At 64.0% G+C, this 55,471-nt stretch carries 56 protein-coding genes (2 of these 56 only partly in view); 18 read left to right on the top strand and 38 right to left on the bottom strand.

Annotated elements, in window-relative coordinates; all coding sequences use genetic code 11:
* The 7 genes from AC1DN9_RS02630 to AC1DN9_RS02600 all read right to left on the bottom strand — a co-directional run.
* On the bottom strand, positions 1 to 2,463 hold the 5' portion of the coding sequence (locus tag AC1DN9_RS02630; protein WP_478097020.1) for a primase-helicase family protein. 81 nt of this gene lie to the left of the window's left edge; 2,463 of the gene's 2,544 nt are visible here — the first part of the coding sequence; its start codon is at positions 2,461 to 2,463; its stop codon lies off the left edge, out of view.
* A gap of 559 nt (positions 2,464 to 3,022) precedes the next feature.
* Positions 3,023 to 4,444 carry a tyrosine-type recombinase/integrase gene (locus AC1DN9_RS02625; RefSeq protein ID WP_478097018.1) on the bottom strand — a complete coding sequence of 474 codons (1,422 nt, stop codon included), beginning with the start codon at positions 4,442 to 4,444 and terminating at the stop codon, positions 3,023 to 3,025.
* A 274-nt stretch (positions 4,445 to 4,718) separates the two neighbouring features.
* Positions 4,719 to 5,108, bottom strand: a complete 390-nt coding sequence (locus tag AC1DN9_RS02620) for a hypothetical protein (RefSeq protein ID WP_478097016.1) — start codon at positions 5,106 to 5,108, stop codon at positions 4,719 to 4,721.
* A gap of 601 nt (positions 5,109 to 5,709) precedes the next feature.
* Complete coding sequence (locus tag AC1DN9_RS02615) at positions 5,710 to 6,504, bottom strand: YceI family protein (protein WP_478097014.1); 795 nt, start codon at positions 6,502 to 6,504, stop codon at positions 5,710 to 5,712.
* A 1-nt stretch (position 6,505) separates the two neighbouring features.
* Positions 6,506 to 7,066, bottom strand: a complete 561-nt coding sequence (locus AC1DN9_RS02610) for a YceI family protein (protein ID WP_478097012.1) — start codon at positions 7,064 to 7,066, stop codon at positions 6,506 to 6,508.
* A gap of 2 nt (positions 7,067 to 7,068) precedes the next feature.
* On the bottom strand, positions 7,069 to 7,635 hold the full coding sequence (locus AC1DN9_RS02605; RefSeq protein WP_478097010.1) for a cytochrome b: 567 nt from the start codon (positions 7,633 to 7,635) through the stop codon (positions 7,069 to 7,071).
* Positions 7,636 to 7,708: 73 nt separating this feature from the next.
* The gene (locus AC1DN9_RS02600; protein WP_478097008.1) at positions 7,709 to 7,996 is read right to left on the bottom strand and encodes a hypothetical protein; all 288 of its coding nucleotides are present in this window, start codon (positions 7,994 to 7,996) and stop codon (positions 7,709 to 7,711) included.
* Between the two features lie 110 nt (positions 7,997 to 8,106).
* Here AC1DN9_RS02600 and AC1DN9_RS02595 point away from each other — a divergent pair, with 110 nt between their 5' ends.
* A complete protein-coding gene (locus tag AC1DN9_RS02595; protein ID WP_478097006.1) occupies positions 8,107 to 8,541 on the top strand; it encodes a DUF1810 domain-containing protein in 435 nt (144 codons plus the stop codon).
* Positions 8,542 to 8,549: 8 nt separating this feature from the next.
* Here the strand turns inward: AC1DN9_RS02595 and AC1DN9_RS02590 are convergent, their stop codons facing one another.
* The 4 genes from AC1DN9_RS02590 to AC1DN9_RS02575 all read right to left on the bottom strand — a co-directional run bounded on the left by AC1DN9_RS02590 (position 8,550) and on the right by AC1DN9_RS02575 (position 10,925).
* Positions 8,550 to 9,086, bottom strand: a complete 537-nt coding sequence (locus AC1DN9_RS02590; RefSeq protein ID WP_478097004.1) for a murein hydrolase activator EnvC family protein — start codon at positions 9,084 to 9,086, stop codon at positions 8,550 to 8,552.
* 105 nt (positions 9,087 to 9,191) lie between these two features.
* Positions 9,192 to 9,668 carry a CreA family protein gene (locus AC1DN9_RS02585; protein WP_478097002.1) on the bottom strand — a complete coding sequence of 159 codons (477 nt, stop codon included), beginning with the start codon at positions 9,666 to 9,668 and terminating at the stop codon, positions 9,192 to 9,194.
* On the bottom strand, positions 9,665 to 10,216 hold the full coding sequence (locus AC1DN9_RS02580) for an NUDIX hydrolase (RefSeq protein ID WP_478097000.1): 552 nt from the start codon (positions 10,214 to 10,216) through the stop codon (positions 9,665 to 9,667). The genes AC1DN9_RS02585 and AC1DN9_RS02580 overlap by 4 nt, the downstream gene beginning before the upstream one ends.
* 7 nt (positions 10,217 to 10,223) lie before the next feature.
* Complete coding sequence (locus AC1DN9_RS02575; RefSeq protein WP_478096998.1) at positions 10,224 to 10,925, bottom strand: fumarylacetoacetate hydrolase family protein; 702 nt, start codon at positions 10,923 to 10,925, stop codon at positions 10,224 to 10,226.
* A 103-nt stretch (positions 10,926 to 11,028) separates the two neighbouring features.
* Between AC1DN9_RS02575 and maiA the strand changes: the two genes are divergently transcribed.
* Positions 11,029 to 11,667, top strand: coding sequence for a maleylacetoacetate isomerase (maiA, locus tag AC1DN9_RS02570; RefSeq protein WP_478097522.1), 639 nt, complete (start codon positions 11,029 to 11,031; stop codon positions 11,665 to 11,667).
* Complete coding sequence (gene pgeF, locus AC1DN9_RS02565; RefSeq protein WP_478096997.1) at positions 11,646 to 12,419, top strand: peptidoglycan editing factor PgeF; 774 nt, start codon at positions 11,646 to 11,648, stop codon at positions 12,417 to 12,419. The genes maiA and pgeF overlap by 22 nt, the downstream gene beginning before the upstream one ends.
* On the opposite strand, the gene AC1DN9_RS02560 is transcribed toward pgeF, so the two are convergent.
* Positions 12,351 to 12,638, bottom strand: coding sequence for a hypothetical protein (locus AC1DN9_RS02560; protein ID WP_478096995.1), 288 nt, complete (start codon positions 12,636 to 12,638; stop codon positions 12,351 to 12,353). The two genes, pgeF and AC1DN9_RS02560, sit on opposite strands and share 69 nt — an antisense overlap.
* Before the next feature lie 105 nt (positions 12,639 to 12,743).
* On the opposite strand from AC1DN9_RS02560, the gene phaC reads away from it, so the two are divergent.
* The 3 genes from phaC (at position 12,744) to AC1DN9_RS02545 (ending at position 16,487) form a co-directional block, all read left to right on the top strand.
* The gene (gene phaC, locus AC1DN9_RS02555; protein ID WP_478096993.1) at positions 12,744 to 14,477 is read left to right on the top strand and encodes a class I poly(R)-hydroxyalkanoic acid synthase; all 1,734 of its coding nucleotides are present in this window, start codon (positions 12,744 to 12,746) and stop codon (positions 14,475 to 14,477) included.
* Positions 14,478 to 14,536: 59 nt separating this feature from the next.
* The gene (locus AC1DN9_RS02550) at positions 14,537 to 15,715 is read left to right on the top strand and encodes an acetyl-CoA C-acetyltransferase (protein WP_478096991.1); all 1,179 of its coding nucleotides are present in this window, start codon (positions 14,537 to 14,539) and stop codon (positions 15,713 to 15,715) included.
* Positions 15,716 to 15,803: 88 nt separating this feature from the next.
* Positions 15,804 to 16,487, top strand: a complete 684-nt coding sequence (locus tag AC1DN9_RS02545) for an RraA family protein (protein WP_478096989.1) — start codon at positions 15,804 to 15,806, stop codon at positions 16,485 to 16,487.
* A gap of 40 nt (positions 16,488 to 16,527) precedes the next feature.
* Here AC1DN9_RS02545 and AC1DN9_RS02540 read toward each other — a convergent pair whose 3' ends face one another.
* The 3 genes from AC1DN9_RS02540 to AC1DN9_RS02530 all read right to left on the bottom strand — a co-directional run bounded on the left by AC1DN9_RS02540 (position 16,528) and on the right by AC1DN9_RS02530 (position 18,319).
* Complete coding sequence (locus AC1DN9_RS02540) at positions 16,528 to 16,773, bottom strand: XVIPCD domain-containing protein (protein ID WP_478096987.1); 246 nt, start codon at positions 16,771 to 16,773, stop codon at positions 16,528 to 16,530.
* Positions 16,746 to 17,375, bottom strand: a complete 630-nt coding sequence (locus AC1DN9_RS02535) for a hypothetical protein (RefSeq protein WP_478096985.1) — start codon at positions 17,373 to 17,375, stop codon at positions 16,746 to 16,748. Before AC1DN9_RS02535 ends, AC1DN9_RS02540 begins: the two co-directional genes overlap by 28 nt.
* Before the next feature lie 143 nt (positions 17,376 to 17,518).
* Complete coding sequence (locus tag AC1DN9_RS02530; RefSeq protein WP_478096984.1) at positions 17,519 to 18,319, bottom strand: hypothetical protein; 801 nt, start codon at positions 18,317 to 18,319, stop codon at positions 17,519 to 17,521.
* Positions 18,320 to 18,536: 217 nt separating this feature from the next.
* Here AC1DN9_RS02530 and AC1DN9_RS02525 point away from each other — a divergent pair, with 217 nt between their 5' ends.
* On the top strand, positions 18,537 to 19,538 hold the full coding sequence (locus AC1DN9_RS02525; protein WP_478096983.1) for a tripartite tricarboxylate transporter substrate-binding protein: 1,002 nt from the start codon (positions 18,537 to 18,539) through the stop codon (positions 19,536 to 19,538).
* A 22-nt stretch (positions 19,539 to 19,560) separates the two neighbouring features.
* Here the strand turns inward: AC1DN9_RS02525 and AC1DN9_RS02520 are convergent, their stop codons facing one another.
* Genes AC1DN9_RS02520 through AC1DN9_RS02500 form a run of 5 tightly spaced genes read right to left on the bottom strand, consistent with a single transcriptional unit; the run spans position 19,561 to position 24,620 of the window.
* Positions 19,561 to 20,436 (bottom strand): endonuclease/exonuclease/phosphatase family protein, encoded by an 876-nt coding sequence (locus tag AC1DN9_RS02520; protein WP_478096981.1) that lies wholly within the window; start codon positions 20,434 to 20,436, stop codon positions 19,561 to 19,563.
* Positions 20,433 to 21,272, bottom strand: a complete 840-nt coding sequence (locus AC1DN9_RS02515; protein ID WP_478096979.1) for a carbohydrate ABC transporter permease — start codon at positions 21,270 to 21,272, stop codon at positions 20,433 to 20,435. The genes AC1DN9_RS02520 and AC1DN9_RS02515 overlap by 4 nt, the downstream gene beginning before the upstream one ends.
* A gap of 58 nt (positions 21,273 to 21,330) precedes the next feature.
* Entirely contained in the window at positions 21,331 to 22,233 is a 903-nt protein-coding gene (locus AC1DN9_RS02510; RefSeq protein WP_478096977.1) for a carbohydrate ABC transporter permease, read from the bottom strand.
* Between the two features lie 14 nt (positions 22,234 to 22,247).
* Complete coding sequence (locus AC1DN9_RS02505; RefSeq protein WP_478096975.1) at positions 22,248 to 23,552, bottom strand: ABC transporter substrate-binding protein; 1,305 nt, start codon at positions 23,550 to 23,552, stop codon at positions 22,248 to 22,250.
* Between the two features lie 51 nt (positions 23,553 to 23,603).
* Entirely contained in the window at positions 23,604 to 24,620 is a 1,017-nt protein-coding gene (locus AC1DN9_RS02500; protein WP_478096973.1) for an ABC transporter ATP-binding protein, read from the bottom strand.
* Positions 24,621 to 24,753: 133 nt separating this feature from the next.
* Between AC1DN9_RS02500 and phbB the strand changes: the two genes are divergently transcribed.
* The 3 genes from phbB (at position 24,754) to AC1DN9_RS02485 (ending at position 28,696) form a co-directional block, all read left to right on the top strand.
* Entirely contained in the window at positions 24,754 to 25,491 is a 738-nt protein-coding gene (gene phbB, locus AC1DN9_RS02495; protein WP_478096972.1) for an acetoacetyl-CoA reductase, read from the top strand.
* Between the two features lie 135 nt (positions 25,492 to 25,626).
* Positions 25,627 to 26,967 (top strand): dicarboxylate/amino acid:cation symporter, encoded by a 1,341-nt coding sequence (locus tag AC1DN9_RS02490; RefSeq protein WP_478096970.1) that lies wholly within the window; start codon positions 25,627 to 25,629, stop codon positions 26,965 to 26,967.
* 37 nt (positions 26,968 to 27,004) lie between these two features.
* Positions 27,005 to 28,696 carry a cation:proton antiporter domain-containing protein gene (locus tag AC1DN9_RS02485; RefSeq protein ID WP_478096968.1) on the top strand — a complete coding sequence of 564 codons (1,692 nt, stop codon included), beginning with the start codon at positions 27,005 to 27,007 and terminating at the stop codon, positions 28,694 to 28,696.
* Positions 28,697 to 28,701: 5 nt separating this feature from the next.
* On the opposite strand, the gene AC1DN9_RS02480 is transcribed toward AC1DN9_RS02485, so the two are convergent.
* Positions 28,702 to 29,106: a hypothetical protein gene (locus AC1DN9_RS02480; protein ID WP_478096966.1), complete on the bottom strand. Its 405-nt coding sequence runs from the start codon at positions 29,104 to 29,106 to the stop codon at positions 28,702 to 28,704.
* A 240-nt stretch (positions 29,107 to 29,346) separates the two neighbouring features.
* Here AC1DN9_RS02480 and AC1DN9_RS02475 point away from each other — a divergent pair, with 240 nt between their 5' ends.
* A complete protein-coding gene (locus AC1DN9_RS02475) occupies positions 29,347 to 29,565 on the top strand; it encodes a hypothetical protein (protein ID WP_478096964.1) in 219 nt (72 codons plus the stop codon).
* Between the two features lie 29 nt (positions 29,566 to 29,594).
* Positions 29,595 to 30,167 (top strand): hypothetical protein, encoded by a 573-nt coding sequence (locus AC1DN9_RS02470; RefSeq protein ID WP_478096962.1) that lies wholly within the window; start codon positions 29,595 to 29,597, stop codon positions 30,165 to 30,167.
* A 3-nt stretch (positions 30,168 to 30,170) separates the two neighbouring features.
* Here the strand turns inward: AC1DN9_RS02470 and xylB are convergent, their stop codons facing one another.
* From xylB to AC1DN9_RS02420, 10 genes are all read right to left on the bottom strand, one after another.
* Positions 30,171 to 31,637, bottom strand: coding sequence for a xylulokinase (gene xylB / locus AC1DN9_RS02465; protein ID WP_478096960.1), 1,467 nt, complete (start codon positions 31,635 to 31,637; stop codon positions 30,171 to 30,173).
* Positions 31,638 to 31,652: 15 nt separating this feature from the next.
* Positions 31,653 to 32,591: an AraC family transcriptional regulator gene (locus tag AC1DN9_RS02460; protein WP_478096958.1), complete on the bottom strand. Its 939-nt coding sequence runs from the start codon at positions 32,589 to 32,591 to the stop codon at positions 31,653 to 31,655.
* A 22-nt stretch (positions 32,592 to 32,613) separates the two neighbouring features.
* The gene (locus AC1DN9_RS02455; RefSeq protein ID WP_478096956.1) at positions 32,614 to 33,402 is read right to left on the bottom strand and encodes an L-iditol 2-dehydrogenase; all 789 of its coding nucleotides are present in this window, start codon (positions 33,400 to 33,402) and stop codon (positions 32,614 to 32,616) included.
* Complete coding sequence (gene dalD, locus AC1DN9_RS02450) at positions 33,399 to 34,817, bottom strand: D-arabinitol 4-dehydrogenase (protein ID WP_478096954.1); 1,419 nt, start codon at positions 34,815 to 34,817, stop codon at positions 33,399 to 33,401. The genes AC1DN9_RS02455 and dalD overlap by 4 nt, the downstream gene beginning before the upstream one ends.
* A gap of 9 nt (positions 34,818 to 34,826) precedes the next feature.
* The gene (locus tag AC1DN9_RS02445; RefSeq protein WP_478096952.1) at positions 34,827 to 35,861 is read right to left on the bottom strand and encodes an ABC transporter ATP-binding protein; all 1,035 of its coding nucleotides are present in this window, start codon (positions 35,859 to 35,861) and stop codon (positions 34,827 to 34,829) included.
* Between the two features lie 17 nt (positions 35,862 to 35,878).
* Complete coding sequence (locus AC1DN9_RS02440; RefSeq protein ID WP_478096950.1) at positions 35,879 to 36,703, bottom strand: carbohydrate ABC transporter permease; 825 nt, start codon at positions 36,701 to 36,703, stop codon at positions 35,879 to 35,881.
* Positions 36,704 to 36,713: 10 nt separating this feature from the next.
* A complete protein-coding gene (locus AC1DN9_RS02435; protein WP_478096949.1) occupies positions 36,714 to 37,571 on the bottom strand; it encodes a carbohydrate ABC transporter permease in 858 nt (285 codons plus the stop codon).
* 37 nt (positions 37,572 to 37,608) lie between these two features.
* A complete protein-coding gene (locus AC1DN9_RS02430; RefSeq protein WP_478096947.1) occupies positions 37,609 to 38,916 on the bottom strand; it encodes an ABC transporter substrate-binding protein in 1,308 nt (435 codons plus the stop codon).
* Positions 38,917 to 39,087: 171 nt separating this feature from the next.
* A complete protein-coding gene (locus tag AC1DN9_RS02425) occupies positions 39,088 to 40,251 on the bottom strand; it encodes an MFS transporter (RefSeq protein ID WP_478097520.1) in 1,164 nt (387 codons plus the stop codon).
* A gap of 84 nt (positions 40,252 to 40,335) precedes the next feature.
* Entirely contained in the window at positions 40,336 to 41,541 is a 1,206-nt protein-coding gene (locus tag AC1DN9_RS02420; protein ID WP_478096945.1) for an MFS transporter, read from the bottom strand.
* A gap of 193 nt (positions 41,542 to 41,734) precedes the next feature.
* On the opposite strand from AC1DN9_RS02420, the gene AC1DN9_RS02415 reads away from it, so the two are divergent.
* Complete coding sequence (locus AC1DN9_RS02415) at positions 41,735 to 42,883, top strand: DUF2235 domain-containing protein (RefSeq protein WP_478096943.1); 1,149 nt, start codon at positions 41,735 to 41,737, stop codon at positions 42,881 to 42,883.
* Between the two features lie 4 nt (positions 42,884 to 42,887).
* Here AC1DN9_RS02415 and AC1DN9_RS02410 read toward each other — a convergent pair whose 3' ends face one another.
* Positions 42,888 to 43,616, bottom strand: a complete 729-nt coding sequence (locus AC1DN9_RS02410; RefSeq protein ID WP_478096941.1) for a phosphatase PAP2 family protein — start codon at positions 43,614 to 43,616, stop codon at positions 42,888 to 42,890.
* 74 nt (positions 43,617 to 43,690) lie between these two features.
* Positions 43,691 to 45,253, bottom strand: a complete 1,563-nt coding sequence (locus AC1DN9_RS02405; protein ID WP_478096939.1) for an aryl-sulfate sulfotransferase — start codon at positions 45,251 to 45,253, stop codon at positions 43,691 to 43,693.
* Positions 45,254 to 45,442: 189 nt separating this feature from the next.
* Here AC1DN9_RS02405 and dusA point away from each other — a divergent pair, with 189 nt between their 5' ends.
* Positions 45,443 to 46,447, top strand: coding sequence for a tRNA dihydrouridine(20/20a) synthase DusA (gene dusA / locus AC1DN9_RS02400; protein WP_478096937.1), 1,005 nt, complete (start codon positions 45,443 to 45,445; stop codon positions 46,445 to 46,447).
* Here the strand turns inward: dusA and AC1DN9_RS02395 are convergent.
* The 5 genes from AC1DN9_RS02395 to AC1DN9_RS02375 all read right to left on the bottom strand — a co-directional run bounded on the left by AC1DN9_RS02395 (position 46,420) and on the right by AC1DN9_RS02375 (position 50,275).
* Complete coding sequence (locus tag AC1DN9_RS02395; RefSeq protein WP_478096935.1) at positions 46,420 to 47,187, bottom strand: amino acid ABC transporter ATP-binding protein; 768 nt, start codon at positions 47,185 to 47,187, stop codon at positions 46,420 to 46,422. The two genes, dusA and AC1DN9_RS02395, sit on opposite strands and share 28 nt — an antisense overlap.
* Positions 47,188 to 47,213: 26 nt before the next feature.
* On the bottom strand, positions 47,214 to 47,882 hold the full coding sequence (locus AC1DN9_RS02390; protein ID WP_478096933.1) for an amino acid ABC transporter permease: 669 nt from the start codon (positions 47,880 to 47,882) through the stop codon (positions 47,214 to 47,216).
* 13 nt (positions 47,883 to 47,895) lie between these two features.
* A complete protein-coding gene (locus AC1DN9_RS02385) occupies positions 47,896 to 48,735 on the bottom strand; it encodes a transporter substrate-binding domain-containing protein (RefSeq protein ID WP_478096931.1) in 840 nt (279 codons plus the stop codon).
* A gap of 42 nt (positions 48,736 to 48,777) precedes the next feature.
* Entirely contained in the window at positions 48,778 to 49,515 is a 738-nt protein-coding gene (locus AC1DN9_RS02380; RefSeq protein WP_478096929.1) for an SDR family NAD(P)-dependent oxidoreductase, read from the bottom strand.
* 112 nt (positions 49,516 to 49,627) lie between these two features.
* Positions 49,628 to 50,275: a GntR family transcriptional regulator gene (locus tag AC1DN9_RS02375; RefSeq protein WP_478096927.1), complete on the bottom strand. Its 648-nt coding sequence runs from the start codon at positions 50,273 to 50,275 to the stop codon at positions 49,628 to 49,630.
* A gap of 126 nt (positions 50,276 to 50,401) precedes the next feature.
* Here AC1DN9_RS02375 and scpA point away from each other — a divergent pair, with 126 nt between their 5' ends.
* The 4 genes from scpA to AC1DN9_RS02355 all read left to right on the top strand — a co-directional run.
* Positions 50,402 to 52,561 carry a methylmalonyl-CoA mutase gene (gene scpA, locus AC1DN9_RS02370; RefSeq protein ID WP_478096925.1) on the top strand — a complete coding sequence of 720 codons (2,160 nt, stop codon included), beginning with the start codon at positions 50,402 to 50,404 and terminating at the stop codon, positions 52,559 to 52,561.
* Between the two features lie 78 nt (positions 52,562 to 52,639).
* Positions 52,640 to 53,698: a methylmalonyl Co-A mutase-associated GTPase MeaB gene (gene meaB, locus AC1DN9_RS02365; RefSeq protein ID WP_478096923.1), complete on the top strand. Its 1,059-nt coding sequence runs from the start codon at positions 52,640 to 52,642 to the stop codon at positions 53,696 to 53,698.
* Between the two features lie 47 nt (positions 53,699 to 53,745).
* Complete coding sequence (locus AC1DN9_RS02360; protein ID WP_478096921.1) at positions 53,746 to 55,278, top strand: acyl-CoA carboxylase subunit beta; 1,533 nt, start codon at positions 53,746 to 53,748, stop codon at positions 55,276 to 55,278.
* 17 nt (positions 55,279 to 55,295) lie between these two features.
* A protein-coding gene (locus AC1DN9_RS02355) for an acetyl-CoA carboxylase biotin carboxylase subunit (protein WP_478096919.1) crosses the window boundary here: on the top strand, positions 55,296 to 55,471 show its start. 1,873 nt of this gene lie beyond the right edge of the window; only the first 176 of its 2,049 coding nucleotides appear in the window; its start codon is at positions 55,296 to 55,298; the stop codon falls past the right edge of the window.

The following is a 55,471-nucleotide window of genomic DNA, read 5'->3' as shown; positions in this document are numbered from 1 at the left end:
AGGAGGTCGGCCGCGCCATTTGTCCGGGTTGCGCAGAATCCAACAACGCTTTGTCGACCCGTTGATCTTCAGCGGTCGCGCGATGCTTTCGCAATCCAGTTCTTCAAGCGCTCGGCGCATGGCTGCAGTGAACACATCGCCGGCACCATCCGACATCGCGCGCGCCGCATCTTGATTCGTCACAACGTCCGTCGGCCACGTCGACACAAGCTCTTCGGCGTACTTCACGGTGAGCGACTTCGACGCGGACACGGCCGCGAGCTTTGCTTCGCTCATCGGGGGCCGTTCGCCCGGATTGAATCTGGCGATGTCACGATCCCGCAGGTAGACGCCAACAGCGTTGACAAACCCCGCATCGGACAGTGCGGCATAGAGCCGGCTGTACTCCGCTGGTGCGCGCGGTGGGGCGGAATGGCACGCGACCCGAAAGCGCCGGTCCGTGCCGGTCAGGGGCAGGGCGTTGAAGTGGTTGCTGAACACCAGCCATCGGCACGAGTTGTGCTCTCGATACTGCCGCCCGAATTTCGGGTTGATGTCGCGAAACTCGGCGTTGACTATGGACTTCAGCCGATTGGCATTCCGGTGAGGGTTCTCACCGGCGCCTTCCTGCACTTCGTCAACGATCGCCACGATGCGCCCGGCAAGCTGACCGTTGAATTGCGAATCCATCAACGCAGGCAGGTCGACGTTGGGCGCCACCTGTCCGCGCCAGAGGCGGGCGAGCAGGCTTGCCAGCCAGTTGCGGCCGGTGCCTGTGTTGGATGCAATGTGCAGCCACCCATAGTGCGGCAACTCGCCGGGGCGTTGCTCGATATGTGCGAGCCAGTCGAGGAAAGCCTCGCTCTCGGCCGCATCGGGGAACAGGTAGGCAATCTGATCGAGGAACAGCCCAACGTCCGCCGCTGCGGCCCAACGCTCGATTGGCCGCCATGAGTTCAGGGCGGCCTTGCCGTCTGGGTCCCGGCAGATGCGCGCCGCGCCTGCATGGAACGTCCGCGTTGCCACGGTCTTGCGCACCGGCGACTTCTTCCAAATCACAGCGTTCGGTATCTCGCGCACCTTGGCTTTTTCGCTTGGCGATTTTTCCTCGATCTCCGTTGCAGACGCGGCCGTCAGTCCGGCGAAGTCTGTGAAGCTCAGCACTTGGCGCGGATCGTCCAGTAGCCCGACGTTGCTACCTTCGCCGATCCAAACGCACGCGGCCTCCATTTCCGCGACGCTCATGATGGTCGGCATCGCGTTGATGTCCGACTCTTGCATCCGCTCGTTCTCGGCCTTTTGTCGTTCGCGCCTCCGCTCATCGCGGGTCGCCGCGTGGTCGTCAAAGCCGTCGGCCGTGTTCGAGCGCACGAGGCCAATCGCTTCGCGGAATTCGCGCTGCGCGCGCCCGACACAGTGTGCGTGCCGACATGCGAAGTTGCCTTGCGAGAATCCGCCCGTGTTCGGCGGGTAGTAGACGGTTGACGTGTCGCCCGACTCGCTGCTGTGCTCACTGGCGCAGGGACAAGTGATGTTGAGGGCGCCGTCCCTGCGCTCGCTCTTCACTAGGCCGCGTGCGTATAGCGCCTGCGCGACAGGATCGCTGTCTATGGCTTTCCGCGTCTCGCTGGCTGCAGTTGTGGCGCCCGCTGCTGCTAGCGCCCCCTCGGTCAACGCCTTGGCGCTGATAACCAGGTCGACAACGTCGCCAAACAAACCGTCGACAAAACCGCTCCGACGAGTTACGGGATTTGTCACACCCGCCGCAAACACCGGTGCGGCTGTGTAGTGGGGTTGTACCTCTCGGAACAGCGCGCGATCTACGCTTGAACCGAAGCCCTCGTGCGTGTGCCAGGACGTGAGGTCTGCGCAACTGTAGGGGGTCGCGAGCCAGAACCACACATGTGCTTTCAGGACACCAGCATTCTCGGCACGACCAGCCTTCCCGGACAGTTGCCAGTGATACGACACGTCCCAGAAGCACGTTGGTAGCGTAGCTCTGATGTACTCATCAATACACGCACCTGGGTCGACGAGAGGGTCGCCCGCTGTCGGCTTAAAGCCATCCACGTCGACCATGACGGCGTGCAGCGCTTGATCTTTGAAATGCTCTTTCCGGCGTAGCACGAGCCCGGGGCGCCAGTTTTCTTCGATCCGCATTGGAGGCACTGCGGCCTCGTCCCCCACGTACCGACCCCGTATGACGCAGGTCTGTGGATCACTCTCGATCGACGTCAGAAACGCAGACAGACTTTGAATGTCCGACACATGCGCAACCCGGTGGGAAAAATTCAACGCGTTTGTTTCGCCATCGACCGTGCCGTCTGCGTTCCATCGCTTTGCCACGAGCAAATTGCCTGTCGTCCTCAGCACAGTGAGCGATTGCGCATTTGCATTGTGCGCAATAGAATCGCTACCAAGGTTACTTTCGACGGTGGCCTGATCTTCTTCAACGCCGGCCCCTGCCAGGGTCGGCGTTTTCATTTGTGGCGTCATGCTGCGGCCACCCCGCCCAAATGCCGGCGCAGTTCGCCGACGTTCCATGCCGTGAGTTGTGGCCCGAGCTTGCGCGGCTGTGGGAAGGATGGGTCGTTGCGCGCACGGCGCCAGGTCGTGGCGACGCTCTGCGCGTACAGGCCGCTGACAACGTCAACACGGACGTTGGCTGCAGTGGGTAGGGAATCGAAATTTTGGAGCGCGACAGGAATTGCCGGCTTTTCTTTTGCGGGTCGAGACATGGGGTAGTTTCCGGGCGCGGGTTTCCATCAAAAACCAACCCGCCCGGTTGGTGCCGGATTCACGACCCCGGCTGATGTGTGTCCCGCGACACGGCACTATCTCGACATGCAGCGTTGGCATGCTTGGCTCTTCGCCCGCGCCCCGATGGGCGCGAAGCCCCCAGTCGGCGAACTGATATTCCGGTGACGGACCCTCAGATATCGGGGGCAACCGCGCGCCACGAATGGGCAGGGCACGCGATCAGTTGAGACGAAGTGTAGCAGAAAAAAGTCAATGAAATCAATGAGTTACGGAGCATTGCCTACTACGCAGGGTCGCGTAACAGGGTCGCTTCTATCTCGCGCCCAAGCACTTCCCACGCAGCGCGTTTTTCCGGTGCGTAGTCGTGCTGCAGATAGGATGGCCGCGCTTTGCTACCGCCCGGTAGGACGTGGTTCAGGCAGCGGTCGACCACGTCGGGGTTCACGCCGGCTTTCTGCATCATCGTGGCGCCGGTGCGGCGCAGGTCGTGCGGCGTCCACTCGCCAGTGGTGCCGTTGGACAGCACCAGCGTGTTGTCGTTGGTCCTGTTCTTGAGCGGCTTGCTGCGCTCCTTGAACATCGTCTGGCGGTCGCCAACCTGCTTGCTGACCGTCTTCAGGTTGATGTGCGATTCATCTGCGCCGGCCGTGCGCGCGGGGAAGCACCACGACGACTTCGAATCCTTCTTTCGAATCACACGCAGGGATTCGAATTGACGCACCGCGAACGGGCTCAGGAACACGATGTGGTCGTCTTGCGCGGCGTTGGTCTGCTTGGTGTTTGCCTCGGGTATGCGCCACACACCGGCATCCAAGTCGACGTCCTCCCATCGGGCCTGCAGTAGTTCGCCGATGCGGCACATGGTCGATAGGCAGAGCCATAGCGCGGCCTGACTGGCGGCGGTCAGACCGTGCGCGCCGACGCGCTTATTCTCGCGCCCAGCGCGATCGGCCGTCATGCCGTCCAGGATGTCGCGCAGTTCGCGCAGTTCAGCCGGCGAGAGCCTACGCCTGCGCGTGTCGTCAAGGTTGTAGTCGGCCGAGACGATCGTTTCGATGTTGATCAGGGCGGCGGGGTTCTGCTCGATGAGCAGGGCGCGCCACGGCTGCCGCTTCTCAGCCCATCCGAACAACTGGACCAAGTCGCGGTAGACGCGCACGGCCATGCGGTTGCGCCCCCGCGCCACGATCGCGCGCAACAGTACGTCCAGGTCGCTCCAGGTGATGTGCTTCACCGGCTTGCCGCCGATCGCCGGCAACACGTCCTTGCCGAACGCGCGGCGCAACTCGTCATTGCCGTCTTTGCGCTTCACGCCCGCGGCAAGCCACTCTTCGAACAAGGCGGTGAAGGGGAGCAGGGTGGCCCGCTCTTTCTCGGCAGCGATGCGCCGCTGTTCGGCCTCTGCGCGATCTTTCTCGATGGCGTCGATTACCTGCTGTTGGAAGTCGACGCCGGCGCGCGCCAGTGACTGAATACGCTGGTTCTCGCCTACGGCGTCTGCAAGAGACATGCACCCCGGCCCGGTCCCGTAGGGCTTCGGCAAACGTGCCTGCTTCTGCTTGCCGTCGATCACGTATCGGACCAACCATGTGCGCGCACCGTCAGGTGCGACCCGCACATACAGGTTCTTTTCGACAGTGAATTTCCACTCTTCTGCACGCGGCTTCGTCGCCGCCTCCAGGGCCTTGATTGTGATGGTTGCCATCTCCGCGTCCTACGGCGTCCTAAATTGCCGGCGCTGAGATGCTATCAGTTATTGGTCGCTTGACACAAAGAAGTCTGAAAAAATCGTTTTGAATCAAAGAGTTATGTGCTGATTCTTTGTGTCATCTAGGATCAACTTGGATCACGCAAAATCACGTTTTAAGTGCATGGGGTGCAAGGGGTCGAAGGTTCGAATCCTTTCACACCGACCAGAATCGTTAGATGGAACAACGGCTTACGCCCACAAGGCGTAAGCCGTTTTTCTTTGCCCCACGTCACCCCATCAACGTCGGATTGCGCCGCGCTTCATCGATCTTGCGCTGACGAAGGGCCTGCCGGCATTGTCCGAAGCGAGAGGCGCCCGGCTCTGCGCAGCGGGTGTTGATGCAGATGGCGCGTGCGAAGAAGCCCTGGCTTCTACACGCTGCCAGCGGGTCCGATGTGACGCGGACGGTTCGGGGGCGGCTTGACGCCTTTCGCGGCGAGGACGAGGAGGGGGCCGCAAGCGCCTCCGAATCGTCGTCACCCCGGGCTGCTGGCTCCTCAGGCCACGGCGCGACATTCGCTGCGCTGGGATTGATCTCCGGGGTCGTCATGGCGATTTCCTGCAATTGTTTTCGCGGCCCGAGCGAAGGAAGAGGCACGGTGGGCGTGACGGGCTGCACTTGGGCCCACCTTGCAGGCTCGGACGGCGTTCTTGCGCGAGACATCTGCCACCCAACGAATCCTGAAGAAAGCAACACTGCGGGCGCCAGGACCAGGAGCAGGACGTTGCGAAGCGGACGACTATGGGTCAGAAGGAGATCGGCCTTGCCGTTTGCGCCTCGCGGTAGCGACGCTTCGATCTGCTCGTCGACTGCGGAAGGCATGGCCTCGCCGCAGGCATGGCAACGCGTGACGCGCCCTCTGTTCACCGTGTGACAAGAGGGACAACTGGAAGCTGCCACGCCGCGGTGAAAGATCATTCCGAAGTAGTCGCTTATCTCCACATAGGCGACAGATGTGTCCGGCGCTGCAGGCCAGGCGGATACAGCAGACTGAGTCATCATCAGGGCCCCCTTTGCTTGCAGTCTCGTGCCGGTCCACGGAAAAATGCTCCGTTCGGGCGACAGAGTCCGGGCAAGCAGGCTTTATCGGAGCACAACTCGACGCCGTTTGTAAGACGACGCCTGAACCTCTACGGGAATGGCGCCCTACGCGGTCACCAACACGCAATGATCGGCGGGACCGGAGGATCGAACATCAGCCGTCCGCTGTAGGACAGGCTCACACGCCTCCGTGGGCAAGTTCTCCAACGTGGAGTGGCCCTCTTTGGCCCGGACGCGACGCTGCGTCCTGATGTCCTCCGCGAACTGCGCTGATCGCAAAGCGCAGGCTCAACGCGTCCTTGACCTGAATCGCACCGCCGAGGATCGAGAAGGGCACGATGCCGAAATCCGACTGGTTGAATTCGATCGATCCGGTCACGCGCATCTTGTCGCCGCTAGCTTCCACTTGCATGGGCACCGAGAAGGTCCGCGTGGTTCCATGCAATGTGATCGCAACCGCCAGCTGGGCACCGGCAGAACTTTGCCTGTTGCCACTGATGCGTATCAGCGCAAAGGGAAACTGCTGCACATCGAGCACTTTATCGAGCATGTTGGATCGCGTGCCTGCGATGTCCGATTCGGTAGGCTGGGTGTCCAGGCCGGCTTCCGTGCGAAGTGCCGCTTCGTCGACCGTGAGTTCTGCGAGTGGAACGAACAGATCGGCGCGGCCCGCTTCCGGCGCGACGTAGCCCTGCACTGCGCGGCTCGCGACCACATGGTCGTGCCCCAGCCGCGCCATCGAGCCGGCGCGCCTCACTGTCACGGCGACGAGCGAATTCGCCGTATCGACGCGGTAGACCGGTTGGCCCCGCGCCGCCGCCTGCTCGTAAAAACTGGCGGGAAACTCCCTGGGCGCTTGCGAAAGACCGTTCGGCTCACCCGCAGGTCCGCCAACGGGCGCAGCGCACGCTGCGAGCAGGGTCGCCAACAGCACTGCAAACAGATGCAGAGGTGCGCGGCGCGAAATCTTCATCTCACGAGACTTTGCGCAGCCGCACATGAAATGTCACCGTGACATCCGGGCCGATGACGTTGGTCGCGACCCATTCGCCCGTGCCGATGCCGAAGGGCCCGCGCTTGACGGTGATCTTGCCGTCCATGGTCGCGCCGTCGGCCGATTCGCTCCAACTGAAGGGAACCTCCACGGGCTGCTGCACGCCCTTGAGCGCCAGCGTGCCGTGCGCGACGTAGTTGTTGGCCTGCGAGCGGCGAATGTCGGTCGCGTGGAATTCGGCCTGCGGGAACTTGGCAAAGTCGAACCATTCGGGGCCGGCGATGGCCTTGTTGATGTCGGCGTTCGTCATATCGGCGCTCGCGACCTTGATGACCACGTCGAGTCGCCCGCCTTCGGCCTTTTCCGGGTCGAGGTTGAGTTGTACGTCGAATTGCCTGAAAACGCCGGGGGCCGGCGTGGTTTCGAACGTGGCCGCGAACTCCAACCGGCTGGCGGGAACGTCCATCTTCCACTCGGCCGCGTGCGCGGATTGGAGCGCGGCACCGGCGAGCAGCAAGGCAACGTGGACGAGGTTCTTCATGGCTACGGATTCCTCGCAGGCAGCATACGTGCGAGCACGTCGTCTCGCTTGACGAAGTGATGCCGCAGTGCAGCACCGACATGCAGGACCAGCAATGCGATCAACAGAATGCCCAGCGAGAAATGCACGGCGGATGCCAGGTCGGCGACGTGCTTGTCAGTCGCCACGATCGCGGGCAACGGAATCCGCCAGTAGATGCGAAAGGGCACGCCGGCTGCCGAACTGATCACCCAGCCGGCGAGCGGCATGGCAAGCATCAAGACGTAGAGCAGGCCGTGGCTCACATGCGCGGATGCGCGCTCCCATCGAGGCATGTCCACAGGCAGGGCCGGCGCCCGGTGCGACAAGCGCCACGCCACGCGCACCAGCACGAGCATGAGGATCAGCATGCCGGTCGACTTGTGCCAGACGAAGAGATCGAGCTTCGTCGGCGAAAGGCGCCAGCTAGTGGCCAGCCAACCGAGCGCGAACTGCGCGAATATCAAGAGCGCGATGAACCAGTGCAAGAATTTCGCGACCGGATTCCAGGATCCCGGCCCGGGTCCGGCGGACATGAGGTTCGATCGCATCGGTCGAGTGTCGCAGCTAGCTGCGGACTCCGACAAGCGATGCGATCAATCGTTCGCGCGCGCGGACGATGCTTCACACGCAATGTATTTCGGCTGCCGAGCGGGACAGGAAATCTGCAGCGTCCAACATGACCGGCAGGAAAGGCGCCGCGCGATAGCGCGCCAGGGCCTTCGCTTMGATCACGTCGAAACAGGCATCGCAGGCCTCGACCAGCCCTTCTTCGTCGTCGGCTGCGCCGAACAATTCATGAAGCGCCTCGTCGGACACATGAGCGATGATGCGGGGTCCATCGAAGCCATCCGGGTAAATCGCAAACCTGACCGTTTCCGTGTCAGGGCAATGGATCGCTTCGCAGTGCATGGTGGGCTCCTTTTTTCCAGCTCATGGATTTCACGCTTCCACGATCGGGAATGCACGCGGCATACTTCGTCACACGCAGACAGATGCCGCCTACAGGAGGTGCTCGTCCCATGAACGACCCCTTCGATTTGCAACGTTTCGCGGATGCCCAGGCCGGCGTGATCGACCGTGTCATGGACGAACTGCGCGCAGGCCAGAAGCGCAGTCACTGGATGTGGTTCATCTTTCCGCAACTGACGGGCCTGGGACGAAGCGCGATGGCGCAGCGCTATGCCATTTCATCGCTGGAGGAAGCGCGTGCTTACTTGGCGCATCCGGTTCTTGGTGCGCGGCTGAAGGCATGTAGCGAGCTCGTTTTGGCCGTCGAAGGTCGCGGCGTGGCCGACATCTTCGGGGCGCCGGATGACCAGAAATTCTGGTCGTCGATGACCCTGTTCTCGATCACCGCGGACGCGTCGACGGCGGTCTTTCGCGCATGCCTTCAAAAGTACTTTGGCGGGAGCACCGACCGCGGGACCCTGCTGTTGCTGCAGGGTGGCAGCTAGCGCGGGTGCTAGTGCAGATCGCCGTTGAGGTAAGGCTCGGGGTCGACCGCCACGCCTTGCTTGCGGATCTCGAAGTGGAGCTTGACGCGGTCGGCGCCGCTGTTGCCGATCTCCGCGATCTTCTGGCCTTGCCGGACCACTTCGTTCTCTTTCACCACGATGGTTTGCGCATGCGCATACGCAGTCAGGAAGGTGTCGTTGTGCTTGACGATGACCATGTTGCCGTAGCCGCGCAACTCGCCACCGACATAGACGACGCGCCCATCGGCCGCGGCGACCACAGGGTCGCCCATGTTGCCGGCGATGTCGATGCCCTTGTTCTGCGTACCGTTGAAAGTGGAGAGCGTGCGGCCAGGCGCCGGGCGGATGAATGTTGCCTGCGGCTTGGGCGCCGGCGGAGCGGGTCGCGCGGTCGCGGCAGGGGGCAAGGGGTAGAAACCGGGTGCCGGGGCTTGGCTCTGCGGCGTCGTGGTCGTACAGGCGATCAGGGAGGCTGCTGCAGTTGCGGCGATTGCGACTCGAAGGAAGTAGGTCTGAACTGGCATGGCGTTTTTTTGGAACGAGTTCAAGGCGAGGGGTTCCTCGGCCTCACGGCAAGGGCGCAGTTTTAGCACGGTGAGTGCGCTGGCGGTCATGCGCGGGTGTTCGGGCTATTTCTGCGGAATCGGCGTCACGCGGTCGATGGGAACGGCGGTGACGCTGTTCTTCGGGGATCCATCGACGAGGAGATCGGAATAGGTCAGGTACACCAGCGTGTTGCGTTTGGCGTCGACCATGCGCACGACACGAAGCCGCTTGAACATGACCGACAGACGCTCGCTGAAGACCTCCTCGCGCTTGGGCAGCGCTTGGGTGATGCTCACCGGGCCGACCTGCCGGCACGCGATCGAAGCCTCGGACTTGTCTTCGGCCAGTCCGAGTGCGCCCGAGACGCCTCCCGTCTTGGCGCGCGAGACATAGCAGGTCACGCCGTTCACCTTGGGGTCGTCGTAGGCCTCGACCACGATCTTGTGATCGGGGCCGATCAGCTTGAAGGCGGTGTCGACGTCGCCAATCATCTCGGCGTGTGCCAGCGCCGCCACGGCCGCGAAGCCGAGGAGCACGGCGCAGGATTGCGGCCGCTTCATGCGATGTCCAGCGTGTGGACGCGGTCGAAACTGCCGCGGCGGCGGTCTTCGAAGTAGAACTCGAGCGCGGCCTTGACCGTGCGGAACGCGATCTCGTCCCACGGAATCTCTTCCTCGGTGAAGAGCCGTGCCTCGAGCGTCTCGTGGCCCGGATCGAACCTGTCGCTCAAGAGCCGAGCGCGGTAGAACAGATGAACCTGCCCCACGCGCACGACGCTCATCACGGCGAACAGGCCCTCCATCTCGTACTCGGCGCCGGCTTCCTCGTCGGTTTCCCGCGCCGCGCCCTGCTCGGTGGTTTCGTTGAGCTCCATGAAGCCGGCCGGCAACGTCCACTTGCCCCATCGCGGTTCGATGTTCCGCTTGCACAGCAGCACGCGATCGCCCAACACGGGGATCGTGCCGACCACGTTCAGCGGGTTCTCATAGTGGATTGTGTTGCAGGCCGGGCAGACGGCGCGCTCCTTGGTGTCGCCGTCGTCCGGGATGCGGTAGACCAGCGCGGTGCCGCAGTTCTTGCAGTGCTTGATGGGGACGCGTAAAAACATCGCCGGTTCAGACCACCTTGACCGTGAGCGAGGGCAGGCCGGTGATTTCGCCGACGAGCGTGTCCCCGGCCACCACCGCGGCGACGCCCTCGGGCGTGCCGGTGAAGATCAGGTCACCGGGTTGCAGTTCCCAGGCGGCCGACAGGTGCTCGATGGTCTCGGCGATGTTCCAGATCAGCTTGCTCACATTGCTGCGCTGGCGGTCGGCGCCGCCCACCTTCACGGAGATCTCGGCCTTTTCGACGTCACCTGCCTGTGCGACCGGCACGATCGGACCGATGGGCGCGCTCTGCTCGAAGCTCTTGCCGATGTCCCAGGGGCGGCCCTGCTTCTTCATGTCGTTCTGCAGGTCGCGGCGGGTCATGTCCAGGCCCACGGCGTAGCCGAAGATGTGCTTGTGCGCGTCGGCGGCCACAATGTTCTTGCCACCCATGCCAATGGCTGCGACGAGTTCGATCTCGTGGTGCAGGTTCTTGGTGAGCGTCGGGTAGGCCATGGTACCGGTCGTCCCGGCGTCGACCACCACGACGGCATCGGCCGGCTTCATGAAGAAGAAGGGCGGTTCGCGCCCGGTGAAGCCCATTTCCTTGGCGTGTTCCTCGTAGTTGCGGCCGACGCAATAGATGCGGTGCACCGGGAAACGGGCCGGCTGGCCGACGACGGGGATCGAAACGACGGGGTGGGGCGTGAAAACGTACTCGGAGGCCATGGGAAAAACGTCCTTTTCAGCGAAAACGGCAGTGTGCCAGAGGGCAGGGTGCGTTGTCCGCTGCCACGCCGTGGACGCTCGGCGGGGATATGCTTGCGCCATGATGAAGCTCCACAACTACTTCCGATCTTCCGCGTCGTTTCGCGTGCGCATCGCCCTGAATCTCAAGGGTCTGGACTACGACTACATTCCGGTGCACATCGCCCGCGGCGAGCACAAGACCGGTCCTTTCTCGGCCATCTCCCCCGACATGCTGGTGCCGCTTCTGGAAGACGAGGGTGAGCGCTTCACGCAATCGATGGCCATCATCGAATACCTCGATGAAATCCACCCCGAGCCGGCGCTTCTGCCGCACGATCCGGTGGGCCGGGCACGCGTGCGTGCGCTGTCGGAATCGATTGCCTGCGAAATCCATCCTCTCAACAACCTCCGCGTGCTGAAGTACCTCGTGCGCGAACTCAAGCTCGACGACGACGCCAAGAACGCCTGGTACCGCCACTGGGTGCGCGAGGGCATGCTGGCGTTCGAGCGCCAACTTGCGCTGCTGCCGGTCGGCACCTACTGCTACGGCAACACGCCCACCATGGCCGATTGCTGCCTGGTACCCCAGGTTTTCAACGGCCAGCGATTCGACTGTGACTTCAGCGGTCTGCCGCGCACCATGGCCGCATTCGAGGCGTGCATGCAGCTCGAAGCGTTCCAGCGCGCCCAACCTTCGCAGTGTCCCGACGCCGAAACGTGACCGACCCCGACTGGCTCGTTCCCCAGTGGCCGGCGCCGTCCGGCGTGCACGCCGTGTGCACGACGCGTTCCGGTGGCGTGTCGACCGCGAACTACCGGGGCCTGAACCTGGGGGACCACGTCGGCGACGATCTGCCGGCAGTGCAATCGAACCGGCAGTTTCTTCGCGACGCGATCGGCGTGCGGCCGGTTTTTCTCCAGCAAGTCCATGGAACGCGGGTGGAGGCACTGGATGCCGCCAGCGCCGATGGTGTCGCCGCGGATGCCTGCACGACGGTCGAAGGCGGTGTCGCCTGCACGATCATGGTGGCCGACTGCCTGCCCGTGTTGTTCACTGATGAAACGGGCCATCGAGTCGCCGCGGCGCATGCGGGGTGGCGCGGCCTTTCCGCCGGCGTGCTCGAACGCACGCTGGAGGCCTTCGCAGCCGATGGCGGCACTCGGCGGGTCATGGCGTGGCTCGGCCCCTGCATCGGCCCCGATGCCTTCGAAGTCGGCGACGAGGTTCGCGCGGCATTCGAGGCCGGCTCACCGGATGCGCGTCAGTGCTTCAAGCCGTCGAGCACGGCGGGCAAGTGCATGGCTGATCTTGCGGGACTGGCTCGTCAGCGCCTCAGCGCCGCCGGCGTGACGCAACTGCACGGAAATGACAGCAGCGATGCCTGGTGCACGGTCCACAACCCGTTACGCTTTTTCTCGCACCGGCGGGACCGCGTCAGCGGGCGCTTCGCCGCCTGCATCTGGCTTGGCTGAATGCGCCCGAATCGCCACCTCTCGCTCCGCATCTTCACGCGCCTTGAGCGCGCGGCGGCGCGCCGGGGTGGCCATCAGGTAAACCACCAGTGCCACCGGCGCCAAGCCGTAGAGTAGAAAGGTGAAGACCGCGCCCAGTACGGTGCCGTTGGTGTTGGTGGCCTCTGCGACCGCCATCATCAGGGCAACATAGAGCCACGCAATCACGACGAGGTGCATAGACGATGTTGTTTCAGGAAGTTATCGGGAGGCTTGCTGGTGGGGCCTTCGCGAATGCAGCATACTCAAATCCCGTTCTGAAGAGGTGAGGCAGCAGGAGACATCATGAAACAACAACACGCCACGGCGGCAGATACCTTCGCGCCGTTTCAGCAGGCGCTTTCCCAGGGGTGGAGCAAGGCGCTCGAATCGTTTCAATCCATGGGTGCGCAAGGTGCGCAAGGTAACGGGCACAACGCGCCCTGGGAACTTCCAAAATTCTCCCTGGCGCCAGAGAAGCTCCAGGAACTGCAGCAGCAGTACGTCAGCGAAGCCACCGAACTCTGGCGCCAGGACATGGCCAACAGGGCCACCGGCGACAAGCGTTTCGCTGGTGAAGCATGGAGCAGCAATCCCTTTTCATCCTTTGCCGCCGCTGTCTACCTGTTGAACGCGCGCACGCTCCTGGGCATGGCCGAGGCCGTCGATGCCGACAACAAGACGCGCGCGCGCCTTCGCTTCGCCGTCGAGCAATGGATGGCAGCTTCCTCGCCGAGCAATTACCTTGCATTCAACGCCGAAGCCCAGAAGAAGGCGATCGACACGCAAGGCGAGAGCATCGCCAAGGGCATCCAGAACCTTCTTCACGACGTGCAACAGGGCCACCTGAGCATGACCGACGAAAGCGCCTTCGAAGTGGGCCGCAATGTCGGTACCACCGAAGGTGCGGTGGTGTTCGAGAACGACCTGTTCCAGCTGCTTGAATACAAGCCGCTCACGGCCAAGGTCTACGAGCGGCCACTGTTGCTGGTGCCGCCGTGCATCAACAAGTTCTACATACTCGACCTGCAGCCCGAGAACTCGGTGATCCGCTACGCGGTGGAGCAGGGCCATCGCGTGTTCGTCGTGAGCTGGCGCAATCCGGATTCGTCGATGGCGCAATACACCTGGGACCAGTACATCGAGGATGCCGCGATCAAGGCGATCCATGTCACACAGGAAATCACCGGCCAGGATAAGAGGGGCGGAAAGATCGACACGCTCGGCTTCTGCGTCGGCGGCACCATCCTGAGCACGGCGCTGGCCGTGTTGGCCGCGCGCGGCGAGCAGCCGGCTTCTTCGGTGACGTTGTTGACCACCTTGCTCAACTTCACCGACACCGGGGTGCTCGATATCTTCATCGACGAAGGCTTCGTGCAGTTCCGCGAAATGCAGATGGGCAAGGGTGGCCTGCTGAAAGGCGGCGAACTCGCGTCGACCTTCAGCTTCCTTCGGCCCAACGATCTCGTCTGGAACTACGTCGTCGGCAACTACCTGAAGGGCGAGACGCCGCCGCCGTTCGACCTGCTCTACTGGAACAGCGACGCGACCAACCTGCCGGGCCCCATGTACTGCTGGTACCTGCGCAACACCTACCACGAGAACAAGCTGGCCACGCCCGGTGCGCTGACCGTTGCAGGCGAGAAAGTGGACCTCGGCGCGATCGATGCGCCGGTCTATATCTACGGCTCGCGCGAAGACCACATCGTGCCGATCGGCGGCGCCTATGCGTCGACGCAAGTGCTTTCCGGCAAGAAGCGCTTCGTGATGGGCGCATCCGGCCACATCGCCGGCGTGATCAACCCGCCTGTGAAGAAAAAGCGCAGCCACTGGATTCGTGCGGACGGCAAGCTGCCGACGACGCAGGCCGAGTGGCTCAGCGGCGCAACCGAGCATCCCGGCAGCTGGTGGACCGATTGGTCCAACTGGCTCAAGACCCACGCGGGCAAGCAGATCCCTGCCCCCAAGACCTACGGCAAGGGCAGCGCCTACAAGGCGACGGAGCCCGCGCCGGGCCGCTACGTCAAGGCGAAAGCCTGATCCCTTTTCCTTTCATTTCAATCCCAATCCCAACCCCAATCCACGCATCGGAGCACACCATGGAAGACATCGTCATCGTTTCAGCCGCACGTACCGCTGTCGGCAAGTTCGGCGGATCGCTGGCCAACATTCCGGCCACCGAGCTGGGGGCCATCGTCATCAAGGAAGTGCTGGCACGTGCCAAGGTCGGCAACGATCAGATCGGCGAAGTCATCATGGGTCAGGTCCTGACGGCGGGCAGCGGACAGAACCCTGCGCGCCAGGCGCTGTTGAAGAGCGGCATCGTCAACTCGACGCCGGCGCTCACGATCAATGCCGTCTGCGGCTCGGGCCTGAAGGCGGTGATGCTGGCGGCGCAGGCCGTGGCCACCGGCGACAGCGAGATCGTCGTCGCAGGCGGACAGGAAAGCATGAGCCTCGCGCCCCACGTGCTGCCCAACTCGCGCAACGGCCAACGCATGGGCGACTGGAAGCTGATCGACTCGATGATCGTCGACGGCCTGTGGGACGTCTACAACCAGTACCACATGGGCATCACGGCAGAGAACGTGGCCAAGAAATACGACATCAGCCGCGCTGCCCAGGATGAACTCGCGCTCGGCAGCCAGACCAAGGCCGCGGCCGCGCAGGACGCCGGCAAGTTCAAGGACGAGATTGTCGCCGTGAACATTCCGCAGAAGAAGGGCGACCCGGTTGTCTTCGACAAGGATGAGTTCATCAATCGCAAGACCAACGCCGAAGGCCTCGCGGGCTTGCGCCCCGCCTTCGACAAGGCAGGCGGCGTGACGGCCGGCAATGCCTCGGGTCTGAACGACGGCGCCGCTGCGGTGATGGTGATGACCGCCAAGAAGGCGGCGGCGCTGGGCCTCAAGCCGCTCGGCCGCATCGCCAGCTACGCAAGCACTGGCCTCGATCCGGCCTTCATGGGCATGGGCCCGGTGCCGGCATCTCAGAAGGCGCTGCAGCGTGCCGGCTGGAAGCCCCAGGACCTCGACGTGCTCGAAATCAACGAAGCCTTTGCGGCGCAGGCCTGCGCGGTAAATCGCGAGATGGGCTGGGACGTGAACAAGGTCAACGTGAACGGCGGTGCCATCGCCATCGGCCACCCGATCGGTGCGTCCGGCTGCCGCATCCTGGTGACCTTGCTGCACGAGATGCAGCGGCAGAACGCCAAGAAGGGTATTGCCTCGCTGTGCATTGGCGGTGGCATGGGTGTCGCGTTGACGATCGAACGGTAACCCTCGGCCCCCTTGCAGGGGGCAACACCAGCGGACCGGCAGAGCCGGTCCGCTGTGTTTCTGGCACTTGTATTTCTGAGGAGACGCTTTGGACGAAAAAGATGCCGAGCTGTTTCGGGTGATTCGGGACGAGCTCTTTGTCGCGGCTGTGGGTGATGTGCTGGACACGATGGGGTATCAGCATCAGTTCTTGCCGGCGGGGATCATGCCGCTGGAGAAATCGATGCGGATTGTCGGGCGTGCGATGCCGGTGCTTGAAGCGGATGTCATCAACGACGGCAATCGGTCGGCGGGGCCGCTGTCGGGCAAGCCCTTCGGGTTGATGCTGGAGGCGCTGGACGACCTGAAGGCAGGCGAAATCTACATCGCCACCGGCGCGTCGTTGCGTTATGCACTCTGGGGTGGATTGATGTCGACGCGGGCACAACACCTGAAGGCGGCAGGTGCGATTCTTGACGGCTATGTGCGCGACGCAGATGAGATCGAGCGTCTGGGATTCAACGTGTTTTGCCGCGGAACCTACGCGCAGGATCAGGGCGTGCGTGGGCAGGTGATCGACTATCGCTGCACCATCGAAATCGACAGCGTACGCATCGCGCCGGGCGACCTGCTCTTCGGCGACCGCGAGGGTGTCCTGGTCATTCCTCGGGCGGTCGAGGCGGAAGCGGTGGCCAAGGCACTGGACAAGGTGCGCACCGAGAACAAGGTCGCGGATGCAATCCGCGGCGGCATGAGTGCCTGCGAGGCACTGGCGACATTTGGCGTGATGTAGACGCTGTCCTGGCTCGGCATGTCGCGGGCTGGCTTCGAGGCTAGAGGCTCATTACCGGCCTTTGTCGGTGAATGGTGTGCTGTTGTTCCACAGTACGCTCCTCGGCCTGTCGCTGATTCCGCTCGGATGCCTGCGTCCAAGCTTGGGTGCTTTGCGCGATGGGCGTGTTGAGGGCCTCGACCGTTGGCACACTGGCGATCCGTTTGAGGGCCGAGTCCAGCGCACCCTGGACGGCGAATACCTTCGAGGTGTCGGTGCTTAGCGCCACGTGGTCGATGCGGTCCATGCCATTTGTGCGGGCGGCGACGAGTCGGAATTGCCATGGTGGCCCAACCGAGTCGCGTTCGGCTCCTTGTCGAAGTAATGTTTTCCGGCCGCTTCGACATTGCGGGAGTTGGGTGTGATTGAAAGATCGGCGTTGAGGGTGAAGCCTTCCTTTGCGCTGAACTGCAGGCGTCCGGCGACTTCCTTGGTTTCGACGAAGTCTTTGAAGTAGCCGACGTCATCGACCAATCTGCCAAGTTCTGACAAGTCGGCTTCCGGATTGCTGTGCTTCACGCGACTGACCAACGCATTCCACCCGGCAATATGCGCGCTGGCTTCGTCGCTGCGATTGATGGCGAGCATCCGGTCCAACGCCTGGCTGTAGTCGTGGACGGCTTGACCACTTGCCAGCACACCCCGCGCGTTCTGGTCGAACTGTTCGAGACCCCGTCTGGTGAGCTCACGGTTGATGCCATGCTGGATTTCATGGCCCATGAGGAAGGTGAGCACATTGCGTTGCTTGGGATCAATGAGATTGCTGTGCTTCAGATTGACGGTTTGCGTGTCCGGGCCGTAGCTGGCGCCAGCGTTCTCGTTCGCGGGCATCAGCGCGAAGTGCTTCAAATGACCTTGCGCGACTGCATCGTTCATTTGTCGCATCAACACGGGCGACTCTTCGATGACCGCGCGCAGATTCTGATAAGCCACTGAACTCGGATCACCGACCCCACGGATCACCTGCTCGAGTTGGGGACTGATGGCACTCATTACATCGCCCCCAGATCCATGTATTTCTCAAGGAAGCCGATGGAGAGTCGGCTGATGCAGTCGTGCGAAATCTTTTCCAGACTTTCATTGCTCTCGCCGACAACTCCGATCTCCACTTCGACCAATCCGCGCTGGGACTGCCGAGCGGGGCTCTCGCGGCGCGTGTTGCCAACATGCCGGTAGCCCATGTTGAGCAGCGCATCGTGGAACTGCGCCACGTCGAGCTGACAGATGTCTGTCATGGGTGCGTCTTGATTTGCATGTTTCTTGATCTCATGGAACCCCAAGCTCAGACCAGGAAGATGCGTCGCGTTATTCGGCCCCAAGATGTACAGGTACCACCACGTCTCCGTGAGTGGTTGGAATATTTCGTATGCGTCATTCGTGGGTTTGTCAGAAAAGGGTCTCATGGCGAAGCCGCTGAATTGCGCCACCCGTTCAATCGTCAGGTCCTGCGGCTGGTGCAAGGTGTCGATGAGCGCCAACAGCCGGCGCAGCACTTCGGGCGCATCGAGGAGCGGAGCCGCGGCGAGGCGTGGACTGGACATGATCTTTTCCTCCGATTGAACAAGGGGTGTGCTGGTCACGGATGAGCAGGCGCTGAGCGCAATTCCCATCGACAGACAGAGAAGACCGCCAGCCAGCAAGCCCGTTGACGTTTTTTTTGAGTTGTCAGAATTGATCGAGTCGACAGAAGCCGCGAAACGCTTAGTTCGCGGGCCGCCTCTGATCATTGATTGAAGCTTCCACAGAAGCTTTCGGCCAGCCATGCCGTGGCCCATGGCGATGCGTTGAATCACCTTTTCCTCCCTGTGCGCAGAAATTTTTTTGCATTCTATGCACGTCTCGGCAATAGCTCGCCTCCGGCGAGTTCTGTCAGCCACTGTGTCGTATCGAACACGCTTTTTGACATTCTTGTTAGGGAAAACAGAAGCCCCTCTTCCGCAAACGCTGATTGCACCTTCGCGCTTCAGCAATGACCATCGGGCTCCAATTTCCAATCAACAAGGAGGCACCATGAGAAAAATCACAACGGGTCTGAAGGCCCTTGCCTTTGCGAGTCTGGGCACCTGCCTGCTCGCATTGCAGGCACCCGCAGTCGCGCAGGCTACCTGGCCCGAAAAGCCCGTCACGATGGTCGTGCCGTACTCGGCGGGCGGACCCACCGACGTCGTGGCGCGCATGCTCGCGATCCCGATGGGCAAGTCGCTGGGGCAGCCAGTCGTGGTCGAAAACACCGTCGGCGCGGGCGGCACCATCGCGCCGGCACGGGTGGCGAGGGCTGCACCCAACGGCTACACGATCCTCATCCACCACATGGGCATGGCGACCGCGCCGGCGCTGTACAAGAAGCTGGCGTACGACCCGCTCAAGGACTTCGAATATGTCGGCCAGGTCCTGGACGTGCCGATGACGCTGCTGTCGCGCAAGGACTTTCCGGCCAACAACTTCCAGGAACTGCTCGCCTACGTGAAGGCGAACAAGGACAAGGTGTCCCTCGCCAATGCCGGCGTCGGCGCGGTGTCGCAGTTGTGCGGCCTGTTGTTCACGAGCCAGATCGGTGTCGAGCTCACGACGGTGCCCTACAAGGGCGCCGGTCCGGCGCTCAACGATCTGATGGGCGGGCAGGTCGATCTGCTGTGCGACCAGACCACGCAGACCGCGCCCGTCATCAAGCAAGGCAATCGCGTGAAGGTGTTCGGCGTGACCACGCCGACGCGCCTGTCGAGCATGCCCGACATTCCGACGCTCGACGAGCAGGGCCTCAAAGGTTTCGACGTGCGCGTATGGCACGGCATCTACGCGCCCAAGGGCACGCCGCCTGCCGTGATCAACAAGCTCAACGCCGCCTTGCGTGTCGCGCTGCAGGACGACATGGTCAAGCAGCGCCTCGCCGACCTGAGTTCTGAAATCGTGCCGATGGACAAGGTGACACCGGACGCCTTGCATCGTCACTTGGAAGCCGAGGTCGCCAAATGGGGCAAGGTCATCCGCGAGGCCGGCATTCAAGGCGAATGACACGGGTTCGCCCCAGGGCCCGTCAATCCGAGAGGTCGATCAGCACCGGTTGATGGTCGGACGCTTGTGTCTTCAGATCGACCTCGACGCGGCGCACGCGCGGCGCCAGGGCGTTGCTCACGAACACGAAATCGCAGGCGATCGGATCGGAGCCGTAGGTGCGATCGAAAAGCCGGAAGGTCGCGTCGTGCGGACGATCGGGACGGGCCAGTGGCCAGGCATCCTGGAGGCGTTTGTCGGGCGTGCCGCCCGCGGGTAGCGCGGGATCCGTGAAGGGCTCCTGGAGGGCCTCATAGGCAGGGTCGGAAGCCACCATGTTGAAGTCACCGCAAAGGATGGCCTGCGGCGTGTGCAGCTTGGGCTGGAAAGGCGAGCCGAGCGGATCGGCGACCGGCGGCGTCGCCGCCTGCTCGCAGGCTTGCAGGTGCAGGTCACGCACGGCGCGGGCCTGGGCGAGACGCTGCGCCGCCGAGTAATACTCCAGGTGCGTGGTCATCACGCGCAGCGCGCCCAATTCGGGGCTGGTCAGCGTGACGACGGTGCACATGCGCGGCATGCTCGTCACACTCGGGTCCGCCGGCCAAGGCAAGGGGTGGTGCTGCACGCGAGAAACCGGCAGACGGGTCGCGATCAGGTTGCCGAATCGCTGGCGTCTGCCCTTGTCGTCGAACTCGTCCACGGCCGCGCCGAAGAAGACCTGGAAATCCGGAAGCAGCGCCTGGAATTCGGCCGGTTGGTCGCCCGGCCGGCCTGGCATCTCGTCGAATCCGGATGCGATCTCCTGAAGGCACAGCACGTCGAAGTCGCCCATGGCGCGTGCGCCGTCGACGATGCGTCGTGGACTCACGACCCCGTCGAGGCCGCAGCACCATTGGGTATTCCAGGTCACCAGTTTCATTTGATGCCAGCCCTCATGAAGCTCTGGACGAACTGTCGCTGAAAGAGCAGGAACGCGATCAGCAACGGCGCCGATGTCATCAATGTCGCCGCGGTGATGACCGACCAGTCGACGCCCTGGTCGACCGACGAGAACACCTGCAACCCCACCGTCAATGGTCGCGCGTTGACGCTGTTCGTGATGATCAGCGGCCAGAGGAAGTTGTTCCAGTGAAAGCTGATCGACACCAGCGCGAAGGCGGTGTAGACGGGCTTCGCGAGCGGCACGTAGACGCGCCACAGCGTCTGCATCGCGCTTGCGCCTTCCACGCGCGCGGCTTCGTCGAGTTCCTTCGGAATGCCCATGAAAGTCTGCCGCAACAAGAAGATCGCGAAGGCGGAGGCGAAGTAGGGCAGTCCGATCGCGACCAGGGTGTCGACGAGGCCGAGTCGTGCCATGGTCTTGTAGTTCTCGACCACCAGGATGTCCGGCATGATCATCAACTGCACCAGCACGAGTGCGAAGGCGATGCCGCGGCCCTTGAATTCGTAGCGCGCGAAGGCATAGGCGGCCAGCGTGCCCAGCACCAGTTGCACAACGAGCACCATCGCGACCAGCAGCGTGGTGTTGAGGAAGTAGCGAGCGAAGGGGGCGGCTTCCCAGGCGCGGCGGAAGTTGTCGAGCGTGAGCGGCGCGGCCAGTGCGAAGCGCGTCGAATATTCAGCGGGATGAAAGGCCGTCCATACCGCGTAGGCGAGCGGCAATATCCACAGCAGCGCCAATAGCCAGGCCGCCACCGTGTCGAGCCAGGTCGGCTCGTTGAAGGCCAGCCGTTGTGCGGGAACGGCCGCGCTCATAAGCTAACCTCCGTGCTGCGCACTGCGGTGCGAGCGCCTTCGGGCGGCCGGGCGGCGCTCATTGGTAGTGAACCTTCTTGTCCAGCACGAAGAACTGGAGGAGCGCTATGCCCGCGAGCACCACCACCAGCACGACCGTGATCGCCGACGCGTACGCCGTATCCCAGAAGCTGAACCCGACCTCGTACAGGTGATAGAGCAGCAGGATCGACGCGTTGTCCGGCCCGCCGCGCGTGAGCACGAAAAGGTGGTCGACCATCCGGAATGCGTTGATGAAGGCATTGACCAGCACGAACAGCGTGGTTGGCATGAGCAGCGGCCACTGCACGCGGCGGAAGAAGTACCAGCGCGATGCACCTTCGATGGCTGCGGCCTCACGCAGGCTCGGATTGAGCGACTGCAGCGCGGCCAGGTAGAAGATCATGAAGAAGCCGGCTTCCTTCCAGATGGCTACGAGCGTCACTGCGCCAAGTGCAGTCGAAGGGCTTCCCAGCCAGTTGTGCGAAGGCAGGCCGAGCGCGCCGGTGATCTGTTCGAGCAGGCCGTATTGCGGCGTATAGAAGAAGAGCCAGATGTTGGCCACCGCAATCATCGGCAGCACCGTCGGCGTGAAGTAGGCCATGCGCAGGAAGGCGCGGCCTGCGATGCGTTCGTTGACCCACAGCGCCATGACGAGCGCGAGCCCGATCGACAGCGGAATGGTCGCCCCCGCGAACCAGAGGTTGTTGCGCACGGCCTTCCAGAAGACCGGGTCGCTGGTCATCACCGCGTAGTTCTCGAGGCCGACCCACACGCCCGGGCGCTTGCCCTTGGGCGTGGAAAAGAAGCTGTCGATCAGCGTCGAGACGGCCGGCCAGTGCGTGAAGGCGACAAGCAGCACCAATGCGGGCAGCAGCAGCAACCACGCGTGGATGGCGTTGCGCGATGCGGTGCGTCCGGCGGCGATGCTGTGACGAGCCATCCTCGCGCCAGTCCTTACTTGAACGAGCGAAGGATGCGGTCGGCCTCGCGCTGTGCGTCCTGCATGGCTTGCGCCGGTGTCTTGGTGCCGGTCAGCGCGGCCTGGAGACCGTCGTTGAGCGCCTTGGTCACGCGCTGGTTGTCATGCGTGGAGAACTCGGCAACGGACACCGGCAACTGGTCGCGCGCCACCAGCGCAGCCGGGAAATCGCGCCCGTATTTCTTCAGCGTGTCGGTTTCGTAGGCAGCCGGCGAGACGGCGACGTAGCCCGTGTCCATGCTCCACTGCGCGGCGCGCTCGGGCTGGGTGATCCACTTGATGAACTTGAAGGCCGCCTCTTGCTGCGCGGGCGTCGACTTCTTGAAAATGTAGAAGTTGCCGCCGCCAGTCGGCGAACCCTTGCGCCGGTTGCCCGGGATCATGCCGACGCCGAAATCGAACTTGGCATTGGCCTTGATGTTGGTCAGGTTGCCGGTGGTCGTGAAGATGATCGCGGCCTTCTTCTCGAAGAAGTCCTTGGGCGTCGTGCCCCACTCGACCACGCCGGGCGGGTGGACGCCGGCCTTGCCGAGGTCGACCCAGTACTGCAAGGCTTCGACGACCTTCGGGTCGTCGAACCTGACTGCCGTACCGGCCTCGTTGGCGAGGATCGTGTCGTTCGGCGTCGTCAGGGTCTGGAACAGCCAGTACGGGAAGCCGCTCGACGGAATCTGCACGCCCCATTGCGTGACCTTGCCGCTCGCATCCTTCTTCGTCAGCTTGGCCGCGGCGTCCTTGAGTTCGGCCCAGTTCGTCGGCGGCTTGTTGGGGTCGAGGCCGGCCTCCTTGAACGCCTCCTTGTTCCAGTACATCACGACGGTCGAGCGCTGGAACGGAATTCCCCAGGTCTTGCCGCCGGTCTGGCTGTTCATCATGAAAGCCTTGTAGAAGCCGCCGAGCCAAGCCTTGTCGTCGGCCGTCTTCACGAAGTCGTCGAAGGGAATGATCGCGTCTTCGTCGATCAGCGTGAACATGTCCGTGGACAGCAGCACCGAGGTCACCGGCGGCGTGCCGGACTTGTGCGCCGTCAGGGCTTTGACGATGGTTTCCTGGTAGGTGCCCGCGTAGATCGGCGAGACCTTCACGCCGGGGTTTTCCTTCATGAAGCCGGCCGCGAAGCCGTCGATGGTCTTGGCGATCGGGCCGCCCACGGCGACGGGGTAGTAGAACTGGAGTTCCACCGGCGTCTGCGCGTGCAGCAGACCCGACGCGCCCGCGAAAAGGCCGCCGGCCGCCAGGAAGGGGGCTGCGAGCGTCTTGATGAAAGTCTTGCGTTGCATGGTCTTCTTTTTCCTTGGAAGTAAGGGTCAGTCGTTCAATCGTTCAATCATTCAATCGATTCGCCGGCCGGCGGTGTCGAAGCCGTGGGCGTCCTCGCTCGCCCAGCGCAGGCCGACGCGGTCGCCCGGCTCGGCGTGATGCCGCCCGTCCGTGCGCACCAGCAGCGTCTCGGTCCCGATCAGGCAGTGCAAGACCAGGTCGGCGCCCAGGTATTCCACGCTTTGCACGGTGGCGGCGATGCCCTGCGGGTCGAGCGCGATGGCTTCGGGCCGCACGCCGAGCGTCGCCGCATGCAGGCCGGTGTCCGTGTCGCTGCCCGCGATGCGTCCGGCTTGCAGCGCAACGAGGTTCATCGGCGGCGTGCCGATGAAGCGGGCCGAGAACGTGGTCGCCGGTTGCGCATAGAGGTCGCGCGGCGCGCCGGCCTGTTCGACGCGGCCCCGGTTGAGCAGCACGACCTGGTCGGCCATGCTCATCGCCTCGGCCTGGTCGTGGGTGACGTAGATGACCGTAAGGCCGAGTTGCCGTTGCAGGTCGCGCAGTTCGCGGCGCATGTCCTGACGCAGTTGGGCGTCGAGGTTGGACAGAGGCTCGTCCATCAGGCACACCTTGGCCTGCGCCACCAACGCGCGGCCGAGCGCCACGCGCTGTTGCTGGCCGCCCGAGAGTTGCGAAGGCTTGCGGTCGAGCAGCCCGCCCAGGCCGAGCAGTTCGGCGGCGTGCTTCAACCGTTCCGCGCGCCTGGCGGGCGGCGTCTTGCGGACGGAGAGTCCAAAGGTGATGTTGTCGGCGACGCTCATGTGCGGAAAGAGCGCGTAGTTCTGGAACACCATGGCGATCCCGCGCCGAGCGGGCGGCAGGGCGGTGACGTCGTGGCCGTCGATCAGCACCCGTCCGCCGGTCGCGGTCTCGAGCCCGGCAACAATCCGCAGGGTCGTTGACTTGCCGCAACCCGACGGACCGAGCAGGACGCAAAATGAGCCGGGCTGGATATTTAGATTGACCGCATGCAGGGCAGTGCTCTCGCCCCAGGATTTGGCGATGTCGATCAACGCGATGGAGGACATCGAATCAGTATATGGATCGCTTGTGACACCCGGTTGCAAAGAAGGCTCAGTGTTTTCCTGATCGAAAGTTGGTGAGAAACTTCGCTACAGTGATCTCGCCTGTCCAGGCTTGCACACATCAAGGAACACTCTTATGAGCAAAAAAGTCGCATACGTCACCGGAGGCATGGGAGGCATTGGAACGGCCATTTGCCAGCGCCTTCACAAGGACGGTTTCACCGTCATCGCGGGCTGCGGCCCCACCAGGGACTACGCCAAGTGGCTCGGGGAACAGAAGGCCGAAGGCTTCGATTTCCACGCGTCGGTCGGCAACGTCGGCGATTGGCAGTCCACGGTCGAGGCCTTCACCAAAGCCAAGGCCGAGCACGGCAGCATCGACGTCCTGGTCAACAACGCGGGTATCACCCGCGACCGCATGTTCCTGAAGATGACCCCCGAGGACTGGAGTTCGGTGATCGAGACCAACCTCAACAGCATGTTCAACGTCACCAAGCAGGTGGTGGGCGACATGGTCGAAAAGGGCTGGGGCCGCATCATCAACATCAGTTCGGTCAATGGCGCCAAGGGCCAGGCCGGCCAGACCAACTACTCGGCTGCCAAGGCCGGCATGCACGGCTTCACGATGGCGCTGGCGCAGGAACTCGCCAACAAGGGCGTGACGGTCAATACCGTGAGCCCGGGCTACATCGGCACGGACATGGTCAAGGCGATCCGCCAGGAAGTGCTGGACAAGATCGTCGCCACCATCCCGGTCAAGCGCCTGGGCGAGCCGAGCGAGATCGCGTCGATCATCGCGTGGCTCGCGACCGATGAAGGCGGGTACTCCACGGGGGCCGACTTTTCGGTCAACGGCGGATTGCACATGCATTGAGGTCGACTCGCGCCGAAGCCTCGAAGAAGACCCGCCCCGGCGGGTTTTTCATTTTGGGCGGCATCATCTTTCGCGGCTAAAGTCACACCTGTTCCCGTCTCTCATTCATAACGGCCAACAGCAAGGAGACCCACAATGAGTCCAGCCGCACCGGCGAAAGCGAAGCCGCCGATCTACAAATCCCTCTATGCGCAGGTGATCACCGCCGTGATCATCGGCGTGCTCCTCGGGCACTTCTATCCCTCGGTGGGCGAAACGATGAAGCCGCTGGGCGATGCCTTCATCAAGCTCATCAAGATGATGATTGCGCCCATCATCTTCTGCACGGTCGTGCTCGGCATCGCCGGCATGGAAGACATGAAGAAGGTCGGCAAGACCGGTGGCCTCGCGCTCCTGTATTTCGAGATCGTGAGCAGCATCGCGCTCTTGGTCGGCCTGCTGTTGGTCAACTTGATCAAGCCCGGGGCGGGAATGAACGTCGATCCGGCGTCGCTCGACACGCGGGCGCTCGCGGCCTACACCGGCCCCGGCAAGATGGAAGGCACGGTCGACTTCCTGATGCACATCATTCCCAACACCGTGGTCGATGCGTTCGCCAAGGGCGAGATCCTTCAGGTGCTGCTGATCGCAGTGCTTTTCGGCTTCGCGCTGCACCGCTTCGGGGGCCGCGGCACCCTGGTATTTGACGTGATCGAGAAGGGCTCGCACGTGCTCTTCGTGATCATCGGCTACATCATGAAGCTGGCGCCCATCGGGGCCTTCGGCGCGATGGCCTTCACCATCGGCAAATACGGCATCGGCTCGTTGTTCCAGCTCGGCAAGCTGATGGGCACTTTCTATCTGACCTGCCTGCTGTTCATCTTCGTGGTGCTCGGCACGATCGCGCGCTTCCACGGCTTCAGCATCTGGAAGTTCATCAAGTACATCAAGGAAGAACTGCTGATCGTGCTCGGCACTTCGTCGTCCGAATCGGTGCTGCCGCGGATGATGGAGAAGATGGAGAACCTCGGCGCGAACAAGACGACCGTCGGCCTGGTGATCCCGACGGGGTATTCCTTCAATCTCGACGGCACTTCGATCTACCTCACGATGGCGGCGGTGTTCATCGCGCAGGCCACCAACACACCGATGACCCTCATGCAGGAGATCACCTTGCTGGCCGTCCTGCTGCTGACCTCGAAAGGAGCGGCCGGCGTCACCGGCAGCGGCTTCATCGTGCTGGCGGCCACGCTGTCGGCGGTTGGGCATGTGCCGGTAGCCGGGCTGGCGTTGATCCTGGGCATCGACCGCTTCATGTCCGAGGCGAGAGCGCTCACCAACCTGATCGGCAACGGCGTCGCGACCCTCGTGGTTGCCAAGTGGACGGACGAACTCGACATGGCGAGGCTGCAGGCCGGCCTGAACAACGAGACCTGGATCGAAGCACAGGAACCGGAAGAACTGGTCACAGCCCGTACGGGAAAGGTGGCTACTTGAGTCGGCCAGGGGCATCGTTCTTGCAGAATGCAAGGCGATGCCCCATAGCGTTTCACTGATCAATACCGTCGCGGCAGGCCTGGGCCTGGCGTTGCTGCTCGGCTTTCTGGCAGCGCGCTTGCGGCTGCCGGCCTTGGTGGGCTACTTGCTGGCGGGCGTGATCATCGGCCCGTTCACGCCCGGCTTCGTCGCCGATGCCGGCATCGCCGCGCAGCTCGCCGAGATCGGCGTCATGCTGCTCATGTTCGGTGTGGGCCTGCATTTCTCGCTCGACGACCTGCTCGCGGTTCGGAAGATCGCGCTGCCCGGCGCCCTGGTCCAGATGGCCGTGGCGACGTTGCTCGGCGGCACGCTGGCCACGTGGTGGGGCTGGAGTCCGGGTGGTGCGTTGGTGTTCGGCCTGGCGCTTTCGGTCGCCAGCACGGTGGTCCTGCTGCGCGCGCTCGAAAACCTCGGCTTCCTCGATTCGTTCACCGGCCGGATCGCTGTGGGGTGGCTGGTGGTGGAAGACCTCGCGATGGTGCTCGTGCTGGTGCTGCTGCCACCGCTGGCGGGCGCGATGGGCGGCGTGGATGCGGGCGCCCAGGAGTTGCCGATCTGGCAGACGCTGGGCCTCACGCTGCTGCAGGTCGGTGGATTCGTCGCGCTGATGCTGGTGGTGGGGCGAAGAGTCTTTCCCTGGCTCCTGTGGCAGGTCACCCGAACCGGCTCGCGCGAGTTGTTCACGCTCTGCGTGGTCGCGGCCGCGGTCGGCATCGCGTTTGCATCGGCCTCGCTGTTCGGCGTCTCGTTCGCGTTGGGCGCTTTCTTCGCGGGGATGGTGATGCGCGAGTCGGAGTTCAGCCACCGGGCGGCCGAGGAGTCGCTCCCGTTGCGGGATGCCTTTGCGGTGCTGTTCTTCGTCTCGGTCGGCATGCTGTTCGATCCGGCCGTGCTGATCGAGCGTCCTCTCCAGGTGCTCGCTGTAGTACTGGTGATCGTGGTGGGCAAGTCGGTGGCGGCATGTGCGCTGGTGCTGCTGCTTCGTTATCCCCTGGGCACGGCGCTCACGGTGAGCGCGAGCCTGGCGCAGATCGGCGAGTTCTCATTCATTCTGGCTGCGCTGGGTGCACGACTGGGGCTCCTGCCGCCCGAGGGCCAGAGCCTGCTGCTCGCCGGCGCGCTGATCTCCATCGCGACCAATCCGCTGTGGTTCACCCTGATCGCGCCGCTGCAGAAATGGCTGCATGCCCATTCGTCCGTAGCGCGCGGGCTGGAAGCCCGCGATGACCCGTTGGCCGAGTTGCCGACGACTACGGCGGCGCGCTACTTGTCACGGCAGGTTGTGTTGGTCGGCTACGGGCGCGTGGGCCGGCGCATTGCCGCGGCGCTCGCGGCGCACGACGTTCCTTTCGTCGTGGCCGAGCAGAATCGCGAACTCGTCGAGAAGCTGCGTGACCAGGGCATTGCAGCCGTCTGGGGCGACGCCGCCGATCCGGGGGTGCTGATCCAGGCGCACATCGCGCGGGCACGTGTCCTGGTCGTGGCCACGGCCGACGCGATCAATGTGCGACAGATGATCGAAGCGGCGCGAACCCTCAATCCGGCCATCGAGACCGTGATCCGCAGCCACAACGAAGACGAGGCCAGCCTGCTCGTGAAGGAGGCCTCAGCCACTGTATTTATCGGCGAGCACGAGCTTGCCCAGGCGATGGCGCGGGAAGTGCTGTCGCATGCCGCGAGCGCCTGAGTTCTTCAGAGGTCTTCGATCACGAGCGTCCGGTAGCGCTGGGCGATCGAATAGGGCACTTCTCTCACAAGCACCATGAGTCGGTTCGCCGTGGCTTCGTCCTGGGTGCGGACGAGCAGCGCCGTGTGACCTTCGCGCGCCAGCTTGGTGTAGGCCCTCACCGTCGCGGCATCGGTGCCTGCGGAGGGGAGTGGACTGTCCGAGTCGTGCACCGTGGGCGTGATCTGTTCCAGGACGATGTGCGGCGGGATCAAATAGACCTCGTCGCCGCTGAAGCCGTTCTCGATGAGCTGGTGGCCGACCCGGCTTGCGTCGGCTGCGTCCGGAAACATCACCACTGAATGACCCCTGGGGTAGAACGCTCCGCCAACGACCGCGGTCATGTGGGAGGTAAGGGTGAAATGCTTCATGTCTCCTCCTGAGGGTGGATGGACGAACAGTGAGCTTAGGCTGCGCAATGGTCAAGTGCTGTAGGGAAAGATTGGTGGCGCGCCAGCAAACACCCGCCGGGAGCCGTCCATCGAGGTTGTTGGGGATTGCCAGAATTCATACTAATGGTCACATTTGTGACGTTTCGTGATATTGTGGTTAGGCTTTGTCGACCCGGTTGAATAGGATCACCGCTTACCTCGATACCCGCCGCTAACCCCATGTCGCAATTGCGAAATATCGCTCTGACCGTCCAAGAACTCGAAGAAGGCGAGTTCTATTGGGTGTTGATGGAGGCGACGGACAGCGCGGTGGAAGAGGCCTTCTCTTATCTGCCGATCGAAGCGGCGACCGACCCGTACGTCACCTACTCCAATGCCTTGGTCGCGGGCGTGGCGGCGATCCGAAAAATGTTTGGCAAGGACGGCCCGCGGACCTGACCGGGGCGGCCGTCGAATCTGGGGAAACCATGCGGAAACTGGGAGCGGCCATTGCTGCGGGCGTTGTGGTGCTGCTTGCCGCAGGCTGGTTCTACCGACCGATGACTTCGGCGGAATTCGCCGCGTGGGTGCAGACGCTGGGTGTGCTGGCTGCCATCCTCTGGGCGGTCCGGCTGCAGGTGACGGCATCGAAGCAGAGTCTGCGGCAGGCCGGGCAGGTCGCCGCCATCTTCGCGAGCCACATGCACTGGGTTTTCCGCGAGTTGAGCGATGCCTGCGGCAAGCGCAGCTGGGCCGACTACACCGTGCATCGACGCATCCTTCAGGAGGTTCTCTCGCAAGGGCGCGAAGTGACCCTGCAGATGCTGGACGGGCGTTCGCTGGCCATGGTGAGCAGCCTGCGCACCATCGCCGTGGAAGCGCTCGAGATGACCGAAGGCCACACCGATGCCGGCAACTGGCCGCAATTGCATCAATATTTCGAGCGACGGTTGCCGAGCATCGCCGCGTGGTTATCTGCCACCGGCAACCCGCCGGAGAGCAGCGGTCCGACCGACTACGCGGGTCTGCGGACTTCCTTGGGGCAACTCGGCAATCACTGAGCGCTAACTGCTCAGCAACGCAAAGCTCGGTCGCAGGGCCGCATACAGCGCCTTGAAGCGCGCATGGCGGGCGGTCAGCATGCCGGCGTTGGATGGAGTCGGCGCAAAGCGCTGCCGTACCGGCGGGCGTGTGCAGACTTCAGCTTCAGCACCCCCATTCGCCAGCCAGGCCAGCCGCGCAGCGCCCATCGCACCGCCGGCCTCCCCGCCTTCGCACACCGCGAGCGATACCTCGAGGATGTCGGCCAGCAACTGCGACCACCACGCGCTCCGCGCGCCGCCCCCGACAAGCACCAGATCGCCGGCCGGCTTCGCGAGGGTGTCCAGGCCGTCCCGAAGTCCGAAGCTCACGCCTTCCACCACCGCATAGGCGACCTCGGCAGGTCCGTGCGCGTGCGTCAGGCCGAAGAGCACGCCTTGCGCGTGAGCATCGTTATGCGGCGAGCGCTCGCCGGAGAGATAGGGGAGAAAGAAGGGCGCGTGCCTGCGCGCATCGGCATTCAGCGTCGCAGCGGCTGCCAGAAGGGCGGCCTCGTTGCCCAGACCGAAACTGCGGGCGCCCCAGGTCATGGCGCTCGATGCCGACAACATGACCGACATCTGATGCCAGCGTCCCGGCAGGGCGTGGCAGAAGGCGTGTACGGCGCGCGATGGATCGGGCGCGAATCGGTCCCCACACACGAAGATGACACCCGATGTGCCCAGGGAGACGAAACCTTGGCCGGCCTCCACCAGGCCCATCCCCACCGCGCTGGCCGCGTTGTCGCCACCGCCGCCGGCGATCGGTATGTCCGCGGCGAGGCCCCATCGCGCGGCCAGTTCGGGCCTGAGTCGGCCGGCGATGGCGCTGCCTTCGACAAGGGCTGGCATGTGCTGGCGATCGAGCCCGCAGGCGGCGAGCAGTTCGTCCGACCAGTCACGTGCGGCCACATCGAGCCAGAGCGTGCCTGACGCGTCGGACATGTCGCTGGCGCGCGTGCCGCTCAGCATGAAGCGCAGCCAGTCCTTCGGCAGCAGCACGCAGTCGGTTCGCTTGAACAATTCCGGCTCGTGCTCGCGCATCCACAGCAGCTTGGGGGCAGTGAAGCCCGGCATCGCAAGATTGCCCGCGATGGCGGTGAGGCGTGGCACGCGCGCCATGAGAGCTTCGCACTGTGCGGCGCTGCGACCATCGTTCCAGAGGATGGCGGGCCGCAGCACCTCGCCCACGGCGTCGATCGCCACGGCGCCGTGCATCTGGCCGGAAAGCCCGATGGCGCGGACAGCGGCCAGCGCGTCGGCATTGCTTCGATGCAGCGCCGCCAAGACTGTCTCGAGCGCTTCCCACCACTGCTTGGGCGCCTGCTCCGACCACAGTGGCGCGGGCCGGCTCACGGTCAGCGGCGCGCGGGCCAGCGCGACGATGCGATGGTCCGCGCCCAGCAGCAGCGCCTTCAACTCCGACGTGCCGAGGTCGAGTCCGAGGTACACGGCAGTTCCTTCACTTCAGGCAAGACTGCCGAAGCGGCTGTCGCTCTGGCGCCGGAACTCGGTCGGCGTCATGCCCTTGATTTCCAGGAAGCGCCGGTTGAAGTTCGCGACATTGTTGAAGCCCACCTGATAGCAGATGTCGGTCACGTAGTGGTCGGTCTGCATGAGCAGGTGGCAGGCGCTGTTGATCCGCACGCGGTTCACGAAGTCGGTGAAGCTGTTGCCGGTGGAGCGCTTGAAGAATCGGCTGAATCGGCTTTCGCTCATGCCGAGCTCGTTGGCAATGTCGGCCATCACGATGGGCTCCGCCAGATTGGACGTGATGCGGTTGACGATGACGTTGATCTGGTCGACCTCGACATCACCTTCCACGCCCTGCATCTGCACATTGGAAAGCAGCCGGTAGTCCGTGCAATGGACGAGGTCGTCGAGGTATTCGAGGAAGCGCGAGAGGCGCTGCAGGCCATGTGCTGCTTTCACCGCATCCCAGTGGGCCAGGGCGCGGTCGGCAAGGCCGAAGAACTCGATGCCGTGCCGTGCGCGTTCCAGCAACTGGAGCGTCTCGCGCAGCTCCGGGATCTCCGCCGCCGCTCGCTCGATCGGATCGTGGCGGAACTGGATCACGAGATCCCGCCCGGCGACGCCACCCTCGGGCGCATCGAGCGATATCCAGTTGTGCGGCAGCCGCGGCCCGCACAGCACGAGGTGGCCGGGCTGGAACGGGCCGATCCAGTCGCCCACGAAGGCGCGGCCGGACGTCTCGGTGATGAGGTGGAGCTCGTACTCTTCGTGGAAATGCCAGCGCACCAGCGGACTCGGGAAACCGTGCGCAAGGCAACGCACGAGCCCGGTTTCTTCCGGCGCTTCGTAGCCCAGGGACGGCGAGCGCGTGATGTCGCGCTCGAGTTCGGGTTCTCGATGGCGGGGCAGATGACGTTGACGCGCCGATGTCATGGAACGGACCTTCTCATGAACCTCAACTCATGACATTACCACCGTCGACGTTGAGCGTTTGCGCCGTGATGTAGCGGGCCTCGTCGCTCGCCAGGAATACGGCGGCGCAGGCGATGTCGGCCGGTCTTCCCATGCGCCCGAGAGGGACTTCGAGCCCGACCTGGCGCTTCTTTTCGCCCGGCTGGAGGTCCTGGTATTTCGCAAAGAGCGAATCGACATGGGTCCACATCGGCGTGTCGACCACGCCCGGCGAAATCGCATTGACGCGAATGCCGTGCGGCGCCATGGCCAGCGCCGCGCTCTGCGTGTAGCTGATGACCGCCGCCTTGGTCGCGCAGTAGTGCGACACGAGCGCCTCGCCCCGCCGACCGGCCTGCGAGGCCATGTTGATCACCGAGCCGCCTTGCACGCCGGCGTCGACCATGTGCTGAAGTACGCGCTGCATCACGAAGAACATGCCCTTGACGTTGACGGCGAAGAGGCGGTCGAACGAAGCCTCGTCGCTTTGCAGCAGTGGTGCCATGTCGAAGAGCGCGGCATTGTTGACGAGCGTGTGGATCGGCCCGTGCGCTGCCTGCGCCGCGTACAGCATGCCGCCCACGGAGGGCATGTCGGTCACGTCGACTTCCACGTAGGCCAGCGCTTTCGGGTGCTGTCGCCGAAGCAACGCCACGCCATCGGAAGGCTGCGTCGACCGGTCGGCCAAGGTGCAGTTCGCGCCCGCGGCAAGACAGGCTTCGGCAATCGCCAGCCCGATGCCGCCACCGGCACCCGTGATCAGCACATGGCGTTGCGCGAGGCGACCTGTCATTTCCCGGCTCCCTGGATGAATGCTTGAACGCGTGCGTTTGCCTTGCGCATGGCTTCGACCAACCGCGCATCGCCCGCCGCATCGGCCCACAAGGTGCGGTCCGCGCACACAGCGGCAATGGGATCGGCCGCTTCGCAGATCGCGTGCGCCGCGGCTTCGTCCATGCCCTGGTCCTGGTAGACGTAGGGCAGTGTCTTCGCGTGCCAGCGTTGCAGGAACGCCAGGAAGAGGGCGGGCAGCATCGCAACGCTGTCGATGGACTCCCCGCGCCCCAGGCGCTCGCGCACCGTGGGTGCAATGAAGCCGGGGATCTTCGAGAAGCCGTCCATTGCCACGCGTTGGTTGGTGTCGCGGATCGCGGGATTGCCGAAGCGATCGAGTACTACGTCGCGGTACGCCGGCAGGTCGACCGGACTCGGTTTCCCGGGCGCGTTCAGGCAGGGGATGACATCGTCCGTCACGTAGTCAAATGCCATGCGCCGGATCGCCGCGTTGTGCGTGCCTTCGTGGATGTACTGCAGGCCCACCAGCGTTCCGGCCCAGGCGATGCAGCTATGGCTCGCGTTGAGGATGCGGATCTTCGCTTCTTCGTAGGGCGAGACCGAATCAACCAACTGCACGCCGACGCGTCCCCAATCGGGCCGCCCATTCACGAAGTCGTCTTCGATCACCCACTGTATGAAGCTTTCGCCGGTCACCGGCGCAGCGTCATCCCAGCCAGTGGCTTGCAGCACGCGCTGGCGCAATTCGGGTGGCGGTCGGGGCGTGATGCGGTCGACCATTGCGTTCGGGCAGCTCGTCTGCGTGCGCACCCATTCGAGCAGATCAGTTTCGCCGGCGCGCTCGATGAATTCCAGCAGTCCCTTGCGGAAGCGCTCGCCGTTGTGGCGGAGGTTGTCGCAATTGAGCAGCGTCACCGGGCCTGCGTTGGCGGCGCGGCGCGCACGCAGGATCGCGCAGACCGCGCCGTAGATGGTGGTTCCGGCCTGGCTTTTGCGCGCGCGTTCCAGGTCCGCCGCGAGATCGGCCGAAGCGAAATCGAGCCGGTCGTGCGGATCGAGGTAGTAGCCGGCCTCGGTCACGGTGAACGAGACCACCCGCGTGCGCGTTTCAGCGCCACGCGCGACGACCTCGGCAAGGTCCGGGTCATAGGCCAGCACTTCGCGGATCGACGCGATGCGCTGGTAGCGGTACTCGCCGGCGGGCGATACTGTTTCGAGCGTGTACTGTCCGCCCTGCGCGCGCAGCGCGTTCTCGACATCGGCCATGTCGGACCGCAGATTCGCGCCGACCAGTGACCAGCGCGTGTCGCCGGTGTCGATCAGCGCTTGCAGGTACACCGCCTGGTGCGCGCGATGAAATGAGCCGAGTCCGAGGTGGAGCACCACGAATTCGGACGAGATGGACTGAGTCATGGAGGCAACTCACGCAGCGACGGTGCGGCCTTCGCGGTTGAAGAAATGAAGTACCGAAGGGTCCAACTCCACGCTGACGTCATCGCCCGCCTGCAAGTCGGTGCGCTCGTTCTGCCGCGCCACCAGCGGCACACCGCCGACATCGATGTGGATCAATGTGTCGGCGCCGAGCGCTTCGATGAGCTCCACGCGAGCCGGCGCGCCAGTGCCATGACCGTTGTGATGCACGCGCAGGCCCTCCGGCCGCACGCCGAGAAAGCCATCCTGCGGCAGCCGTCCGCCTGTCAGCGCCGAGAAGCTCGGTATCGCCTTCGCCTCCACCATGTTCATCGACGGCATGCCGATGAACTGAGCGACAAATTGATTGGCGGGGCGGTCGTACAGATCCATCGGCGTGCCGACCTGCTCGATCAGCCCGTCGCGCAGCACGACGACGCGGTCGGCCAGCGTCATGGCCTCGACCTGGTCATGCGTCACATAGATGCTAGTCGCGCCGAGTGCGCGGTGCAACTTGTGGATTTCCACACGCGTGTTGCCGCGCAGGGCCGCATCGAGATTGGAAAGAGGCTCGTCGAAGAGAAACACCTTGGGCGCCCGCACGATCGCGCGACCGATCGCGACTCGCTGCCGCTGGCCGCCCGAGAGCTCCTTTGGCGTTCGGTTCAGGTATTGCGTGAGGTTCAGCGTCTTCGCGGCGTATTCGACCTTCGTCTTGATCACGTCCTTGGCCGCCTTCGCGAGCTTGAGCGCGAAAGACATGTTGTCGTACACGCTCATGTGCGGATAGAGCGCGTAGCTCTGGAACACCATCGCGAGATCGCGCTTGCCCGATGGCGTGTGCGTGATGTCCTTGCCGTCGAGCAACAGCTTGCCGCTGGTGATCGATTCGAGTCCTGCGATCAGGCGCAGCAGCGTCGACTTGCCGCAGCCCGAGGGACCGACGAACACGATGAACTCGCCCTTGTCGATCTCGAGGTTCACGCCCTTGATGACATGCGTCTCGCCGAAGCTCTTCTGGATGTTGTCGAGTTGGAGGTAGGCCATTTGAGTTTCCTTGTTCCTTACTTGACGGCGCCGAAGGTCAGGCCTTGAACGAGCTGCTTTTGACTGAACCACCCGAACACCACGATGGGCGCGATCGCCATCACCGAAGCGGCGGAGAGCTTGGCCCAGAACAGGCCTTCGGGACTGGAGTACTGCGAGATCAGCGTGGCCAACGTGCCGGACTTGGCCGACACGAGGTTCAGCGCCCAGAAGGCTTCGTTCCAGCTCAGCACCAGGCACAGCAGGCCCGTGGAGGCGAGCCCGCCGATGGAAAGCGGCAGCACCACGTTCCGGAACTCGGTCCACAGGTTGGCGCCGTCCATGCGCGCGGCTTCGAGGATCTCCGGCGGGATGTCCTTGTAGGTCGTGTAGAGCATCCACACCATGATCGGCAGGTTCGACAGCGTGAAGACGATCGTCAGCGCCGTGCGCGTGTCGAGCATGCCCGCGGTCTGCGCGATCACGTAGATCGGCACCAGTGCGCCCACGGCCGGCATCATCTTGGTGGAGAGCATCCACATGAGGATGTCGCGCGTGCGCTTCGTGCGGAAGAAGGCCATCGAATACGCGGCCGGCGCTGCAATCAGCAGGCCGATGATCGTGGAGCCGATGCTTGTGATGATCGAGTTCTTCGCATAGAGCAGGTAGTCGCTGCGACGCTGCACTTCGGTGAAGTTCTCCAGCGTCGGCTCGAAGAAGAAGAGCGGCGGCACGTGGATGGCCTGCAACTCGGTCTTGAACGAAGTCAGCAGCAGCCAGCCCAGCGGGAAGAACAGCAGCAGCGTAAGCGCCCATGCGACGACGGAGCGCAGCACCAGGGGGAAGATGTTGTCGGTTTGCATGCTGCGGCCCTCAGTCGAGGTTCTTTCCGATGATGCGGATCAGGAAGGCCGCCACGATGTTGGCCAGCACCACCGCGAAGAGCGCACCCGCGGAAGCCACGCCCACGTCGAAGTTCATCAGCGACTGCTTGAAGATCAGGTAGGTGAGGTTGGTGCTCTCGTTGCCGGGTCCGCCGTTGGTCGTGACGGCAATCTCCGCGAACACGGAGAGCAGAAAGATCATCTCGATCATGATCACCACCGCCATCGGCCGGCCGAGGTGGGGCAGGGTGAGGTAACCGAAGCGCTGGAAGGCGGTGGCGCCGTCCATGCGCGCGGCCTCCATCTGCTCGCGGTCGAGCGATTGCAGGGATGTGATGAAGATCAGGCAGGCGAATGGAAGCCACTGCCAGGCCACCATGATGATGATCGAGAACAGCGGTACGTCCGTCAGCCAGTCGACCGGCTCCGCGCCGAACGTGCGCCACAGGTCCGCGAGCACGCCGTAGATCGGGTTCATCATCATGTGCTTCCACAGCAGCGCATTCACCGTGGGCATCACGAAGAAGGGCGAGATGAGCAGCACCCGCACAATCCCGCGCCCTGGGAAGGGCTCGTTCACCAGCAGGGCGAGTCCCACGCCCAGCACCACCGTGATGATGATCACGCTGCCGATCAGCACCAGCGTGTTCCACACCGCCGGCCAGAAGTCGGGGTCGGTGACGAAGTAGCTGAAGTTCGCCAGCCCATTGAACGTGCGCTCGCCGGGCTGCATCAGGTTGTAGTTGACGAACGAGAAGTAGATCGACATCAACAGCGGCGCGAGCATCCAGAGGACGAGCGCGATCACGGCCGGCGCCATCAGCGCTCGGGGTAGAAGTCGGGTCATGGTGCGGACCGGCGGTTGTTCTTCTTGCCGTGCCGGGCTACTTGTAGTAACCGCCCTTTTTCATTTCCCGCTCGGCGGCGGTCTGCGATGTTTTCAGTGCCTGGTCGACGGTGACCTTCCCTGCGAGCGCCGCGCTCATCTGCTGGCCGACCGCGACGCCGATGGCCTGGAACTCCGGAATGGCCGCGTACTGCACGCCGACGTAGGGCGACTTCGGCAGCGTGCTGTCATTCGGGTTGGCCGTGTCGATCGCCTTCTTCTCGGCTTCGGCGAAGCGCGCCGCCTTCATGAACTCAGGCGATGCGTAAGTCGACTTGCGCGTGCCGGTCGGCACCGAACCCCAGCCTTCTTCCTTGGCGACGAGCTTGATGTAGTCCTTGGACGTCGCCCACTTCACGAAGGTCTGTGCTGCATCGACCTTCTGCGAGCTGGCCGGAATCGCCAGTGCCCAGGCCCACAGCCAGTTCGCGCCCTTGGGCGTCACCGCCACCGGTGCCTGCGCGAAGGCCACCTTGTCGGCCACCTTCGATTGCTTCGGATTGCTCACGAACGACGCGGCGATCGTCGCGTCGACCCACATGCCGCACTTGCCTTCGTTGAAGAGCGCGAGGTTCTCGTTGAAGCTGTTGGCCGAAGCGCCGGGCGGGCCGTAGGCCTTCATCAGGTCGACGTAGAAGCTGATTGCGTCATGCCACGGCTTGGTGTCGATCTGCGGCTTCCAGCTCATGTCGAACCACTGGCCGCCGTTGGTATTGACCATCGTCGTGAGGAGCGCCATGTTGTCGCCCCAGCCCGGCTTGCCGCGCAGGCAGATGCCGTAGACGCCGGCCTTCGGGTCGTGGATCTTGCCGGCCAGTTCCTTCACCTGTGTCCAGGTCGGCTGGTCGGGCATCTTGAAGCCCACCTTGTCGGCCAGGTCCTTGCGGTACATGAGCATCGAGCTCTCGCCGTAGAAGGGCGAGGCGTAGAGTTTGCCGTCCGCCGAGAGGCCGGTGCGCATCGCGGGCAGCAGGTCGTCGGCGTCATAGGCTGCGTCGGTCGCGATGGGCAGCAGCCAGCCCTTCTTGGCCCAGATCGGCGTCTCGTACATGCCGATCGTCATCACGTCGAACTGGCCGCCCTTGGTGGCGATGTCTGTCGTCACCCGTTGGCGCAGCGTGCCTTCTTCCAGCGTGACCCACTTGAGCTTGATGTCCGGATGCGCCTGCTCGAAGAACTTGGTGAGCTTCTGCATCTCGATCATGTGGTCGTTGTTCACCGTCGCAATGACAAGTTCGGTCTCGGCGTGCGCGAAGCCTGCGCCTGCGATCGCGAGCACCAGGCCCGCCTTCAGAAAACGCTTCATGTTGTCTCCTTTGTTCGACGACAGGCGGTCGCCGTGTCCAAATTCTGGAGACTCTGGATTGCGGGTTTGGTACTTCTTCGGCCTCAGTCGATACTTAAATGCACCAGTTGATTGGTGACTTCCCTAGTTCGAGCAAGAAGGGATGTGCGAATCGATGGGCTTCAGTGCCGGTCAGGCGGCTTGCAGCGAAGGGGCGCGGTCGCCGAGACGGCTGCTCCATGCCGCGAGTGCCAATGCGCCGAGCGTGATGGCGGCACCGGCCCAGGGGAGGTCGGCCAATGGCGCGCCGGCGGCGAGCATGCCGCTGCCGATCCATGCGCCCGTTGCATTGCCGAGGTTGAAAGCGCCCTGGTTCAGCGTCGACGCCAGATTGGGCGCGGCGTTCGCGTGCTGGACGATCAACGTCTGCAGCAGCGGGACGAGCGCGAAGGACAGCGTGGTCCATACCAGCATCAGCATGACGGTCGATGATCTCATCGGCAATACGAAATGCAGGAGTGCCAGCACCACGGCGTTGAGGCCAAGCACCAGCAGCAACGAAGGCACGAGCCGCCGGTCGCCGAGGCGCCCGCCCACGGTGCTGCCGATCGTCAGCCCGACGCCCAACAGGAGCAGGATGGGCGCCACGGCCGCCTCCGAGAAACCGCTCACCTGCGTCAGCAGCGGTGCGATGTAGGTGAAGACGCAAAACAGGCTCGCCGATGTCAGCGCGCTCGTGGCGAGTGCCAGCAGGACCCGCCCGTCCGCCAGCACCGTGAATTCGCGCAGGATGTTGCCCTTCTGCATCTCGATGTGCCGAGGCAGCAACACGATCAGCGAAGCCACCGCGCTCATGGCGATCACGACAATGGCCGCAAAGGTCATCCGCCAGCCGTAGTGCTCGCCGATGATGCGGCCCAGCGGCACGCCCAGCACGTTGGCCAGCGTCAGGCCGGTGAACATGAGCGCGATGGCCTGGGACCGCTTGTTGGGCGCCACGAGCCCGGCCGCGACGACCGAGCCGATGCCGAAGAAGGTGCCGTGCGCGAGCGCGGTGATCACGCGGGCTGCCATCAGCAGTGCGTAGTTGGGGGCGAGCGCGCACAGGAGATTGCCCACGACGAAAAGCGAAGCCAGCGCAATGAGCGTCGCCTTGCGTGGCAGGCGCGCCGTCGCGACGGCAAAGACGGGTGCCCCGATGACGACGCCCATCGCGTAGCCGGTGACGAGCAGGCCCGCTTGGGAAAGCGTCACGCCGAGATCGAGCGCCATGTCGGGCAACAGGCCCATGACGACGAATTCGCTGGTGCCGATCGCGAATGCTGCGGCGGCGAGCGCCAGCAGGGCAATGGGCATGCGCGACGAAGCGGCGGACGGCGTATCGGTGGGCTTGGTCATGGGATTGATAGGGGTTAACCCTTATTATCCCGGACCCCTGTGTCAAGTCGCCGGCAAAAGGGAATTCCGGCGGAACTCCGTGGCATAAAACAACAGTGCCACCACCGCGAATGCCGCACCCAGCAGGCTCAGGCCGTCCCATCCGTGGAAGGTGTAGATGGCCGCCGCCAAGCCCGAAGCCACCGCCGCGCACATGAAGATGAAGGTCAGGAAAAGCCCGTTCAGCCGCCCGCGCAATTCCGGCGCCAACACATAGAGGCTGCGCAGACTGAGTACGTTGCACAGCTGGACCGCACCGTCGAGCAGGACGCCCGCCGCAACCAGTCCAAGGAGCGAGTGGAAATGCACCGAGACGGCGCCCAGGGCAAATGACAGGAGCGCCACGCCGATCGCGATGCCGGTCGCCGGCCGTGAGAGGCCGCGGTCGGCCAGCCGGCCCGCCCAGGGTGCAGCGAGTGCTCCCGCCGCACCGGCCAATGCGAACAGCGCGATGCCGCCTTGGCCCATGTTGAATTCACGTGACAGCGCCAGCGGCACGGTGGTCCAGAACGCCTGGAAGCCGGCGAACATCATCCCCTGGTAGAAGGCCCGGCGGCGCAGCAGCGGCGTTCGCCAGACGATGCCCGGGAGCGAGGCCATCGTGCGCGCGTAGCCCATCGATGCGTGCGGGCGGCGCTGAGGCAGCGCGCGCCACATGACCACCGCCAGCGTGGCCATGAGCACAGCGGAAATCCCGAACACGGCGCGCCACCCGAAGGCTGCAGCGACCATGCTGGAGAAGGGGCGCGCCAGCATGATGCCGGCCAGCAGTCCCGCCATGATGTTGCCCACGACCTTGCCGCGCGTTGCCTCCGGCACGAGGTGCGAGGCCAGCGGAACCAGAACCTGCGCAGCCACGGCGCAGGTTCCGACGAGAAACGACGCTGCGAGAAAGGTGGATGCCGACCCGGACAGGGTGATGCCGACCAGCCCGATGACAGCGCCGGCCATTGCGAAAGTGATCAGCCGACGGTTTTCGACCACGTCGGCCAGCGGCACCAGCAGAAGCAATCCGGTGCCGTAGCCGAGCTGGGTCAGCGTCATGATCAGTCCGGCCAGCCCGGCGTGCAGTTGCAGCGTGGCGGCAATCGGCCCGATGAGCGGCTGCGCGAAGTAGATGTTGGCGACGCAGAGTCCGCATGCCACGGCGAACAGGATCGTCAGGCCGGTGGAAAGCCCGGTGGCTGCGGGCGCTTGGGTGTGAGGCAAGGGGAAGATCTCGCGGTGGGTTTAGGGGTTAACCCGAAAAGGCTCGGCACCTTAGCATTTCTCTCGTGGCCGTGCAGGCCGGCCGGAATGGAGTCGCCACCCGACATACCGCGAACGGCGCATGGCCTGCCCGCCGGGAAGAGGCCAAACTGCCTTGCAACGGCCTTGCATAAACCCCGGAAAGGAGCCCGCTGTGGCAAAGAACATCGTTTTTTGTGCCGACGGCACGTGGAACGGGCTCGGTCAGGGCGACGCCCAGGATCTCCAGGCCAGGGCGACCAACGTGCTGCGCCTCTTTGCGGCGCTGGCGGGGGACGTCACGCCGGATTCACTGCGAAAACAGGACGAGCAGGAAAAGGTCGCCGCAGGCCCGGACGCCAAGATCACGCAGATCGCGAAATACCTGCACGGCGTCGGCGATTCGCAGAACGCCATCCGGAAGATCCTCGGCGGCGTATTCGGCGAGGGCTTCATCGAGCGCATTGTTCGCGGCTACACCTTCCTCTCCCGCAACTACGCGCCGGGCGATCGCATCTACCTCGCCGGCTTCAGCCGTGGCGCTTATACGGTCAGGGCGCTTGCCGGCATGGTCGCGAAGATGGGGTTGCTGCCGCAGGACGCGATGCAAGATGCCGACGGCAACTATGACGCGGAGACCGCCTACAAGCTCGGCATCTTCGTCTGGAGCCGCTACCGCAGGGCCTTGGGAAAACAGAGCACCTTGCTCGGCTACCTCGAAGAGTTCAAGGCCGAGTCCATCGACCTGAGTCGGCTGGTGCAGGGTGTCGGCATCGAGGCCATCGGCGTCTGGGACACGGTGGGCGCCCTCGGCGTGCCGACCTATGGCCTGGACGATGCATCGAAAGTGGACATCTTCGAATTTGCGGACCGTGTGCTGTCGGCCAAGGTGAAGGCCGGCTTCCATGCGCTCGCGATCGACGAGCAGCGCGTCGACTTCGAGCCGACGCTGTGGGACGACAGGGACGGCATCCAGCAGCGGTGGTTCTGCGGCGCGCATGCCGACGTCGGCGGTGGCTATCCGACATGGGACCTGGCCACCTGCTCGCTCGACTGGATGATCTCGCGCCTGCGCGATGCGGGCGTCGCCATCTCACCGCAGTACAAGGTGACCGATGCCTTCGATTTCGGCCCGATCCATACGCCGTTCAAGGAGCCGCCTTTCGACCTGCGCCCACACGCGCCGAGGCAGATTCCCAAGGACGCGCGGTTTCATCCGAGCGTGCAGCTCTATCTCACGCAGTTCGCGGCTTATCAGCCGTCGTCCAGTCTGGCGCCGTGGCTCAACGGCCGACAACTCTCTGCGGGGGTCGTGACGATATAGCGTTCTAAGCGTCGCCCTCGAGACGCGCGGAGCCCGATATTTCGGAATGGACGAGGCGGTACGCGATGAGCAACCAGGCCATCGCCCAGGCTGCGCCGACGGCCCATCCTGCCAGCACGTCTGAGGCCCAGTGCACGCCGAGCGCCACGCGGCTCGCCCCGATCAGCAGCGCCGTCGCCGCGGCAACGGCCAGGATGTAAAGCCGCTCGGACAGCCGGCTTCGGGTGGTGGCCGTCAGCACGCCGAGGGTCAGGAAGACGGCGGCCGACATGCTGGCGTGCCCGCTCGGAAAGCTCATGCCCCAAGCCGCATGGTCGGCGAACGCGACATCGGGACGCATGCGACTGAAAACTGCCTTGAGAAGGCTGATCAGAATCGCGCAACTGACGGTGGATGCCACGACGAGCAAGGCCGTGATCCGTGCCGATACCAGCAGCAGATAGCCCGCGGTGGCCACCGTGAAAAGCGTGAGAACCGCCGTGCTGCCGAGGCCGCTGAGGTCGCGCATGACTTGGGCGAACCAGGGGTGTGCTTCCCTGATCTGTTGGGCATCTCGCAGCAGCCGCACGTCGAAGCCGCGCGTGTCGCCTTCGAAGACTTCGCTGGCAAGCAGGGCGAACACGAGCATGAGCAGGACAACCGCGAGCCCTGCGGCCAGGGGCTTGAGCAGCGATCGCAGGGTGTCGAAGCGGGGGAGCGCGAGGCGGTCGAATCGGTGACGAAGGGGCTTCATGTCGATGGGCGCTCCGGCTTCTCACCGTTGCAACCGCGACTGTAAACGCCGCTTGAGCTTGAGCAAGCTGGCAGCTATCCGTTGAACCGCATCGCTTCGAACGGAATCGGTTGCGCGTTCCAACTGGTATTGCATCCCGAGCTCGCATACTCGAAATCAAATGCCACGTTCTGACTGGCGTCCAGGCCGACAAGGCGCGCGTGCGTACCGTTGTCTGCGTCGGCATAACTGATCAGCATCGAGTTGCCCTCGGGCGCCTGATAGGCACTGGAGCAGAAGCTGGAAAAGATGCTCTGGCCGTAGTCGAAGCGCCGTGCCTCGGTCGCACCGTGTTGCGCTGCGTCGATTGAATAGGCCGACACGGCGCTGTAGGTTCGGGTCTCGCCAGACGGCGCTCCGGCGGGTTGATTGACCGAGCCCTCACCGTCGTTGAACACCTGCAGCAACCCGTCATGGGTGATGGACACGGCGTGCTGTCCTATCGGGTAGAGGCCGCCGGACGCAAGCGTCAGGCTCTTGGCAGCAAGCGACGGAAAGCTGTGCCAGTACTTCGTCGGGTCGCCCAGGATCCAGATCAAGCCGCCGCTGGTGTAGTCGATCTTCACGACGAAGTTCTCCCGGCTGGAGATGATCAGCGTGTCGTCGCTCGGGTCATACGTTGCCGAATTCATGTGAAACCAGTCTGTGCCTGGCCGCACGAACGACGTCGGGTCGTCTCCCTGGCTTCGCATGAAGCCCGACAGGATGTCGGCCAGGTCCCATCGCATCAGCACGTTGCCGGTATCTCCGTCGAACTCGATCAGCGTGCTCTCGACGTCCGCCACTCCGTTGCGCGCGGCATCCACCGCGGACAGCAGGCCGACCTTGCCTGGGTCGATGTTGTGATTGAAGTCGGTGAGATCGGACGCGTTGAGGGATGTCTCGTTCGTTGTGCCATCCAGTTCCAGGCGCTGGAGCCGAGTCGACGCGGCGTCACCGATGACGAAGCGGTTGCCGACGAACAGCGATGTGAGCGAGATCATGTTCAGAGGCACCACCCAGCGTATCTGGCCGTCGGTATCGACCACCACTGGGCTGCCCAGACCGGACTTCATGTAGAAGTAGTCGAAGCCAAGCGAATCGCCAGCCGCGCGAGACTTCAGGATCGTTGGCCGGTCGTAGACGCCGTTCGGATCGGAGTAGGCGGGTGTGTCGATCTCGACGCGCAGCGCTTGCGCAACGCCGTCTGCCCGTTGCACGTCGATGTCGACCTCGTTCTGGTAGTTGGCATACAAGCCGAAGACCGGAACCGTGATGGTGTCGCCACCGGTCGGGGCATACCCCCGCCGCTGCAGGTAGGCCATCGCATAGTTCACGTCGACGGGCTGTGACACGCTGCCCGGCTTTGGCTCGATGCGGTAATGGACGATGGTCAGGTTTCCTGCGACGGGAAGATGCAGGTCCACGAACGCGATGAAGGGTGAAACCCCGGTGCGCACGGCGGTGACGCTGGGCTGCGGCAAACCGGCCTCGACGAAATTGTTGCCCCCATCACCACCGCCACCACCACCGCCGCACCCGCCGAGCGCAAGTGCCGCCGCGACGAACGGAATCAGCTTCGGACGCGAAGCGGTAATCAAGCGCGCAAGATGGGACACGATGCACCCTCCGCTACTTGTTGGTTCTTGTGAGGCGCGCCAATGATGCCGATGCATTTGTTAGCTGAAAATTAGCTCGCTGTCCGACGGGCATCTGCTGGCGCTGAGAAAATGGCGCTCTTGCGCCGTGGGAGTTCGACCGCCTCAGGCGAACGTAGAAAGCAAGAACCTTTTATGAATCAAGGAGTTATGTCGGCTTTGATCTCCGTGGCCCCGATGATGGATTGGACGGACCGCCACTGCCGTTTCTTCCATCGACTCATCACGCGCCGCACGCTGCTCTACACAGAAATGGTGACGACCGGCGCGCTGATCCATGGTGACGTCCCGCGACACCTGCGCTTCAATGACGAAGAGCACCCTGCCGCGCTGCAACTCGGCGGCAGCGAGCCGGCCGATCTGGCCCATTGCGCGAAGCTGGGCGAGGAATGGGGTTACGACGAGATCAACATCAACTGCGGTTGCCCGAGCGAACGTGTACAGCGCGGCGCGTTCGGCGCTTGTCTGATGAACGAACCGGCGCTCGTGGCGGATTGCGTGAAGGCCATGGTCGATGTGGTCAATGTGCCCGTCACCGTCAAGCACCGTATCGGCATCGACAAGGTCGAAAGCTACGACTTCGTGCGCGACTTCGTTGGCAGGGTGAGCGAGGCAGGCTGCGAGACCTTCATCGTGCATGCGCGCAATGCCTGGCTCAAGGGCCTGTCGCCCAAGCAGAACCGCGAGGTGCCGCCGCTGCGCTATGAGCTGGTGCACCGCCTGAAGCACGACTTCCCGGCGCTGCGTTTCTCGATCAACGGCGGCTTCAACGACATCGCGCAAATGCAGGCGCACCTCCGGCTATTGGACGGCGTGATGGTCGGCCGCGAGGCTTATCACAACCCGTGGTGGCTGGCCGAGTGGGACGCGATCTTCTACGGCGAGCCGCCCTCGACGCTCACGCGCGAAGAGGTCGAGCTTCGGATGTGCGACTACATGGTGCGTGAGGCCGAGGCGCACGGCACGCCGTGGTCGAACATCGCGCGCCACATGCTCGGGCTGCGAAACGGCCTTCCGGGCGCCCGCCGCTGGCGGCAGGTCTGGAGCGACCATCGGCTCAAGACGCTGTCGCCCCACGAAGTGATGGCGCAGGCGCACGCACTGCAGCCGGACGGCGAGGAACCCGCTCAGGCGCTGGCCGGCCTGCCTTCGTGAAAGCGCGTGAGGAAGGTACGCGTCGCCGGCTGGGCCGGGTCGTCGATCACCTGGCGTGCCGGCCCGAATTCGACAATGACGCCGTCGCGCATGAACGCCACCTGATCGGCGACCTCCCGCGCAAAGGCCATTTCGTGGGTGACGAGCACCATGGTCATGCCTTCCTCGGCCAGCACCTTGATGACGCGCAACACCTCGCCGACCAGTTCGGGGTCGAGCGCGGACGTCACCTCGTCGAACAGCATCACCTGCGGCTCCATCGCCATCGCGCGTGCGATGGCGACGCGTTGCTTCTGGCCGCCTGACAGCTGGTCGGGCCACGCGTCCGCCTTGTCCTGGAGACCGACCTTGCCGAGCAGCAGTCGTGCCTTGGCTTCGGCCTGCGCCTTGGGTTGCCTGAGCACGGTCACCGGTCCTTCCATGACATTGCCCAGCACGCTCATGTGCGGAAAGAGGTTGAAGTGTTGGAAGACCATGCCGGTGCGCGCGCGGAACGCGGCGAGCACGGCATCCTTGGGCAGGCGTGTGGCGGCGCCCTTGAACGCCATCGTCTGGTCGCCGACGCGCACCGTGCCGTCGTTCGGCACCGCCAGCAGGTTCAGGCAGCGCAACAGCGTGGACTTGCCCGAGCCCGAGGGCCCGATGAGTGCCACAACCTCGCCCTTGCCGACCGACAGGGAAACGTCGCGCAGCACGCGGTTGTCGCCGAAGCTCTTGCCGAGATGGCTCACCTCAATCATGGGCGCATTCGTGGGCGATGGCGTGGTCATGCGCTGGCGGTCTTCGAGAGGCGGGTTTCGGCACGCTTGACCAGGATCGTGGCCGGCAGCAGGACGATGAAATAAGCGAGCGCCACGACGGTGTAGGTCTCCAGCGGGCGATAGGTCTCGTGCGCAATGCTCTGACCCTGGTAGAGCAGGTCGGGCAGCGCCAGCACCGACAGCAGGGAAGTGTTCTTGAGCTGCAGGATCGACTGATTGAGCAGCGGCGGCACCATGCGCCTGAAGGCCTGCGGCAGAACCACCCGGCGCATCACCTGGAAGCGGCGCATTCCGAGCGCGCGCGCGGCATCACTCTGCTCTGGATCGATCGAGATGATGCCGCCGCGAATGATCTCCGAGAAGAACGAACTGCCGTAGAGCGACAGCGCCAGAATGGCCGCGAGCGCGGCGGAAATCTGGATGCCCGTCAGCACAGGCAGCGCGTAGTAGAACCACACCAATTGCACCAGCACCGGCGTGCAGCGGAAGATTTCGACGTAGCCCCGCAGCGGCGCGCGCAGCCAGCCATGCCGCGACAGTCGGCCCATGGCGACCGCCAGCCCGATCAGCAGCCCGAGCAGCGTACAGATCACCGTGTAGGCGGCTGTATAGCCCAGGCCGATGAAGAGGAGCCGGCGAAAGCCCCAGAGAAATTCAAAGTCCCACTGGTACACGGCGGCCCTGGTGTCAGAAGCTGATTTCGGTCGGCACCTGATCGGGCTTCACGCCCGACAGTGTTTGCATGTTGGCCAGCACCACTTGCTTGACCTTGCCGCTCGCGCGCGTCTGGGCGATCCACTTGTTGACGTATTCGACCCACTGGCGGTCGGTTTCCTTGCGGAAGCCGAGGTTCGTCGTGGTTGCCTGCGTCGGCGTGGGCAGCACGATGTGGCCGATGGTCGGGTTCTTGCTCATGACCGTGAGCGCGAGCACCACCGCCAGCACTTGGCAGTCGGCGCGCCCGGTCTGCACCGCCAGCGTGGCGTCGGCGGCCTTTTCGAGCCGGATGATCTGCGCATTGGGCAGCGTCTTGGTCACCATCTGGTCGTGCGAGGAACCGATGTCCACTGCGACCTTCACGTCGGGCTTGTTCAGCTCTTCCCAGGTCTTGGGGTTGAAGTCCTTGCGCGCCACGAGCACGAAGGCGTTGTTGAAGAGCGGATCCGAAAAGTCGACCACCAGCGCGCGCTGGGGCGTCGGGTTGAGGCCGAAGAACACATCGATCTTGTTCGACTGGAGATCGAGCACCGAATTGCCCCACGTGGTCTCGTTGATGTCGAGCTTGGCGTTCAGGCTGCCTGCCAGGCTCTTCGCGAAGTCGATCATGAAGCCTTGCCATTCGCCCGTTGCCAGATCCTTGTGATAGTAAGGCGCCGCGCCGGCGACCGCGCCGATGCGCAGCACCTTCGTGCGGTGGATGCGCGCCCAGGCACTTTCGGTCTCCGCTTGCGCGAAGGCCTGGCTGGCCCAACTCGACGCGGCACCGGCTGCGGCGACGCTGGCAATGAATTGGCGACGGTTTGTCATTGGTTTGTTCTCCATCGGTTGAAAAAACGGGGTGCGCTGGGCCTACAAGGTCATGCCGCCGTCGACGTGCAGCACCTGTCCGGTGATGAACGCTGCTTCGGGGCTCAGCAAGAAGGCGATCGGCGCCGCGATGTCGTCGGGCGTGGCGAGCCGGCCAGCGGGGACGCGTGACAGCGCCTGCTTCCATTGATCGGCGGTCAGGGCGCCGCTGTTCGGGCGATCCTTTTGAACATAGCCCGGGGCGACGGCGTTGACGGTCACGCCGCGCGCGGCAACCTCGGCCGCGGCCGCTTTCACCAGCGCTTCGACGCCGGCCTTGGCCGCCGCGGTGGCGGGAAAACTGGAGGCGCCCAGTGTGAAACGATGCGCGACGAACGAACTGACGGCAACGAATCGCCCGTGCGAAGCCTGTTCGAGCAGCGGCAGGGATTTGCGCAGGAGGTGGGCGAGCGAAACGACCATGGTGCGCAGTGAGCGCTCGACGATGTCGTCGTCGAGTTGGGCCAGCGTGCGCCGGTCGGCGAAGCCCGCGTTGGCGACGACGCCGCGCAATCCGCCGAGCGCCTGTGCCGCGTCGAGCAGCGCATCGACCGTGCGTGCGTCGGCCATGTCGCCGGTCACCACCGTGCTGCGCACAGCGCCGCATTCACGCGCCACTGCCGCTGCGGCTTCGCGCTGGCTGCCGGTGTGGATCACGAGATCGATCCCCTGTGCCGCCAGGCGCCTGCATGTCGCCGCGCCGATGCCCGAACCCGCGCCGGTCACGACCACACTACTCATTCGCGATGCTTTCTCTTCGGATCGCCGGAGCGGCGCCGCTTGCGTTATCGAAGCAAGTATTGTGCAAGCAAATGATGCTGCCGGGCCGCGTCACCGAGCGCGGCAGGCGCACTCAGTTCGCTGCTTCGAGTCCGTTGCTGAAGTGCTCTTGCATCCGGGCCATGGCGATGGCTGGATTGCGTCCCTTGAGCGCCGCCATGATGGCCCGATGCTCATTCAGCGATTCCGCGATGCGCCCGGACTTCAGCAGCGAGTTGTGCCGATTGAGCTTCATCACCTTGCGCAGGTCGGCCACCATCTGGTCGCGCCAGCGGTTGTCGGCGATGGCGAGCAGCCGCATGTGAAAGCGCTCGTTGACCGCGAAGAAGTTCTGGCGGTTCACGTTGCCCGGCGCGGCGGCCGCTTCGAGTTCGGCATGCAGCGCTTCGAGTTCGGCCAGCTCGGCGTTGGAGGCTCGTTCGGCGACCACGCCGGCGGCGTCGCTCTCCAGCAGGCTGAGCAGGTGATAGACGTCCGCCAGGTCCTTGTCGGAAACCTCGGTCACGTAGGCGCCGCGCCTCACCTTCATGGTGACCAGGCCCTCGGCCGCCAGCACCTTGAGCGCCTCGCGCAGCGGCGTGCGGCTGATGCCGTATTCATCGGCCAGCTTCAGTTCGTCGATCCAGCTACCGGGTTCGAGTTCGCGGTTGAAGATGCGTTGGCGAAGCAGTTCCGCCACTTCTTCGTAGAGCGCGCGAGGAGTGAGGGTGAGGGCAGACATGGGTGGAATGTACCGCAAGTCAGATTGTTTGAATTAATAATTACAGATCGGGTAAACTCTCGCACCGATCCGTGCCGCACCTGTGCGGACTTCCCCGAATTCGCACGACCTTTCAAAGCCGCGCCCATGAGCAAACTCGAACCTCAATTTTCCAACGCCACCCTCGAAGCCTGGGCCAAGGCCGCCGCCAAATCCGCTCCTGGCGGCGATGTCAATGCTTTGAACTGGATCACGCCGGACGGCATCGCCGTCAAGCCGCTCTACACGTCCGCCGACCTGCAGGGCCTGAAATACGCCGACACGCTGCCGGGTTTCGAGCCCTATCTGCGCGGCCCGCAAGCCACGATGTACGCGGTGCGTCCCTGGACCATCCGCCAGTACGCGGGCTTCTCGACGGCAGAAGAGTCGAACGCCTTCTATCGCAAGGCGCTGGCTGCCGGCGGCCAGGGCGTGAGCGTCGCGTTCGACCTCGCGACGCACCGCGGCTACGACAGTGATCACCCGCGCGTGACCGGGGACGTCGGCAAGGCCGGCGTGGCCATCGATTCGGTCGAGGACATGAAGATCCTCTTCGACCAGATTCCCCTCGACAAGGTCAGCGTCTCGATGACGATGAACGGCGCCGTGCTGCCGGTGCTCGCCGGCTACGTGGTGGCGGCGGAAGAGCAGGGCGTCTCGCAGGACAAGCTCAGCGGAACCATCCAGAACGACATCCTCAAGGAGTTCATGGTCCGCAACACCTACATCTTTCCGCCGCAGCCGTCGATGCGGATCATCGGCGACATCATCGAGTACACGGCCAGGAACATGCCGAAGTTCAACTCGATCTCGATCAGCGGCTATCACATGCAGGAAGCCGGTGCGAACCAGGCGCTGGAGTTGGCCTTCACGCTGGCGGACGGCAAGGAGTACGTCAAGACCGCGCTCGCCAAAGGCCTGGACGTCGACGACTTCGCGGGCCGGCTGAGCTTCTTCTGGGCCATCGGCATGAACTTCTATCTGGAAGTCGCCAAGATGCGCGCCGCCCGCCTGCTCTGGTGTCGGATCATGAAGGCGTTCAACCCCAAGAACCCCAAGAGCCTGATGCTGCGCACGCACTGCCAGACTTCGGGCTGGTCGCTGACCGAGCAGGACCCCTACAACAACGTGGTGCGCACCACCATCGAAGCCATGGCCGCGGTGTTCGGCGGCACGCAGAGCCTGCACACCAATGCGCTCGACGAAGCCATCGCGCTGCCCACCGAATTCAGCGCCCGCATCGCGCGCAACACGCAGCTCATCATCCAGGAAGAGACCCACATCACGAACGTGATCGACCCTTGGGCCGGCAGCTACATGATGGAAAAGCTCACCCAGGACATGGCCGACGCCGCCTGGACCATCATCGAAGAGGTCGAGGCAATGGGCGGCATGACCAAGGCGGTCGACAGCGGCTGGGCCAAGCTCAAGATCGAGGCCGCCGCCGCCGACAAGCAGGCGCGCATCGATTCGGGCAAGGATGTGATCGTGGGCGTCAACAAGTACAAGCTCAAGAACGAGGACACGCACGACATCCTGCAGATCGACAACGTCAAGGTGCGTGACGGTCAGATCGCCAAGCTCAATGCCATCCGCGAGAAGCGCGACAGTGCCGCCGTGCAGGCTGCGCTCGACGCGCTGACCGCGGCCGCCGAGAGCGGCGAGGGCAACCTGCTCGACCTGAGCATCAAGGCGGTGCGCCTGCGCGCCACCGTCGGCGAGATCAGCGATGCGCTCGAGAAGGTCTACGGCCGCCATCGCGCCGATACGCAGAAGGTGACGGGCGTCTACGCCGCTGCCTACGACTCCGCCGAAGGCTGGGAAGCACTCCAGAACGAGATCGCGGCCTTTGCCGAAGAGCAGGGCCGGCGTCCGCGCGTGATGATCTCCAAGCTGGGTCAGGACGGACACGATCGCGGCGCGAAGGTTGTTGCCACCGCGTTCGCCGACCTCGGCTTCGACGTCGACATGGGACCGCTGTTCCAGACGCCCGAAGAATGCGCGCGGCAGGCGATCGAGAACGATGTGCACGCAGTCGGCGTGAGCACGCTCGCCGCGGGGCACAAGACGCTGGTGCCTGCGATCATCGAGGAACTGAAGAAGCAGGGTGCTGACGACATCATCGTCTTCGTGGGTGGCGTGATCCCGCGCCAGGACTACGAGTTTCTCTACGACGCCGGCGTGAAGGGCATCTACGGCCCGGGCACCCCGATTCCTGCCAGCGCGAAAGACGTGCTCGAGCAAATTCGCGCGGCGGTTGCGGTCTGATGAGCCCCCACGCTCACTTCGTTCGCTGCCCCCCGAGGGGGCGCTCCGCGCCCTTCGGGCGGCCGGGCGGGCGCTGACATGCCGGTTCGAACACGGGTCACGGCCGAGTCGTTGGTGACGTCGGAAGGTCCTTCGCAGCGGCGCGCGATTGCCAAGGCAATCACGCTGCTCGAATCGACCCGCGATGACCATCGTGCGCAGGCCGATGAACTTCTGACCGCGCTGCTGCCGCACACAGGCAAGTCCTTCCGGCTCGGCATCTCGGGCGTGCCCGGCGTGGGCAAGTCGACCTTCATCGAGACGCTGGGCCTGTTCCTGATCGAGCGCGGCCATCGCGTCGCGGTGCTCACGATCGATCCTTCATCCACCGTGTCCGGCGGCTCCATCCTGGGTGACAAGACGCGGATGGAAAAGCTCTCGGTGCACGAGCGCGCCTACATCCGCCCGAGCCCTTCGTCGGGCACTCTGGGTGGCGTCGCCGAGAAGACGCGCGAGGCGATGCTGGTGTGCGAGGCCGCCGGCTACGACATCGTGATCGTCGAGACAGTGGGCGTGGGCCAGAGCGAGACGGCGGTCTCGGGCATGACCGACATGTTCGTGCTGCTGCAGTTGCCGAACGCCGGTGACGACCTGCAGGCGATCAAGAAGGGCGTGATGGAGCTCGCTGACCTGGTTGTCATCAACAAGGCCGATATCGACAAGGACGCCGCAACGCGTGCGCAGGCGCAAATCACTTCGGCGCTGCGGCTCTTTGGCCACCACGGCAATCCGGCGCATGCGCACATCGTTCATGCGGCGCACGCCGAGCCGGGATCGCCGGAGTCGGAAGTTCGCCTCTGGTTGCCCAAGGTGATCCAGCTCAGTGCGCTGGCCGGAACGGGCATCGATGCCTTCTGGGATTCGGTGCTGCAGTTCAAGGCGCTGCAGACCGCCAACGGCAGGCTTTCGACGCGCCGCGAAAAACAGGCGCTCGCATGGATGTGGGAGCGCATCGAAGCGGGCCTGAAGCATGCGTTTCGCCACCATCCAGGGGTGCGCGAACTGCTGCCACAGGCCGTGGCCCAGGTCGCGGCCGGGACGCTCCCTGCATCGACCGCCGCACGAAATCTTCTCGCCGCGCAAGCGGGGCAGGCGTAGCCTGCCGAACCCATACACCCAACAAGATCAACCTCCAATAGAACATCATGAAAGAAATACTCGAACACCTTGAAAAGCGCCGCGAACAGGCACGCCTCGGCGGCGGGCAGAAGCGCATCGATGCCCAGCATGCCAAGGGCAAGCTCACCGCGCGCGAACGCATCGAACTCCTGCTCGACGACAACACCTTCGAAGAATGGGACATGTTCGTCGAGCACCGGTCGAGCGACTTCGGCATGGCCGACACCAAGATCCCGGGCGACGGCGTCGTCACCGGCTACGGCATGATCAACGGCCGCCTGGTCTTCGTCTTCAGCCAGGACTTCACCGTCTTCGGCGGCGCGCTCAGCGAAGCCCATGCCGAGAAGATCTGCAAGGTGATGGACCAGGCCATGAAGGTCGGCGCGCCGGTCATCGGCCTCAACGATTCGGGCGGCGCGCGCATCCAGGAAGGCGTGGCTTCGCTCGGCGGCTATGCCGAAGTGTTCCAGCGCAACGTGATGGCTTCCGGCGTCGTGCCGCAGATCAGCATGATCATGGGCCCTTGCGCCGGCGGTGCGGTGTATTCGCCGGCCATGACCGACTTCATCTTCATGGTGAAGGACAGCTCATACATGTTTGTCACCGGCCCCGAGGTGGTGAAGACGGTCACGCACGAAGACGTGACGGCCGAGGAACTGGGCGGCGCGTCCACGCACACCAGCAAGAGCGGTGTGGCCGACATGGCCTTCGAGAACGACATCGAGGCGCTGATGATGCTGCGCCGGCTCTACAACTACCTGCCGCTCAACAATCGCGAGAAGCCGCCGGTGCGCCCGAGCGGTGATCCGGCCGAGCGCGCCGATCTCTCTCTCGACACGCTGGTCCCCGACAACCCGAACAAGCCCTACGACATGAAGGAGCTGATTGCGAAGGTGGTCGACGACGGCGACTTCTTCGAACTGCAGCCCGACTACGCGAAGAACATCGTGATCGGCTTCGCCCGCATGGAGGGGCAGAGCGTTGGTATCGTCGCCAACCAGCCCCTGGTGCTGGCGGGTTGCCTGGACATCAAGTCGTCGATCAAGGCGGCGCGCTTCGTGCGCTTCTGCGATGCGTTCAACATTCCGGTCGTGACCTTCGTCGATGTACCCGGGTTCATGCCCGGCACCAGCCAGGAGTACGGCGGCATCATCAAGCACGGCGCCAAGCTGCTCTACGCCTACGCCGAATGCACGGTGCCGAAGATCACCGTCATCACACGCAAGGCCTACGGCGGTGCCTACGACGTGATGGCGTCGAAGCACTTGCGCGGCGACGTCAATCTGGCATGGCCGCGCGCAGAGATCGCCGTGATGGGCGCGAAGGGCGCGGTTGAGATCATCTTCCGCGAGGACAAGAACGACCCCGAGAAGCTCGCGGCGCGCGAGGCCGAATACAAGGCGCGCTTTGCCAATCCGTATGTCGCCGGCACGCGCGGCTATATCGACGATGTGATCCTGCCCAGCGAGACGCGCAAGCGCATCTGCCGCAGCCTCGTGATGCTTCGTGAGAAGAAACTCGAAAACCCGTGGCGCAAGCACGGCAACATCCCCCTCTGAGTCCGGGAGAAAAGAACATGTTCAAGAAGATCCTGATCGCCAACCGCGGCGAAATCGCATGCCGCGTCATCAAGACGGCCAAGAAGATGGGCATCCTCACGGTCGCTGTCTATTCCGACGCCGACAAGGACGCCCGCCATGTCGAGCTGGCCGACGAAGCCGTGCACATCGGCGCATCGCCGAGCCGCGAGAG

This window comes from Variovorax sp. 05L425, assembly GCF_056397705.1.
Note: the sequence above shows the minus strand (reverse complement) of the source record. Positions and strands in the feature narration are given on the sequence as shown.

Bases quoted from the DNA above. Each gene is read 5' to 3' on its own strand.
- AC1DN9_RS02615 (WP_478097014.1), bottom strand. From the start codon at position 6,504: ATGAAGATTTCGCGCCGCGCACCTCTGCATCTGTTTGCAGTGCTGTTG.
- AC1DN9_RS02470 (WP_478096962.1), top strand. From the start codon at position 29,595: ATGCGGAAACTGGGAGCGGCCATTGCTGCGGGCGTTGTGGTGCTGCTT.
- AC1DN9_RS02375 (WP_478096927.1), bottom strand. From the start codon at position 50,275: ATGTCTGCCCTCACCCTCACTCCTCGCGCGCTCTACGAAGAAGTGGCG.
- AC1DN9_RS02485 (WP_478096968.1), top strand. From the start codon at position 27,005: ATGCCCCATAGCGTTTCACTGATCAATACCGTCGCGGCAGGCCTGGGC.
- AC1DN9_RS02380 (WP_478096929.1), bottom strand. From the start codon at position 49,515: ATGAGTAGTGTGGTCGTGACCGGCGCGGGTTCGGGCATCGGCGCGGCG.
- AC1DN9_RS02575 (WP_478096998.1), bottom strand. From the start codon at position 10,925: ATGGCCTCCGAGTACGTTTTCACGCCCCACCCCGTCGTTTCGATCCCC.
- AC1DN9_RS02430 (WP_478096947.1), bottom strand. From the start codon at position 38,916: ATGAAGCGTTTTCTGAAGGCGGGCCTGGTGCTCGCGATCGCAGGCGCA.
- AC1DN9_RS02595 (WP_478097006.1), top strand. From the start codon at position 8,107: ATGAACGACCCCTTCGATTTGCAACGTTTCGCGGATGCCCAGGCCGGC.
- AC1DN9_RS02560 (WP_478096995.1), bottom strand. From the start codon at position 12,638: ATGCACCTCGTCGTGATTGCGTGGCTCTATGTTGCCCTGATGATGGCG.
- maiA (WP_478097522.1), top strand. From the start codon at position 11,029: ATGAAGCTCCACAACTACTTCCGATCTTCCGCGTCGTTTCGCGTGCGC.
- AC1DN9_RS02480 (WP_478096966.1), bottom strand. From the start codon at position 29,106: ATGAAGCATTTCACCCTTACCTCCCACATGACCGCGGTCGTTGGCGGA.
- AC1DN9_RS02625 (WP_478097018.1), bottom strand. From the start codon at position 4,444: ATGGCAACCATCACAATCAAGGCCCTGGAGGCGGCGACGAAGCCGCGT.
- AC1DN9_RS02580 (WP_478097000.1), bottom strand. From the start codon at position 10,216: ATGTTTTTACGCGTCCCCATCAAGCACTGCAAGAACTGCGGCACCGCG.
- AC1DN9_RS02440 (WP_478096950.1), bottom strand. From the start codon at position 36,703: ATGCAAACCGACAACATCTTCCCCCTGGTGCTGCGCTCCGTCGTCGCA.
- dalD (WP_478096954.1), bottom strand. From the start codon at position 34,817: ATGACTCAGTCCATCTCGTCCGAATTCGTGGTGCTCCACCTCGGACTC.
- AC1DN9_RS02475 (WP_478096964.1), top strand. From the start codon at position 29,347: ATGTCGCAATTGCGAAATATCGCTCTGACCGTCCAAGAACTCGAAGAA.
- AC1DN9_RS02460 (WP_478096958.1), bottom strand. From the start codon at position 32,591: ATGACATCGGCGCGTCAACGTCATCTGCCCCGCCATCGAGAACCCGAA.
- AC1DN9_RS02490 (WP_478096970.1), top strand. From the start codon at position 25,627: ATGAGTCCAGCCGCACCGGCGAAAGCGAAGCCGCCGATCTACAAATCC.
- AC1DN9_RS02410 (WP_478096941.1), bottom strand. From the start codon at position 43,616: ATGAAGCCCCTTCGTCACCGATTCGACCGCCTCGCGCTCCCCCGCTTC.
- AC1DN9_RS02525 (WP_478096983.1), top strand. From the start codon at position 18,537: ATGAGAAAAATCACAACGGGTCTGAAGGCCCTTGCCTTTGCGAGTCTG.
- AC1DN9_RS02455 (WP_478096956.1), bottom strand. From the start codon at position 33,402: ATGACAGGTCGCCTCGCGCAACGCCATGTGCTGATCACGGGTGCCGGT.
- AC1DN9_RS02445 (WP_478096952.1), bottom strand. From the start codon at position 35,861: ATGGCCTACCTCCAACTCGACAACATCCAGAAGAGCTTCGGCGAGACG.
- AC1DN9_RS02585 (WP_478097002.1), bottom strand. From the start codon at position 9,668: ATGAAGCGGCCGCAATCCTGCGCCGTGCTCCTCGGCTTCGCGGCCGTG.
- AC1DN9_RS02550 (WP_478096991.1), top strand. From the start codon at position 14,537: ATGGAAGACATCGTCATCGTTTCAGCCGCACGTACCGCTGTCGGCAAG.
- AC1DN9_RS02605 (WP_478097010.1), bottom strand. From the start codon at position 7,635: ATGCGATCGAACCTCATGTCCGCCGGACCCGGGCCGGGATCCTGGAAT.
- AC1DN9_RS02360 (WP_478096921.1), top strand. From the start codon at position 53,746: ATGAAAGAAATACTCGAACACCTTGAAAAGCGCCGCGAACAGGCACGC.
- AC1DN9_RS02435 (WP_478096949.1), bottom strand. From the start codon at position 37,571: ATGACCCGACTTCTACCCCGAGCGCTGATGGCGCCGGCCGTGATCGCG.
- phaC (WP_478096993.1), top strand. From the start codon at position 12,744: ATGAAACAACAACACGCCACGGCGGCAGATACCTTCGCGCCGTTTCAG.
- AC1DN9_RS02590 (WP_478097004.1), bottom strand. From the start codon at position 9,086: ATGCCAGTTCAGACCTACTTCCTTCGAGTCGCAATCGCCGCAACTGCA.
- AC1DN9_RS02500 (WP_478096973.1), bottom strand. From the start codon at position 24,620: ATGTCCTCCATCGCGTTGATCGACATCGCCAAATCCTGGGGCGAGAGC.
- dusA (WP_478096937.1), top strand. From the start codon at position 45,443: ATGTCGGCTTTGATCTCCGTGGCCCCGATGATGGATTGGACGGACCGC.
- phbB (WP_478096972.1), top strand. From the start codon at position 24,754: ATGAGCAAAAAAGTCGCATACGTCACCGGAGGCATGGGAGGCATTGGA.
- AC1DN9_RS02425 (WP_478097520.1), bottom strand. From the start codon at position 40,251: ATGCCCATTGCCCTGCTGGCGCTCGCCGCCGCAGCATTCGCGATCGGC.
- scpA (WP_478096925.1), top strand. From the start codon at position 50,402: ATGAGCAAACTCGAACCTCAATTTTCCAACGCCACCCTCGAAGCCTGG.
- AC1DN9_RS02510 (WP_478096977.1), bottom strand. From the start codon at position 22,233: ATGGCTCGTCACAGCATCGCCGCCGGACGCACCGCATCGCGCAACGCC.
- AC1DN9_RS02395 (WP_478096935.1), bottom strand. From the start codon at position 47,187: ATGATTGAGGTGAGCCATCTCGGCAAGAGCTTCGGCGACAACCGCGTG.
- AC1DN9_RS02610 (WP_478097012.1), bottom strand. From the start codon at position 7,066: ATGAAGAACCTCGTCCACGTTGCCTTGCTGCTCGCCGGTGCCGCGCTC.
- AC1DN9_RS02385 (WP_478096931.1), bottom strand. From the start codon at position 48,735: ATGACAAACCGTCGCCAATTCATTGCCAGCGTCGCCGCAGCCGGTGCC.
- AC1DN9_RS02505 (WP_478096975.1), bottom strand. From the start codon at position 23,552: ATGCAACGCAAGACTTTCATCAAGACGCTCGCAGCCCCCTTCCTGGCG.
- AC1DN9_RS02520 (WP_478096981.1), bottom strand. From the start codon at position 20,436: ATGAAACTGGTGACCTGGAATACCCAATGGTGCTGCGGCCTCGACGGG.
- AC1DN9_RS02540 (WP_478096987.1), bottom strand. From the start codon at position 16,773: ATGGACCGCATCGACCACGTGGCGCTAAGCACCGACACCTCGAAGGTA.
- AC1DN9_RS02515 (WP_478096979.1), bottom strand. From the start codon at position 21,272: ATGAGCGCGGCCGTTCCCGCACAACGGCTGGCCTTCAACGAGCCGACC.
- meaB (WP_478096923.1), top strand. From the start codon at position 52,640: ATGCCGGTTCGAACACGGGTCACGGCCGAGTCGTTGGTGACGTCGGAA.